Origin of the sequence: Methylomonas aurea, from assembly GCF_024505045.1 — a bacterium.
In the GTDB taxonomy this organism is placed as follows: domain Bacteria; phylum Pseudomonadota; class Gammaproteobacteria; order Methylococcales; family Methylomonadaceae; genus Methylomonas; species Methylomonas aurea.
Genome location: NZ_JANIBM010000005.1, coordinates 171,366 through 227,449, shown reverse-complemented (window position 1 = coordinate 227,449; position 56,084 = coordinate 171,366). Strand labels below are relative to the sequence as shown.

The following is a 56,084-nucleotide window of genomic DNA, read 5'->3' as shown; positions in this document are numbered from 1 at the left end:
TTTTTCCAACCTGGTAAACATGCGAACCAGCACCGATCACTTTTTTCGCATCCTCAACCTTTTCGCCATCGATTTTCACAGCGCCTTGCTTGATTAAACGCAACGCCTCCGAAGTACTCTCAACCAGTCCGGCATTTTTCAATAGATTAGCAATTGGCAAACCTTCGGTCCCTGCATCCATCTCTATTTCAGCCAGATCTTCTGGTATAGCCCCTCTCTGAAACCGCGCTTCGAAATTTTCCAGCGCCGATTTGGCAGCAGCGAAACCATGAAATCGCTCGACGATTTCTTGAGCCAAGGCGACTTTGTGATTCCGCGGATTGTCCCCGTTCTCACAGGCTTGCCGCCAACCCTCGATTTCCAGCATCGGCCGAAAACTCAATAGCTTGAAATAACGCCACATCAATTCATCGGATATCGACATGATCTTGCCGAACATATCATCTGGCGCATCAGCAATCCCTATGTAGTTATTCAGAGATTTCGACATCTTCTGCACCCCATCCAACCCTTCCAAGATCGGCATGGTCAGGACTATCTGCGGCTTCTGACCATAAACCTCCTGCAATTGGCGCCCGACCAACAGATTAAACTTCTGATCGGTTCCACCCAGTTCGACGTCCGCTTTCATGACGACCGAGTCATACCCCTGGATCAGCGGATATAAAAATTCATGAATCGCAATCGGCTGACCTCCTTTGTAACGCTTGCTGAAATCGTCCCGCTCCAGCATCCTGGCCACAGTGTGTTTTGCGGCCAACTGAATCAATTCCGCACTGGACATGGCCCCCATCCATGCCGAATTGAACTTCACTTCGGTTTTTTCCGGATCCAAAATTTTGAAGACCTGTGCTTGGTAGGTTTTAGCGTTTTCCAGCACCTCGTCCCTGCTCAACGGCTTTCGCGTGACATTTTTACCAGTCGGATCGCCTATCATGGCCGTGAAATCGCCAATCAAAAATTGAACGTTGTGGCCGACATCCTGAAACTGCTTCAGCTTGTTGATCAGTACGGTGTGCCCCAAATGCAAATCCGGAGCGGTCGGATCGAATCCCGCCTTGATCGTCAACGGACGATTCTCCTCCAGCTTCTTGACAAACTCGGATTCCAGTAAGATTTCTTCAGCACCGTAACGCAGCTGAGCCAAGGTTTCTTGCAACAAAACACTCTCCTAATAGCCTTCAGTTTTAGGGCGCGCATTATAAGTGATGCAACTGTACCGAAGGATAAAAAATCCCCTTTGGTTAGCCATATCCAACAAAATTGCCTACAATTGGGCACTCGACAAACAATGAAAAGTGATTGCTGTGAAGAACAGAATACTCAAGTCGGCGCTGTTAGGCGCTTGTACCGTTGTTGCCGCAAGTGCAAGTTACGGATTGATCCCGCACAAAGGTTTGGAAGACACCAAAAGTCTGGAACAAGACAAACTGATCTCATCCAGACTCGATCGCTACACCAATTACAACCACGCCAAACCCAAAATCGAACGCCTCGACATCACCGAGGAACTGGAACACACGGTTAAATCCGGCGAAAACCTTTCCAGCATTTTCTCCGACCTGAACCTGAGCCGCGAGGACCTGCACAAAATCATCCACGCCAACTCCACCGGCAAGCAATTCGCTGCGGTCGAGCCCGGTCAAGACGTGGTCGCCACGTTGAACGCATCGGGAGAATTGGAACGCCTGACCTACGCCAAAAACCCGTTTGAAACCCTAATTGCCACCCGTCACGACGACGGATTCGATGTCGAATTGCTCAGCAAAAAAGTCGACTACCAAGTCGCCAGCGCCAAAGCGACTATCCATTCATCGCTGTTCGAAGACGGTACTCGAGCGGGTTTGCCGGAAAAAATCATTCTGAAACTGGCGGACATCTTTGCTTGGGACATTGATTTTGCATTGAATTTACGCGAAGGCGACGAGTTCACAGTGGTTTACGAAAAACTATTCGTAGAAGGACGTGAATTCGATACCGGAGATATCCTGTCGGTAGAGTTCGTCAATCAAGGCAAAACTTACACTGCGGTACGCTTCGAAGACAACCAGGGCAACACCGGTTATTACACGCCGGACGGCAACGGATTGCGGAAAGCCTTCCTGCAAACGCCGATGGACTTCGCCAAAATCAGCTCGCATTTCAACCTGCACCGCAAACATCCGATATTGAATACCATTCGCGCCCACAAAGGCGTGGATTATTCCGCCGCCATCGGCACTCCGGTCAAGACCACCGGCGACGGCAAAATCGCATTTCGCGGCGTCAGAAACGGTTACGGCAACGTAGTCGAAATCGAGCACGGCCAAAAATATTCCACGCTTTACGCCCATCTGTCGGGATTCAAATCCGATCAGAAAGTCGGCAGCAGCGTCAAGCAAGGCGATGTGATCGGCTACGTCGGCAAAACTGGCTTAGCCACCGGCCCACATTTACACTACGAATTTCGCATCGCCGGCCAACACGTCAATCCGGTCACGGTAAAGTTGCCTCATTCCATGCCGATGGACAAAGCGCTGCTGGCCAAATTCAAAACCCAAACCCAACCGCTGGTGGCGCAACTAAGACAAGCCAAAGGCGACGCACAGGTGGCGCAGAACTAAACCGATGGCCGAACTCTATATCGGCTTGATGTCAGGCACCAGCATCGATGGTATCGATGCTGGGTTGGTCGACTTCGCCGATAACAAGATCACGCTCGTCGAGTTCCATTACCAACCCTTCCCTGCTGAACTGAGACAATCCATTCAGGCAATCAGCCAAGCCAATCAGGCAGTGCTATTGCTTGATTATGGCGCTTTGGACAGCCTAATCGGCCGTTTATTCGGCGAAGCCGCAAATGCATTATTAAGGAAGGTTGGCATACCGGCAAGTGCGATCAAAGCTATCGGCAGCCACGGCCAAACCGTTTATCATGCTCCGGAGGGCCGCGACGGCTTTAGCCTGCAAATCGGCGATCCGAATCGGATTGCGGAAATTACCGGCATCACCACGGTCGCCGACTTTCGCCGCCGCGACATCGCCGCCGGCGGCCAGGGCGCACCACTGGTACCGGCGTTCCACCAAGCACTATTTACCGACCCGAACCAGGCCAGAACAGTGGTCAATATTGGCGGCATCGCCAATATCACCGTACTCGACGACAAACCGGCCATCGGTTTCGATACCGGCCCCGGCAATGGCCTGATCGACTATTGGTATCAGCAACACCATTCAGGCATGTTCGATCCATCTGGCGAATGGGCGGCAGGAGGCCAGACTAATCAAGAGCTACTAGCCGCACTCAAAGACGACCCTTATTTCGATTTAACGCCGCCGAAAAGTACCGGCAAAGAGTATTTTTCCGCAACTTGGCTGAAGCGAAAAATCGAATCATTCGGCAACCTAACGGCTCAGGACGTTCAAGCGACGCTCTGCCAATTCAGCGCAGATACCATTTCCGATGCCATTAGCCGGCACGCCCCGGTAACCAAGCAAGTGTTCATTTGCGGTGGAGGCGCGCATAACCGGCATTTGCTGCAGTTGTTGGCGGAAAGCCTGCGGATTCCAGTCGCATCGACGGCCGCGATCGGCGTCGATCCGGATCACGTGGAAGCGATTGCGTTCGCTTGGCTCGCCCGACAAACACTGCGCGGCTTGCCGGGCAACCTTTGTAGTGTCACGGGCGCCAAGGCACCCGTGATTTTGGGCGGGATTTATCCAGGCCGTAACGGTTTAGGCTGAGAATGACGAGCCGCAGCCGCAAGTGGTAGTAGCATTGGGATTGCGGATCACGAATTGCGCACCGGACAAATCTTCCTTGTAGTCGATTTCGGCGCCGTTTAGATACTGGATGCTCATCGAATCGATCAATACCGTGACACCGCCGTTGACGATTTGCGTATCGTCCTCGTTCACTTCTTCGTCGAAGGTAAAGCCGTACTGGAAGCCGGAACAGCCGCCGCCACTGATATAAACCCGCAGTTTAAGATTGTCGTTACCTTCTTCTTGAATCAATCCCGCGACTTTTTGCGCAGCGCTATCGGTAAATACAATTGGATCGGCCATATAAAACTCTTAAGCAATTGAATGGGTAAGGAATTATGACTATCCCCAGTATTTTGGTCAACAATTATTGTGATGCCGTGGCCCGCCTCGCCTTTTAACCCACCGAAAACTCAAATCGCAGTAAAATCAGGGTCCGTTTCCGCTGCAATCGAGGAGATACCGATGCTGATCACGTTTCTGAGACATGCTACGGCGGAGGATCGCGCCTTGTCAAAAGCCGATAGCGATCGAGCGCTCACCGAAAAAGGCGCAAAACAGGTCAAACGACTGGCCGCCTTCTGCGAAAGAAATCGACTCTTGCCTGGCACGCTATATTGCAGTCCGGTGCTACGGGCCCAACAGACCGCAACTTTACTGCACACCCACTTGCCCAACTGCCCTGCAGCACATACCGCAGATTGGCTGACCATCGGCACCGAACCGCAACAACTGCTGGCACAACTTAAACAACTGGCCGATCGCGGCGAAGACGATGTCTGGTTAGTGGGGCATGAACCCGATCTTTCCGAGGCTATCGCCGCACTACTGAACATCTCGGCGACGGCATTGTGCATTAAGAAAGCGTCGTTAACCCGCCTCAATGCCGACTTCAGTAATCCGCAATCGGTTACGCTGCTGTGGAGTCTGCCGTGCGGCTTGATGCGTTGATCTGTTTCGACTGGGCCTGATCCGGTAACAAACGGCCGGCAATTTCCTCGTCGTCCAGGTAGCACCCCGGATCTTCCGCCCAAAAATCGCCGGTCAGTTGCTGCGCCCGGACCCGGGTGTTGCCATTGCAAATAGACTGGTAGCCGCAACGGCCGCACCGCCCCTGCAACGGCCGCGGCGAAGCTTTCAGGCCGGCCATCAACGGGTCCGAGGTGTCCTGCCAAATTTCGGAAAACGGCCGCTTCCGCACATTGCCCAAACCGTAATGCCACCAAAAGGTATCGGGATGGACATTACCCAAGTTATCGATATTGGCCACATTGACACCGGAGGCATTGCCGCCCCACTGTTGCAGTTTGGCGCGAATATGTTCGGCCATCTCCGGAAAACGGCGTTTGACCCAATGTAGAAAATAGACGGCGTCGGCGTCGTTATTGCCGGTCACCACTTCCCGATGCAGACCTTGCCGCTCCCAACTCAGCGATTTTTCGAACAAGGTATCCATCACCTTGCGCGTCAACTGAAATTCGGCGTCGTCCTTACGGTTTTTGTTGCCGCGACCGCCATAATTCAGATGCGACAAATAGAATTTGTCGATGTCCTCGTCATCCATCAACTGCAACAACGCATCGAAATCGTGGGCGTTATCTTGCGTCAACGTGAAGCGGACGCCGGCCTTGATGCCATGATCGCGGCACAAACGAATACCGGCCAACGAGGCATCGAACGAGCCCTGCTTCTGGCGGAATTTATCGTGCGCCTCGCGCATGCCGTCCAGGCTGACGCCGATATATTGATAGTCGATCGCGGCAATTTGCTGGATATTGCTGGAGTTGATTAAGGTACCGTTGCTGGACAATGCCACATAAAAGCCCATATCGCGAGCGCGTTGCGAAATCGCGAAAATATCGGGGTGCAACAGCGGTTCGCCGCCGGACAGGATCAATACCGGCACTTTGAACGCCTTCAGGTCGTCCATCACCGCGTAGATTTCCGGGGTGGTCAGTTCGCCGGGGAAATTTATATCGGCGGAAGTGGTATAGCAATGCTTGCAGGTCAGATTGCAACGCCGGATCAGATTCCAAATCACGACCGGACCGGACGGTTTGCGCACCGGCTGCAACGGCGTCGGCGCCAAAACTTCGCGCATGTATTGGCTGAGACGAAACATGCTTATCCCCCGATGCGCAAACCGGTTTTTTTCAGAATCTTGCTGCTGTAAAGCACATCGCGGCTGCCGACATGCTCGCCCAACACTTCAGAGATTATCGCCACCTGCCGCTCGGCATCTTGCTGCGTCTTGCCGTGCACCATCGCGAACAGGTTGTAAGGCCAGTCCGGCAAATGGCGCGGACGTTGATAACAATGGCTGACGAAAGGCAACTCGGCCACTTTAGGCCCCAGGTTATCGATTTGCCGATCATCCACATCCCATACCGTCATGCCATTGTATCGGTAGCCCAGTTTGTAGTGGTTGGGCACCGCAGCGATGCGGCGGATGATGCCGTCCTGCTGCATTCGTGCCAGCCGCTGCATAACTTCTTCGACACTTAACCCCAATTGTTCGGCAACAGCCTGATAAGGCTGCGCCACCAACGGCAAACCAGTTTGGGTAGCCTGAATCAGTTGGCGGTCGACTGCATCAATATTCATCACGCTTCCAATTGCAAGCCGACATAGTATTCGCTGATTTTCGGCATGTTGTAGACAGTCAAGCCGGTCGCGGCCTCGATTTGGCCAATTACGGCAGATATCTGCTCCGGATTTTCGGTGGCTAATACAAACCACATATTCAAACTGTGATTGCGGGCGTAGTTATGCGCCACTTCCGGAAAAGCATTGACGATCTCAGCCACTTCGTCGAACCGCGGCTCGGGTACTTTCAACGCGGCCAGCGTTAGCGCCCCACCCATTTGTTCGGCATGGTACATTGGCCCGAAGCGCGAAAGCACACCTTCGTCCAGCATGGCCTGGACCCGCGCCAATAAATCGGATTCGGTTAAACCTAGTTCTTCCGCAACTCGGCGAAAAGGCGAATCGCAAATAGGAAAACCTTGCTGTAACCGGTTAACGATGGCTTTATCGGCGGAATCCATAACCATCAGCCGGAATGCATTTCAAAGACCGCTTGCCCCGGCTGAGCCTGACCGGTAACGGACTGAGCAGATTTGGATGACTCGGCACGCAATGAATACAACGCGCCGCGTTGTTTGAAACAACGCCGGCTGAACAATACCTCGTATCCATACGCCGTCAACGCGCAAGCGTGCCGCAACTCGGCCCACTGTTCCAATACCACTTCCCGGCTTTTGCCGTGAATCATGCAATACAGGTTGTAGGGCCAGACCTCGCCCTGCCGCGGGCGCTGGTAACATAAATTGACGCAAGCCTGCTGGCTGAGCAAAGCGCCAACATCGCCAACACGGTCGTCCGGCACGTCCATCACGATCATCGCGTTGGCGCGATAGCCGAGCTGACGATGCTTGACCACCACCCCCCAGCGTTTGATCAGACCTTGCGCGCGCAACCGGGCCAGACGCTCGATCACCTCCTGCTCGGAAAGCCCCAATCGTTCGCCGATGACGGCGTAAGGCCGCGCGGCGATCGGTAGACCCGCCTGCACCGCGGAGATCAAATGCTGATCGACGGCCTCAATCATGTAAATTCATCTCGAAGCCAAGGTTGATGAAATAGTCCGCCAGCATCGGCAAAGTCATCGCCGGATATCCGCTGCGCGTTTCGATTTCGGCAATCACCATGCCCAGTTGCGCCTCATCGTCGGCCACCGCGACAAACCAAAGATTAAAGCGGTTTTCCCGCTCGTAGTTGTGGTTGACTTCCGGATAGGCACTGACCAGTTCGGCGACCCGCGCCAGATCGTGCTCGGGTACCGCCATCGCCACCAAGGCACTACTGCCGATGCTGTTCGGCGCAATTACCGGGCCGATACGGCTGATCATACGCTGGGCGGATAATTCTTCGAAGGCATGCAACACTTCATCCTCGCTGACGCCGAGTTGCTCGGCGATGTCGCGATACGGTGTCGGACTCAGCGGGAAGTCCTGCTGATAGTCGTTCAACAAGTGCTTGTGCAAGGGTTGCAACTGCGCCAACATGCTACCAACCTATCCGATTGGCGCGGTCGGTAAAAAAAATGCCGCTGGGCTTCTGCGCCGGTAGCCGCGAAGTCTCGGCGAAGGTCTCGGTATCGTAAACCGCTATTCGGTCGTCGTCGCGCACCGCCAGCCATACCGCTTCGCCGCGCGGGCTGAATTCCATGTGCAACACGGCTTTGCCGGGTTGCAAAGTCTTGACGGTATTCAAATCCTTGACATCGATAACCTGCACCGTTTGGTTATCCGGAAAAGCGAAATTCACCCAGACCTGCCGACCGTCGGGGCGGGCACTGACGAACACCGGCTGGCCGGCCAGCGGAATCCGCTTCACCAGAGTCCAGTCATGCTTGTCGACGACCAAGACTTCGTGCCGGCCGACCGCCGGCACGAAAAGCCAGTCGCCGACCATGGTCCAACCTTCCAGATGCGGCATTTTGTAGACCGGCAATTGTTCGTCGTCCTTGCCGTAGTCGTCCAGAATTTGCTGCACGCCCTGCTCCGGCTGCCACAAGTCGAGCAACGCCAAGCCCTTCTCGCCGAACAACCCGGCCGCATAATAGCGGCCGTCCGGGCTCAATAATGCGTCGTAAGGCTGCTTGCCAACCTCTTTAAATTTTTTGACGCCGGGTTGGCGCGGATTTTTGGCGTCGATCAGCCAAATCTCGTTGGCTTCGAACAGACTGCAAACAAAGCGTTGGCCCGGCGCATCGACCAGACCGACCACTTTGGACAACTTGTTGTCGTCGCCGTAGACCGCCGGTATCTCGGCCAATTGCTCCAGAGTTTCGGCGTCGAACAGTTTCACCCCGCCCGGGGTGTAATTGGAGACGGCAATCACCTTGCCATCCTGAGATATCGCGCCGCCGATACTGTTGCCGGCCTGCACGATGCGTTTGTCGATTTTGTCCTGCAGCAGATCGATTTTGCTTAATCCGCCGTCGCGGCCGAATACGTAGGCATAACGCTGGTCGCGGGAGAATACCACCGAGGCATGCGACAAATCGCCCAGACCTTCGATGCGGCTCAACATAGCCGGCTTAGTGGTGTTGACGATTTGAATAGTGCCGGCTTCGCGCTCGATCACGACGCCCAAATCGCCGGTCGCCCGCAAATCGGCACAAGCCGAGCCGGCAACTGCGAGAGCAGACAACAACGCGGAAGCCAAAAGTTTCATGAAAACCCTGTTCTGAAAATTATTCCGTTCCAACAAATCCGCAAACGGGCGGCGCCATTTAACTGAAGCAAATGACGATGCCGGTTTCAGCGTTGGCGCAAACGCGTAACCATCCATCTGATCTCGGCATCGTTCAAAAACGGTTGCCAAGCCGGCATAGCCGTGCCGGACCGGCCGTTACGAATCGCGTCGAACAATAACGCATCGCTTTTGTCGGCCAAGGCGTCCGGCATCAACGAAGGCCCCAATCCACCCTTGGGCGGCAGGCCATGGCAGGAACCGCAATCGTGCTTCAGCATATTGGTCAATTCCTGCTGGCGCGCGGCGCCCGGCTCTTCGGCGTACACGCCGAAACAAAATGCGCCGAGTAGCCAGGCAATCCGCATCGCTTAAGGCTTGACGCTGCCATAATAGGCGGCGATATCCGCGATCTCGCTATCGGTCAGCGAACCGGCTATCGCGTTCATGATGTCCGACTTGCGGGTCTTATCGCGGTATTGCTTGATCGCGGTTTTCAAATATTCCGGATCGCGCCCACCCAGCGGCGGGAACGGCGCATCGGCGCTGGGCATACGAATGCCGTGGCATTGTGCGCAAACCATTCCGGCTTTATATTGACCAACGTATAAACTGACCGCCTGGGCATTGCCGGCGACCAACATCGTCGCCAGCATTGCAGCACTGTAACGGGCTATTTTCATTTGTGTTGCTCCATTTCGTCAGGCGACAAGCCGCGGGTCATGTATTTGACCCGGCCTCTGGAGAAAATGCCGGCCGGGCTTTCCATCGGAATGCTGGCGACTTTTTGCAGGCTGTTGGAATCGTAAACCACGACTTCGTCGCCGTTATAGCCGGCAGAGATGTACAGGAATTTGCCGTCGGCGCTGTATTCCGGGAAATAGGCATGACCGCCGACATCCAGGGTTTTCGCCACTTCCAGGGTTTTCTTGTCGATCAACTGCACGGTGCGGGCGCGCCTGTCCTTACTGATGATATCCACCGCGACATAAGGTGCGTTGGCATGAGCGGCCGGCGATTCGGTACCGCCGGACACCGGCACTTGCTTGACTACTTCCATTTTGTCCAAGTCCCAGACGCTGACCACGGTTTTGTCGCAGTCGCCGAAATTGGTGCCGAAGCCCAAGGTACGGCCGTCGACCACCACCGCCGAACCGCCGCCGACGTGCGGCACGCAACCGGCCGGCAATTGTTTGATCAATTCGCGTTTTTCCAGATCGATCGCGGCAACGATGCTGTCGTCATAGGACGCGATCATCAATTTTTTACCGCCATGGGTCAGGAAGGCATCGTGCAAGTGGCGACCGACTTTTTCGATTTTGGTGACCGGGAAGCCTTCTTTTTTATAATCGACCACCCAGACCTGGCCGGCGTTTTCCAGAGCAATCGCGAAAATATCGGCGTACGGCGTACCGATGATCATGCCGGAATCTGAGGAAACGTGTTTGCCGTCCGGATCGATACCTTCCAGTTCGAAGGTTTTCAACGGTTCCAGCGTTTCGGCGTCCAGAATCACGGCGTTATGCGGCACGAACGATCCGGCCATGATGTATTTGCCGTCGCGCGACACGCCCATACCCGGGCCGTTCCAGCCGGTTTTGATGCTGCGCACCGCTTTCATCGAGTACAAATCGACTTTGAAAATTTCGGCAGTGTCGGTTTTGACGTAAGCCCAGCGTGGATTGGCCGGATTGAAATCGATAATGTGTGCCGCAGTGCCGGTCGCAACCTCGCCCACTTTCTGGTGGGTCGCACTATTGATAAAGATGGCTTTAGAACCTTCGCCGCGGCCGTATTTGCCGCGGGCAGCCACGCCGATCAGGTTTTCGAATTTATCGTCGATCTGGAAAGTCGGCTTGGCTGGCAACGTGCTTTCGTCTTTGACGTAGACTTTCAACGACTTTTTCATGTCGTCTATGGTCCAGGCCGGATTCGGTTGTTTCGGCGTTTCCTGCAAGTGCTTGATCACGCCGCGGATTTCGTCGTCGCTCAACTTGCCGTAAAAGGGAGGCATCAGCGTGTCGAAGCTGCCGGCCATGACGATGGTGCGCAACGCGGTCGGGCTACGGCCCTTCAAGGTGGCTGCGTTCAGCGCCGGCGCCAAATAACCGCCGTGGTCCGAACCATGGCAGCTCGCGCAGTTGTCTTGGTAGATCTGATGCATATCGTCGCTCTTGGCCAGCGCCACTCCGGACGACAAGAGCATGATAATGGAACTCGCCAGTAAATTTTTACGCAGTCTTATCGTTGTTTTTTTCATCTAAATTTCCCGCCATCCGCAAGTTAAAAAAAGAGCCAACTTGGTGCATTAAACCATAAAAGACCACAACGGGCAGTGCCGCGGATTCCCATGGTAAAATAACAACTTGTTGACTCCAGGCCGAATGTTATAAATTAAGTTTCGATTCGCTATCAATTTACCGCTTGATAGCCGCCCTTGTCAACCTAATGCGCCTCAAACAGAATGTAATTTATGCAACAGACTGATATTTATGAACTTATTGAGTGCATGACCACGCTGATCCGCTCGGAAGAACGGAAAAAATGCACCGAACTGGGCCTGCAACCGGTACATTTCCAAGTACTGAACTACCTGTCACGCTGCAATAAATATAGCAACACGCCGGCCGCGGTAGCCAACTATCTGGGCATGACGCGCGGCACCGTTTCGCAGTCGCTGATCATCCTGGAGAAAAAAGGCTACATCGGCAAAACGCCGGATACTAACGATAAGCGTGTGGTACACCTGCATTTGTTGGCCGATGGCGTGGAAATCCTGAAACAAGCCCGGCCGTCCGACCTGTTCACCAGCGCCACGGCAATTTTGCAGCATAGCGAGGCGCCGCCCTCGGACGCCAACGTGTTCCAACAAGCCCTGACTGCGCTGCAAAAAGCCAACCAGTCGCAATCGTTCGGAGTGTGCAAGACCTGCCGTAATTTCAGCGAAAAAGACGGCGGCTTTTTTTGCCTGCTGACCCAAGAAAAACTCAGCACCGAAGACAGCCAGAAAATCTGCCAGGAACACAATCCGGTCTAATCTCCGAGCCTAAGCCCGTTGACCGGCCACCGCCCGACCTGACGCGCCCGATTCGGGGGAACCACTATGACGATACCCAGAATAGCTTTAACCCCGGGCGAACCCGCCGGTATCGGCCCGGATTTAACCGTGCAACTGGTACAACACCAACTCCCGTGCCGGCCTGTCGCCGTCGCCGACCCGGAATTGCTGATGCAACGGGCAGCAAAGCTCGGCCTGCCGCTGACGATAGAACCGCTAGAAATCGAGCAACCCGTTTCTCCGCACCAACCGGGCACGCTGACGGTATTGCCGCTAAAACTGAGTGCGCCGGTAGTATGCGGCCGGCTGAATCCGGACAACAGCCATTACGTTCTGGAAACCATCCGCCAAGCCACGCTGGGTTGCCTGAGCGGCACGTTCTCGGCAATGGTCACCGGCCCTGTGCATAAAGCCGCGATCAACGATGCCGGCTTCCACTTCAGCGGCCATACCGAATTCATCGCCGAACTGTGCGACGCCGATCCGGTCATGATGCTGGCGACGCCGGGCCTGCGCGTCGCGCTAGCTACCACCCATCTGCCGCTGACCCAGGTCAGCGCCGCCATCACCGCCGAGTCTTTGAGCCGAGTCATCAGAGTATTGGACAGCGATTTACGCCAGCGCTTTCGCATTGCCGAACCGCGGATTCTAGTATGTGGCCTTAATCCGCACGCGGGCGAAAACGGCCACCTCGGCCACGAAGAAACCAAAATCATCGAACCCACGCTGGAACGCCTGCGCAGCGAGGGCATTCATCTTTACGGCCCATTGCCCGCCGACACCCTTTTCACCCCGAAATACCTGGACCATGCCGACGCTGTGCTAGCGATGTACCACGACCAGGGCCTGCCGGTCTTGAAATACAAAGGCTTCGGCCAAGCCGTCAACGTCACGCTGGGCCTGCCCATCGTCCGCACCTCGGTCGACCACGGCACCGCACTGGAACTGGCCGGCACCGGCAAAGCCGAGCTCGGCAGCTTGCAGTTTGCGTTGCGGACGGCGTTGGATATGCTACGTACATAACATCAACAATATATGACTCATCAAGCCCGCAAACGCTTCGGCCAAAACTTTCTGCAAGATTACCGAATCATCCACGACATTTTGGATTACGCCCATCCGCAAGCGGGCGAACACTGGGTCGAAATCGGCCCCGGTTTGGGCGCACTGACCAAACCGCTGCTGGAAAGCGGCGTGAAATTGGATATAGTCGAGTTGGACCGTGATTTGGTCGCCCGGCTGCAAAAGCAATTCAACGGCAACGCTAACCTGACCATCCACAGCGCCGACGCGCTGAATTTCGACTTCGGCAGTTTGGCTGCGGCCGGCGAAAAACTGCGGGTGATCGGCAACCTGCCCTACAACATTTCCACGCCGCTGATGTTTCATTTGCTGGAAACCACGAGCTGCATCGAAGACATGCATTTCATGCTGCAAAAAGAAGTGGTGGACCGGATTTGCGCGGAGCCGGGCAGCAAAAAGTACGGCCGGCTCAGCGTCATGATCCAGTATTACTGCGAGGCGGAATGGCTGTTCGACGTACCGCCGGAAAGCTTCGATCCGATACCCGCCGTGATGTCGGCCATCGTCCGGCTGGCGCCGCATGCCGAACCGCCGGTCGCGCTCGCCAATCTGGACGACTTCAATAATCTGGTCAGCCAGGCCTTTTCCCAACGCCGCAAGACCATCCGCAATTCGTTGAAAAATCTGATCGGCGAAGAAAAATTTGCCGAATTGGGCATCGATGCCAATTTGCGGGCGGAAGCCGTAACACTAGAGGAATTCGCGCTGCTGAGCCAACACCTGAATCCGCCTGACGCGGCCTGATCCGGGAATAGTCGCCAACGACCATCCCGCTCAGCTAAAAATCAATATGGCCCGGAAGATTTGGGCTTTTGCCCGGCAATTGCGCTAAAATGCCCGGCTTTTTCCGGCGGCGGCGCCAAAGTTGGCGTACATCCCGGACCGATTCATCCATATCAGAGGCGGAATGCCTTTTTCACGCTCGGAGTTATCGATATGCGCATTATCCTGTTAGGCAGCCCAGGGTCCGGTAAGGGTACTCAAGCCCAATTCATCACCGAAAAATTCGGCATCCCCCAAATTTCCACCGGCGACATGTTGCGCGCCGCGGTCCGCGAAGGCACTCCGCTGGGCATCGAAGCCAAGAAAGTCATGGATAGCGGTGGTCTGGTCTCCGACGAAATTATTTTGGGACTGATCAAGGAGCGCATTGCCCAGGACGACTGCAAAAACGGCTTTTTGCTGGACGGCTTCCCGCGCACCATCGCCCAGGCTGAAGGCTTGGCCAAAATGGGCGTCGAGCTGGACTACGTCGTGGAAATTGCCGTCGACGACGAGGAAATCATCAAACGCATGAGCGGCCGCAGAGTGCATCCGGCTTCCGGCCGCAGCTACCATGTCGTATTCAACCCGCCGAAACAGGAAGGTGTCGACGACGTTACCGGCGAGCCGCTGATCCAACGCGACGACGACAAGGAAGAAACCGTGCGCAAACGCCTGAGCGTCTATCACGAGCAAACCAAACCGTTGGTGGGTTTTTATTCCGCAGCCGGCCAAACAGCCAAATTCGCCTCGATCGCCGGCGTCGGCTCGGTGCAGGACATCACCGACAAGCTGTTCGCAGCATTGGCATAACAAAAGTTCAGGGTACGCATTTATGCCCATTCGGGGTATCGCGTACCTTTTAGTTAGAGACGGTACGCCGCGCGTACCCTACCAGAGAGAAACCAACATGGCAGGTAAAACCTTATATGACAAACTGTGGGACGACCACGTCGTCCACACCGAAGACGACGGCTCGTGCCTGATCTACATCGACCGCCAGTTGCTGCACGAAGTGACTTCGCCGCAAGCCTTCGACGGCATGCGGATCTCGGGCCGCAAACCCTGGCGCGTGGCGCGCAATCTGGCCGTAGCCGACCATAACGTGCCGACATCGGGCCGCGCCCAAGGCATCGCCGATCCGGTTTCGAGATTGCAAGTGCAAACCCTGGAAAACAACTGCGCCGAGTTCGGTATTACCGAATTCGACATGGCCGACATCCGCCAAGGCATCGTGCATGTGGTCGGCCCGGAACAAGGCGCCACCCTGCCCGGCATGACCGTGGTCTGCGGCGACTCGCATACCTCGACTCACGGCGCATCGGCCGCGCTGGCCTTCGGCATCGGCACATCCGAAGTCGAACACGCCCTGGCGACCCAGACTCTGGTACAAAAGAAAGCCAAAAACATGTTGATCAAGGTCAACGGCAAAACCGGTCCCGGCGTCACCGCCAAAGACATCGTGTTGGCGATTATCGGCCAGATCGGCACTGCGGGCGGCACCGGCTACACCATCGAATTCGGCGGCGACGCCATCCGTGAGCTGAGCATGGAAGGCCGCATGACGGTCTGCAACATGGCCATCGAAGCCGGCGCCCGCGCCGGTTTGATCGCCTGCGACGAAAAAACCATCGAATTCTACCGCGACCGCCCCTATTCGCCGAAAGGCGAAGACTGGAACATGGCGGTGCGTTACTGGGAAAAACTGCATTCCGATGCCGACGCCAAATTCGACAAAGTGATCGAATTCGACGCCGCCGCGATCAAACCGCAAGTCAGTTGGGGAACGTCGCCGGAAATGGTATTGCCGGTCGACGCCAGCATTCCCGACCCGACTCAAGAAGCCGATCCGGTGAAAAAGCAAAGCATCGAACGCGCCTTGCAATACATGGGCTTGCAAGCCGGCCAAAAAATTACCGACATCAAGCTGGACAAGGTATTTATCGGTTCCTGCACCAACTCCCGCATCGAAGACTTGCGCGCGGCGGCGGCGGCAATCAAAGGTCGCAAGAAAGCCGCGTCGGTCAAGCAGGTACTGGTCGTACCCGGCTCCGGCCTGATCAAACAACAAGCCGAAGCGGAAGGTCTGGACAAAATCTTCATCGCGGCCGATTTCGAATGGCGCGAACCCGGCTGCTCGATGTGCCTGGCGATGAACGCCGACCGCCTGGAACCCGGCGAGCATTGCGCCTCGACCTCCAACCGTAACTTCGAAGGCCGTCAAGGTTACGGCGGCCGCACCCATTTGGTCAGCCCCGCCATGGCTGCTGCGGCAGCGATTGCCGGCCACTTTGTCAACGTCGCCGAGGAGGCTTAAACAATGCAGGCTTTTACCACTTTGACCGCGCTGGTTGCCCCGCTGGATCGAGCCAACGTCGACACCGATGCGATTATTCCGAAACAGTTTTTGAAATCGATCCGCCGCGCCGGTTTCGGCCCATATTTGTTCGACGAATGGCGCTATCTGGACCGCGGCGAGCCGGAAATGGATTGCAGCAACCGGCCGCTGAATAAAGACTTCGTACTGAACCAACCGCAATACCAGAGCGCGCAAATTCTATTGACCCGGGAAAATTTCGGCTGCGGCTCTTCGCGCGAACACGCGCCGTGGGCGCTGGAAGATTACGGTTTCCGCGCCATCATTGCGCCGAGCTTCGCCGACATCTTCTTTAACAACTGCTTCAAAAACGGCATCCTGCCGATCGTTCTGCCCGCAGAAACGGTGGACCGCTTGTTCAAGGAACTGGTGGACGGTTACCAATTGACCATCGATCTGCAGGCGCAAACCATCGCCACACCCAGCGGCGAGACGATCGGCTTCAGTGTCGACGAAAACCGCCGCTACCGCTTGCTGAACGGCCTGGACGACATCGCGCTGACCTTGCAACATGCCGATAAAATCAAAGCATACGAGGCGGAACGCGCCAAACGCGCCCCTTGGTTGTTCAGAGAAGCTTAAACCGCAAGCATAAGGTCGATCATGCCGAAAAAAATCGCCGTGTTACCGGGTGACGGCATAGGCCCGGAAATCGTTGCCGAAGCGCTGAAGGTGTTGAGCTTTATCAACGCCGACATGGGTCTGGGCTTAAGCTTCGAGACTGCGCTGGTTGGCGGCGCCGCTTACGACGCCTTCGGCACGCCGTTGCCGCAACAAACCTTGAACCTGTGCAAAAACGCCGACGCAGTGCTGCTGGGTGCTGTGGGCGGTCCGAAATGGGAGCCGTTGGCGCACGCGGTCAGACCGGAGCGCGGCTTGCTGGGCATCCGCTCGGAGTTGAACCTGTTCTCCAACTTGCGGCCGGCGATTTTGTACCCGCAACTGGTTCACGCCTCGACGCTGAAACCGGAAGTGGTTTCCGGCCTGGACCTGATGATCGTCCGCGAATTGACCGGAGGCATCTACTTCGGTCAACCGCGCGGCATCCATATTGCCGAATCCGGCGAAAAGGTCGGTGCCAATACCGAAATTTACAGCGAATCCGAAATTCGCCGTATCGCCCACTCCGCATTCCGTATCGCTCAAAAACGCCATAAAAGGCTGTGCTCGGTCGACAAAGCCAACGTGCTGGAAGTCACCGAATTATGGCGCAACGTGATGACCGAGGTTGGCAAGGACTACCCCGACGTCGAACTGAGTCACATGTACGTCGACAATGCGGCGATGCAATTGGTGCGGGCGCCGAAGCAATTCGACGTTATCGTCACGACCAACATGTTCGGCGATATTTTGTCCGACGTTGCGGCGATGCTGACCGGTTCGATCGGCATGCTGCCGTCGGCTTCGCTGGACGCCAATGCCAAGGGTATGTACGAACCGATTCACGGTTCTGCGCCGGATATCGCCGGCCAAGGCATCGCCAATCCGCTGGCGACGATATTGTCGGTAGCGATGATGCTGAGGTATACCTTCAACCAGCCTGAAGCGGCCGAACGCATCGAGGCGGCGGTCAATGCGGCGCTGGACTCCAACGTGCGCACCGCCGATATTTATTCCGACGGCATGACCCAAGTCAGCACGTCCGGCATGGGCGACGCCGTTCTTAAAGCTTTACAAGGATAAACCACGATGTCTAAAACCTACGATGTAGCGGTCGTCGGCGCCACCGGCGCAGTCGGCGAAACCATGATTTCCATTCTGGAAGAGCGCAATTTTCCGGTCGGCAAAGTGTATGCTCTGGCCAGCGAGCGTTCGGCAGGCAAGCGCATTCCGTTCAAGGGCGAATCCTTGGTTGTCGAGGATCTGGCGACGTTCGATTTTTCCAAGGTGCAGATCGGCCTGTTCTCGCCCGGCGCCTCGGTATCGGCCGAATACGCGCCGAAAGCCGCCGCGGCTGGCTGCGTCGTCATCGACAACACTTCGCAATTTCGCTACGACGACGACATCCCGCTGGTGGTACCGGAAGTCAATCCGGAAAAAGTCGCTGACTACAAAAATCGCGGCATCATCGCCAACCCGAATTGCTCGACCATTCAAATGTTGGTGGCCTTAAAACCGATTTACGATGCAGTCGGCATCAGCCGGATCAACGTCGCGACCTACCAGGCCGTATCCGGCACCGGCAAGGAAGCCATCGAGGAACTCGCGACGCAGACCGCCAATTTGTTGAATGCCAAGCCAGTTTCGCCCAGCGTTTACCCCAAACAAATCGCCTTCAACGTGTTGCCGCAAATCGACGTGTTCATGGACAACGGCTACACCAAGGAAGAAATGAAGATGGTCTGGGAAACTCGAAAAATCCTGGGCGATGCCGATATCCTGGTTAATCCCACCGCAGTGCGGGTTCCGGTATTTTTCGGCCACTCCGAAGCGGTACATATCGAGACCAAACAGAAAATATCCGTGGAACGCGTGCGCGAATTGCTGAGCCGGGCACCCGGCGTTACCTTGCTCGACGAGCGGGAAAACGGCGGCTACCCGACTGCCGTCACCGAGTCCTCCGGTCACGACGACGTCTTCGTCGGCAGGATCAGAGAAGACATCTCGCACCCGAGCGGAATAGACATGTGGGTAGTCAGCGACAACGTCAGAAAGGGTGCGGCGCTTAACAGTGTGCAGATCGCCGAAGTGCTGGTAAAAAGCTACATCTAGTCTAAGCTTAGCTCTGTTTTTGTGAGGTCATAGCACCGAGGTGTCACCAGTGAAGGAAAGCAATGTGAGCAATTTAACTAAAGCTTTAGCGGTTGTTTCGCTACTGGCGCCGGTTAACGCCCTGCCGCTCGGCATCGGCGAAATACAATTGCATTCCGCGCTAAACCAACACCTCAACGCCGAAATCAGACTGACCGTCGACCCAAACGAAAATCCGTCCGATGTCTCGGTACGCCTTGCTCCCCCGGAAAAATTCGACCAAGCCGGCGTGGTCTGGAATTATTTCCTGTCGAAAATCAAATTCGAGCCGATGGTGCAAGCCAACGGTTCGATCATTGTCAAAATTACATCCCGCGAGGTGCTGACCGAGCCGTTTCTGGATTTCTTGCTGGAAGTGACTTGGCCGCAAGGCAGCATGACCCGCGAGTTCACCCTGCTGATCGATCCGCCGGCGGCTTACAACCAAGCTACGATTCCGGTCGTCCAGGCTCCGGATTACTCTGCGGAAGCGATCGAACCGCCGGTACGACCGGCCAAGAAAACCCGGCCGGCGCCGCGGCGTGCGGTCAGAGCGGAACCCAGCGACAGCGTTAGCCAACCTATAGCGACCGAAGGCGAGTTCGGCCCGGTGCAAAAAACCGACACGCTTTGGAGTATCGCCACTCAGCTCGGCCAAGAACGTAACGTTCCGACTCCGCAGATGCTGAATGCATTACACAGAGCCAATCCCGATGCCTTCAACAACGGCAACATCAATTCGCTGAAAGAAGGCGCCTTGTTGAAAATCCCGAGTTTGGCTTCAGCCCAGCAGCCTTTACCATCGGAAACCAAACAACCGACAGCCAAAACTGCAAAAGGCGAACCAACAACAACAGAAAAACCAGCTAAACCGCTGGAACTAGTGGCACCGTCCGAAGCGAAGCTGGTCGAGAATACAGTTGTCGGCGGCAAAGCAAGATCCGGAGCGCATTCGACCGCGGCCGACGCCAAGACCGAAAGCGCGGCTGAGACGTCCGGCGAAGGCAAGGATCTCGAACTGCAAGCCCGCATCGAGAAGCTGGAACAACAACTGAACATGATGCAACAGTTGCTGGCGCTGAAAGATCAGCAACTCGCCACACTGCAGAATAATAAGCAAGTTCCGGCGCAAGCAGAAACCGCACCGGCGCCGGCCCAGCCAACAACGCCTCCGGTATTGCCGCCGGCAACAACCGAACAACCCAGCCAGACTCAAACACAGGCGCCTGCGGAGCCCGCACCGGCAGCGCAACAACCCGCAGTGCAACCGATACCGGCACCCGCACCGAAGCCGGTGGCGAAAGTTGCACCGCCTCCTGCTCCAGCGCCGGCTCCAGAAGAGGAAGGGCTGTTTTCCTCCGACGCTTACTACTGGGTGGTTGGCGGATTAGGCTTCGGCATACTTGGCTTGTTAGGCTGGTTGCTGTGGCGCAAGCGGCACATCGACGAACGTATCAACACCGAGAGCATGTTTGCCTCGGCCAGCCAAATCCAGATGCCGGATTCCGAAAGCAGCCTGTCGGTACCGATCATGGACATCAACAATACGTCCGAGTATGACGTCGGCACCGTTGGGGAAAGCTCTTTTATCAGCGATTTCACACCCAGCGATTTCGACGCCTTCGATACCGATCAGAACGAGGTCGATCCGATTTCCGAAGCCGATGTGTATTTGGCATACGGCCGCTACCAGCAAGCGGAAGAACTGATCCGCCATGCGATACAGGAACAGCCGCACCGAGACGAATGTAAACTCAAATTGCTGGAAATTTTCTACGCCAGCGAAAACAAAGATGCCTTCTGCGATTATGCCCAAGAACTGGCAAATGCCGGCAAGCAAGCCGACAAGCCGTTCTGGAAAAAAATCGCCGACATGGCCAAAGAAATCGCGCCGGATTCGCCGTTGTTTGGTATCGACTCCGCCACCTCCGATACGAACACTAAGGTAGCCAGCGAATCGTTCGAGCTCTCCGCTGCGACGACCCTGGGCGAAGCCGATACTGACGGCCTGGAAGACGATTCGGTGTTCGCTTTGTTGGACGACGACTTGGCAGCACTGGACCTGGATCTTGATAAAAACCTGGAACCGGACGATAACGGCCTGGACTTCGACTTGGGCGACTTCGACAGCAACGCTAAAACCAAAACGCCGAATTTAGGAAGCGTATCAGGCGACAAACCCGCTAACGCCGGTCGCGACGAACCAGCCGCTACCGAGAGCAGCGACATCGAAGCGTTCGATTTCAACCTGGATTTTGCCGAGCCGGCCGCAGACGACAAAACCCAGGTCGTTTCTACCAGTGACGATCTTGACCTTGCCCTGGAAACCATCGAATTCTCCAGCGTTGCAGACGATATCGCTGCGGTGAAGGCCGAAAGCCCCTCTGTTGAAGATAACTCTATCGAAAGCTTCGACTTTAATTTCGATCTGGAACCGCCAAAACCGGCTGCTTCCGGCAATGAGGATGAGGCGACAGCGGCGGAACAACCGGCAGCGGACCTCGAAAGCTTCGATTTCGCCGACTTTGGCACGACCGATGCCAAACCCGAAGCGCCGGCAGAAAAGCCGACCGACATCGAGAGCTTCGACTTTAATTTCGACCTGGACTTGGCCGCACCCGATTTGGCAAGCGCCTCGAACACAACCGATGCGCCGCTGAATCTGGAATCGGAATTGAAACTGGAGACTTTCGACTTTTCCGACTTCGATAATTTGAATGCGAAAGCCGGCCAGGCCACCGATAACGCAAAGCCCGATACGGTCGACGATTTCAATTTCGAATTCGATTTCGACGCACCCATTATCAGCACCAGCAGCGACGACAAATTCGAAGTCGGCGTATCCGACCTGACCGACATGGACGAATACGAAACCAAAATCGACTTAGCCAAAGCTTATATCGATATGGGCGACATCGATGCCGCCAAAACCATTGCCGAAGACGTGCTCGCCAAAGGCTCAAAACAGCAACAGCAGGCCGCTCAAGCCTTGTTGGACGAATTGAAATAATCGGAAAACTCCTGATCAACAGCGCCAGCCAGAATGGATCGGCTGGGTTTATCCATCCATCGCCTTGGTAGCCAAAGATTGCAGGACTGCTGCTTGGTTATCCAACAGCCAAGCAGATTTCTGTTTTAAAGTTCCGAAATGCAGGCCAGCCTGTTCGAGTTGGTTGGTCAACAAGGCTTGCTCCAGTTTCTCGGTCACCGCTAAACAATCCCCAAAATCGAAAAAACAGAATGTTCCGTGCAGTTTATGCACGACCTCCCAAGCCTGCCGACTTGCCAAGTCGCCTATATGTCGTTCGATATCGGCCAACTGGGCTGGCAGCTCGGCAAATAATTTGCCCATCAAGTTATGGCTGAGCTGCCGGTTTTCCTGGGTTTTGCGTAATAGCTGTTGCGCGTAATACTCGGCTCCGCCAGCGGGCTGCAAGTGCCAGCGGCTTACTATTTCCTGCAACCGCGCCAGACGGATCGGCTTGACCAAATAGTCGTTAAATCCGGCAGCCAAGGCTTGAACACGCTGGCTGTCTTGGGCGTGAGCGGTTACGGCAACGGCCGGAGTCCGGCAGTTCGGGCCCGAATTGGAACGTAATCGGCCGATCAAATCGAACCCGCTCAGAAACGGCATATTCATATCCAAAAAAATCAGATCGAAGCGGCGCCGCTCCAATAAATTCCAGGCATCTCGGCCGTCGCTCGCCAGAACCACGCTTTGCGTCCATTGCGACAATTGCTCGCGCAGCAGCCACAGATTGGTTTCGTTATCGTCGGCGATCAATATCTCGCGGTCTGCAGCCATGGCTTTCTCCGGTGTTGCGCCGCCCAGTGCAACGTTGTTAAGGATTTCAGGGAACCTCTAAAAATTATCGGTTCGCACTGAGTTTATCGAAGTGCGATAGTTTCTAGAGATTTCCATGAGTTTAATTTCGGCGAGCCTGCAACTCAATTCGCCCAAAAGCCGCAACCAATAAAAAACCCCGGTTCCTAATGGAGACCGGGGTTTTTTGGCTCCAGGGGCCTGGATGAATTACATCATGCCGCCCATACCGCCCATGCCGCCCATATCAGGCATTGCCGGAGCTTTGCTGTCGGCCGGTGCATCGGCGATCATCACTTCGGTAGTGATCATCAATCCAGCGACCGATGCTGCGTTTTGCAACGCAGAACGGGTCACTTTCGCCGGGTCCAGAATACCCATCGCGATCATGTCGCCGTATTCGCCGGTTGCCGCGTTGTAACCGAAGTTGCCTGTGCCTTTTTTGACTTCGTTCAGAACCACTGAAGCTTCGTCACCGGCGTTGGTAACGATTTGGCGCAAAGGCTCTTCCATCGCCCGACGCAGGATGTTGATACCGACGTCTTGGTCGTGGTTGTTGCCTTTCAGGCCGTCCAATGCAGACAGAGCGCGGATCAGCGCGGTACCACCGCCGGCAACGACGCCTTCTTCCACCGCAGCGCGGGTCGAGTGCAGCGCATCTTCGACGCGAGCTTTTTTCTCTTTCATTTCCACTTCAGTCGCAGCGCCGACCTTGATTACCGCAACGCCGCCGGCCAATTTGGCCAGACGTTCTTGCAGTTTTTCGCGGTCGTAATCGGAAGTCGCTTCTTCGGCTTGGGCGCGGATTTGCGCGACACGGCCTTTGATTTGACCTTCGTCGCCGGCACCGTCGATGATAGTGGTGTTTTCTTTGTTGATCTGGACGCGTTTTGCGGTCCCCAGTTGAGTAATGTCGGCTTTTTCCAAAGACAGACCCACTTCTTCGGAAATGACCACGCCGCCAGTCAGGATCGCGATGTCTTCCAGCATGGCTTTGCGGCGATCACCGAAGCCAGGGGCTTTAACCGCAGCGACTTTCACGATGCCGCGCATGTTGTTGACCACCAAAGTCGCCAGCGCTTCGCCTTCGACGTCTTCGGCAATGATCAGCAACGAGCGGCCGGATTTGGCAACGCCTTCCAGGATCGGCAACATTTCACGGATGTTGGAGATTTTTTTGTCGTACAACAACACGAAAGGATCGTCCAGTTCGACGCTCATGCTTTCTTGTTTGTTGATGAAGTACGGAGACAGGTAGCCGCGGTCGAATTGCATACCTTCGACGACGTCCAGCTCGTTGTTCAGGCCGGTACCTTCTTCAACGGTGATAACGCCTTCTTTACCGACTTTTTCCATCGCTTCGGCGATGATCGCGCCGACTGACTCATCGGAGTTAGCAGAGATGGTGCCTACTTGGGCAATGGCTTTGCTGTCGCTGCAAGGTGTCGCCGCTTTTTCGATCGCGCCTACCGCAGCGGTAACTGCGCTGTCGATACCGCGTTTCAGGTCCATCGGGTTCATACCGGCGGCAACCGCTTTCAAACCTTCGTTAACGATGGCTTGCGCCAATACGGTTGCAGTGGTGGTACCGTCGCCGGCCACATCCGAAGTTTTGGACGCCACTTCTTTCACCATTTGCGCGCCCATGTTTTCGAATTTGTCTTTCAATTCGATTTCTTTCGCAACAGACACACCGTCTTTGGTGATGGTCGGTGCGCCGAAACTTTTATCCAGCACGGCGTTACGGCCTTTAGGACCGAGGGTTACCTTAACCGCGTTCGCCAGAATATTGACACCGGCTACCATCAAAGCACGGGCGTCGCCACCGAATTTCACGTCTTTTGCTGCCATTTTTAATTCCTAAATATTTAAAGAGATTGAAAAAGATAAATGAGGGCGGTTGTTTGGGATTAGCCCAAAACGCCCATGATGTCTTCTTCGCGCATGACGATGTATTGCTCGCCATCGACTTTAACTTCGGTGCCTGAATATTTACCGAACAACACTTTGTCACCGACTTTGACTGCCATAGGACGTACTTGGCCGTTGTCCAACGGTTTGCCTGAACCAACCGCCAGCACTTCGCCTTCGCTTGGCTTTTCGGCAGCGGAACCCGGCAGCACGATACCGCCAGCGGTTTTGGTTTCTTCCTCAACACGTTTTACGACTACACGGTCATGTAACGGACGAATTTTCATCAATGTCTCCTCGATTAATAAAGTTGAAGGTTAAAACTGAAAAGCGGTTTAAAAACCTTGGCGTTCAGAGTTGAACAAGCCGGTTTTTGAACAACTTGCAATTTATTAGCACTCTCCAATAACGAGTGCTAATAATATCCGGGTTTTGCACTCTGTCAAGCTCTTTGGCATCATCTGCGGCTCACCCACCACTGTCAGCGTTATGAACGACGAACAACTGCTCCGCTACAGCCGCCAGATCATGCTGCCGCAAATCGACATTGCCGGTCAGCAAAAACTGCTGGACGCCAAAATCCTGATCGTCGGCGCCGGCGGCTTGGGTTCGCCGGCCTCGATGTATCTGGCCGCCGCCGGTGTCGGCAGCATCACGCTGTACGACGACGACCAAGTCGATTTGAGCAATTTACAACGGCAGATTGCCCACGCCACTGCTGATATAGGGTTGGATAAAGTGATTTCAACCCGGCAGACGCTGGAAAAAATCAATCCGGGGGTGGCTGTGGCGGCGCGCAAACAGCGGCTAGCCGGCGCCGAATTGCTGCACGAAGTCGAAATAGCCGACGTGGTGCTGGATTGCAGCGACAATTTCGCCACCCGTTTCGCGATCAATCAAGCCTGCGTAAAGCAACGGACGCCGCTGGTATCCGGCGCCGCGATCCGTTTCGAAGGCCAAATCAGCGTGTTCACGCCTGGACATAACGACAGCCCCTGCTACAACTGCTTGTACCAAAGCGACGGCGAAGAGTTGCAAAATTGCGCCCGAAACGGCGTGGTCGCTCCGATCACCGGCATCATCGGCAGCATGCAAGCATTGGAGACGATAAAACTGATTACCGGAATCGGCGATCCCTTGACCGGACGCTTGTTGATGCTGGATGGCCTGAGCATGGAATGGCGGGCGATGCGATTGAAGAAAAATCCGGTTTGTCCGACCTGCGGCGCAACAGCCGACAGATGAACATAAAAAAGCCGGGATAATCCCGGCTTTGCTTGATCATTTCGGCAACCTAGCTTTTGCCAAGCTTGCCTTTGACCATGTCGATCGCTTTGGCGACGGCATTCAATAAAGGCGACTCGCTGTCGCCGTGCGGCTCGATGTCGCCGAACGGCTCGCCGTTTTTCATCGTGTACATGTATATGAAATACCCTAAAGGTGCAAACGCGAAGATGGCAATAACCAGCATCAAGACCACCAATTCGATAACTCCGCCCATATATACCTCCAACTATTTGTTTTTATTTTAATTTAGAATAAGGCACCAAGCCTCGGTTACTGACTATAACCCTATAGCCAACAAGGAACAAGCAGAAGATGATGATTGTCAACCCGAGGCGCACGCCACCCTTAATGTGTGCCGAAAAGCCGCGCACACCCTACTGCCACAACCGTTTGTAAAAGACCATGAAGCAAAATCCGCAAACCCTTTGGCATAACCTGGCGCCGGAGCAGTTATTATCGCAACTGGATGTGCAACTCGGCGCCGGCCTGTCCAGCCAAACCGCCCAGTCCCGGCTGGAAGAAGCCGGCCCCAACCGCCTGACGCCGCCGCGCGGCAAAGGGCCTTTGCTGCTACTGCTCAGCCAATTCCACCAACCGCTGATTTACATTCTGCTGTTTTCAGCCGCCACCACCGCCTTCCTGGAAGAATGGGCCGACAGCAGCGTCATATTCGGCGTAGTGCTGGTCAATGCCATCATCGGCTTCATCCAGGAAGCCAACGCACTGAAAGCGATCAATGCCCTCGCCCAAACGCTCAACATCAGCGCCAATGTGCTGCGCGACGGCCAACGTCGGACAATAGCGGCCGCCGACTTGGTGCCCGGCGATCTGGTCTATCTGCAATCCGGCGATAAGGTACCGGCGGATTTACGCTTACTGCAAACCCGGGAACTTAAAATAGACGAGGCCGCTTTGACCGGCGAGTCCGTCCCAGCCCAGAAACAAGCCCAGACCTTACCTGCGGCAACCCTGTTGGCCGACCGCATCAATATGGCCTATTCGTCGACTCTGGTCAGTTACGGTAGCGCCTTGGCGGTGGTGGTCAGCACTGGCGACAATACCGAAATCGGCCGCATCAACCGTTTGATCGCAGCAGCCGAACCGCTGGAAACGCCGTTGACCCGGAAAATGAGCCAATTCAGCCAATTGCTGTTGTGGGCCATCGTCGCCTGCGCGGCACTGACATTTGCCGTCGGCGTCTGGCGCGGCGAAAGTGCGCTGGATATGTTCATGGCCGCCGTGGCATTGGCGGTCGGCGCGATTCCGGAGGGCTTGCCGGCGGCGCTGACCATCACGCTGGCGATCGGCGTCTCGCGCATGGCCAAGCGCAATGCGATCATCCGCAAACTGCCTGCCGTGGAAACCTTGGGCAGCACCACGGTGATCTGTTCCGACAAAACCGGCACGCTGACCCAAAACCAAATGACGGTGCAATTCGTTTATGCCGGCGGCGAGCAGTTCGCCGTCAGCGGCAGCGGCTACACGCCGGACGGCGAATTTCAAGCGGCCGGCCAACCGGTCGATCCGCAACAAAAACCGGCTCTGCTCGAATGCCTGAAAGCCGGCCTGCTGTGCAACGATGCCCGCTTGATCGCCGATGTCGACAGTTGGCGGATCGAAGGCGATCCGACCGAGGCGGCATTGCTGGTATCCGCCCATAAGGCCGGTTTGCACCAGGCCAGCGTCAGCAACGGCCACCCGCGCCTGGATGCGATCCCGTTCGAATCACAATACCAGTTCATGGCGACTCTGCACCACAATCTGGCGCTGGACGAACGCCACGTTTACTTGAAAGGCTCGCTGGAGAGCCTGCTCGATCGCTGCGACAGCGCATTTTCCGCCGATCTGCAGCCAGCCCCGCTGGACAAACCGCAACTGCAGCGCCAGGCCGAAATCCTGGCAGCGCAAGGCCTGCGCATCCTGGCCTTCGCCCGTACCGACCACGGCGACGATGCCGTCGCTCACAGCGAAGTCCGTAGCGGCCTGACATTTCTCGGGCTGCAAGCAATGATAGATCCGCCGCGACCGGAAGCGGCCCGGGCTATAGCCGCCTGCTACCGCGCCGGCATCGCCGTGAAAATGATCACCGGCGACCACCCCGTCACGGCTTTGGCAATCGCCAAACAACTCGGCATGCGCCACAGCGACCAAGCCATCACCGGCAGCGAACTGGCGAATTATGACGAAGCCGACTATCTGAACCAGGTGGACCGTTGCAGCGTCTACGCACGCATCGCCCCCGAGCAAAAACTGCTTCTGGTGCGCGCCTTACAAGCCAAAGGCCACGTCGTGGCGATGACCGGCGACGGCGTCAACGACGCGCCGGCCTTGCGCCAAGCCAACATCGGTGTGGCAATGGGCTTGGGCGGCACCGAAGTCGCCAAGGAGGCTGCGGCCATGGTGCTGACCGACGACCATTTCGCGACGATAGAGGCCGCCGTCGAAGAAGGCCGCGGCGTCTTCGACAACTTGGTGAAGTTCATCGCCTGGACCCTGCCCACCAATCTCGGCGAAGGCCTGGTGATCACCGCGGCAGTGTTTGCCAACGTGGCATTGCCGATCACGCCATTGCAGATTTTGTGGATCAACATGACCACAGCGGTGCTGTTAGGCTTGATGCTGGCCTTCGAACCCAAGGAACCCGGCTTGATGAACCGCCAGCCGCGCAATCCGGAACAGCCGATCCTGACCCGGCACCTGCTGTTTCGGATTTGCCTGGTCGGCGTGCTGTTGCTGGCCGGCGCGTTCGGCCTGTTCGAGTGGGAGCTGATGCAACAAGGCACGCTGGCCAAAGCCCGCACGGTATCGGTAAACGTGTTCGTATTCGGCGAATTGTTTTATCTATTCAACTGCCGTTCCTTACGTTATTCGATGTTTAAAGTCGGCGTATTTTCCAATCCCTGGGTCTTGGTCGGCGTCAGCGCCATGATCGCCCTGCAGTTATTGTTCACGTACTGGCCGGTCATGCAGCAATTGTTCGGCAGTGCGGCGATCGGCCAGGACGAATGGCTATTGATTTTGGCAGTCAGCTTGGCAATTTACGCTATCGTCGGCTTGGAAAAATTAATGCTGCGCCGCTTCGGCAAACGGCGTTGAAGTGGCCTGCAATGCCGACAACAGCAACGCCAAACTGTCTAACGACTGCTTGACATCCGCGTCCCGAGCCTCGGTCTGGGCGCGGACGATAGCGCCGTCAATGGCGATTGCCGCCGCTTGCGCCAGCGCATCGCGCTGAGGCGTATCGGCCAACAATTCGCGAATCGCCATAGCCATATCCTGCTTATGGCGGTGGCAAATCTCGACGACATCGGGTAACGCGCCACCCATTTCGGCAACACTATTGATAAACGCGCAGCCGCGGTAAATCGGCTTGCGAAACCATTCCTCCATAACCTGAACCAACGGCGATAACCCGCTTCCCGGACGGCCTCCGCAGCGCCGGATCGCGTCGGCAAACCATTCCATCCAGAGCCTGTGCCGGTAATCCAGAAACGCCCGAATCAAATCGTTCTTGCTCGGAAAGTGGCGGTAGAACGTGACTTTGGTAACGCCCGACTCGGCAATCACTTTATCGACGCCGGTGGCGCGAATACCGTCGCGGTAAAACAAGTCGTGCGCCGCCAATAAAATCCGTTCGCGCGCGGGTAATTCGGAAGCGGTTTTCGAGGAATCCATAGCCATGAGCGGATTGTAGACAACTCTGTCTACTATTGCTACCATGCCCATGTAGACAACCCTGTCTACATAACCATCATCATTCGGGAGCGCACTATGGAAACCAAACCACCTCTTCCCCCGTTTACCGCCGAAACCGCCGCGCATAAAGTGCGTATGGCCGAAGACGCCTGGAACAGCCGCGACCCGGACCGGGTCGTGCAGGTCTATACCGAAGACAGCCGCTGGCGCAACCGCGCCGAGTTTCCGGTGGGCCGGCAACAGATCAAAGAATTTTTGCAACGCAAATGGGCCAAGGAACTGGACTACCGGTTAATCAAGGAATTGTGGGCCTTCAGCGATAACCGCATCGCGGTGCGGTTTGCGTACGAATGGCGCGACGACGCCGGCAACTGGTTCCGCAGTTACGGCAACGAAAACTGGGAGTTCAACGAATTTGGCTTGATGCAGCGTCGCTTTGCCAGTATCAACGATTTGCCGATCAAAGACAGCGAGCGCTTGTTTCACTGGACGCTGGGCCGCCGTCCGGACGACCACGCCGGGTTGACCGAACTGGGTTTGTAATCTCCCCAGACATTCGCCGGAAACAAGCAGGGGCGGAACAACCCGCCCCTCCCCCGTCAGTCCACCCGAGTCAGACTGTAGACCGCAAAAGCCGAATACGTTTGCCCCTCAAAGCCCCGACCGGCATCCCATCGCCATTCAGTTACCCGCAATACCGCCATTCGCCTGAAACTAGCGCCAAACGCTATTTCTATTAGCCTTAATAGGCTGGTGAAAAACTGAAATAAAAGCCCCGTAGTGCCGCCGCCTCATAAAATTCGATGCCGCTTTTGAATAGTCATAGTTTGGAAAATTGACGCCAATTTAGGTTCCTACGTAAAACCACCCATAGTGATTCTACGCATTACAATCAAATTAGAATTTGATTAGGATTGATCACGCCTTAAAAGCACAAGATATTTAATTAAATCAAGAACAGATTTTATTAAATCTCAAATTTCAATACAGGACAATTATCAGCCGGTTTTTTGCCACCGCCATACCTGATGGCGACAGAATCTTATTTAACAAGCATACACGAGGCAATTATGTTTAATTTTAAACCTTCCATAACGAATTTAAGCTCGGCCGCAATAATTTGTCTATTTACGGGACCCGTATCGGCTGACAGTATTTACTCCACTTACCATTATCTGTTCACTCCTCAAGGCAATCCCATTATTGGCGCGCTGTCGGGCACCGATATGCTTAATAAAGACGCGGACGAATGGGTTGCCGGATATTTCTTCGTAAACCCGATCAAATGTTCAAACGGCTGCGATGTAAGCGGAGCGGATCTTCAACTGGATGGCGGCCAATACTCGCCCGTCGAGCCAAGCTCCTTGTCAGGAGTAAAACTGGAAATATTTACCAATATATCCAGTTCTTCCACCAATATCGGCAAGGATCTGGGCCAATCCATATTCCAATTCAATAGCCCGACATCAGTAACATTTAACGGAAACTTCGGCACAAAAATACATTTTTCGGCAGACGCGCAAGATCAAAACACTCCGGCGCTATTACAGCCGAATACAGGCTATTGGCTGAAATTAACCAATGTCGATCAATCCCCGGATTTCGGCTGGTTCTATAACGGATTACCGAAAAACGAATATTGGCTGGCACATTACGACACCCAAGGCGGAGAAGGCTCTCCGTATATTTTTGACGTCCTGGGCGCAAATAGCGCAACACCGAGATTGGCGCCGGCAATTGTACCGCTTCCGGGCGCAGTTTGGATGATGGGTTCGGCATTGATGGGAGCGCTTGCCGTTAGCCGCAGAAATAAACAAGATAAATTCAAATCAGCTGAATTGGGGCAATAAGCCCAAATTGATCGTCGAGTTTGCCATGCTCGGGCGATTTTAAAACGATCTATGGCAAAAAATAATTAACTTGTACAGGAGATTTATTATGAATACCAAATTAAGCACATTAACCTCCGCAATATTGGTCGGCATTTCTTCTCTGGCTAGCGCGGCAAATCCGCCATCTGTGCCCAGCATTTATACCAATGGCCCGGCAGAACCCAGATTGAATATGACCAATATGCGGGATGCCGAAAAAGCCGCATTCGCGCTGAATGAGGCCATGATGCAAGCGACGGAAGCCATGATTTACGTCAAAGGCTGCTCCGAGTTCCAAGTGCCGGTGGAAGTGTACTCATATCCGGACACCAATACTCACTACATCATGGACACCACCTTCGGCGGTATTCAACTGACTGCGAATCCGCAAACAGCCGTACCGGGCTTTGGTCAAAACATCGATATTAGCCAAGCAACGCAAGGCATGTTGAATGGCACCGCAGTGCAAGGCTTGAAAGGCCGTTATACCTTTAACGACAAGAACAACATGATGGTTGGGGAAAAAACCGGTGTTCAAGTCAAAGGCCAAAATAAAACTTTTGACCAATTCTATAGCACCGTGATCAAAGACTTTTACCACGGCGGCACTTATCCCCAAACCGGTGAGTTCTATGAAATCTACGACTACGGACTGCAATCGGTTTCGAAATTCGGTTACCCGGTCAACAAATGGTGGCAACAATCAAAAAGCGTTCGTGACGACGGCCAACAAGGCTGCACCGTGTTTCAAAAAGACCGCTTGGTTGGTACCGGCGCATGTCGCATCAGTCTGTCCACTAAAGGCTTGAGCCAACCGGACCTGTTCTGGCAAACCGGAACGCTGAAGGTATCCAAAGTATTGCCGGGCGCTGCTTCGGAAATTTCCAACTGCAATGTAAATCCGACTTTCCAAGTTCCATAAGCCGCGGAATAGCACCACTGTTCTGAAGACTATAGATACGGGAGTTACTAAATACCGTCTGGATATGTCCGGACGGTATTTTTAATCGATCGCAACGCCGCCGTCGATTGCAGCACGACATCAGGAAAATGGAGCAAGCTTAATTAATCCATTTTCAACGATCGATCGAAAATATCACACAGGAGTTTGCGGCCTTGCCTACGGAAGCCGTTGTCGCCAATCTTCGGCATTCAGTTTGATCCGCTTTTTAACAAGCTTTCAACTTAACACCTAAACTCTATATGCCCATGAAAATCACTACAATAACTTTAGTTTTTTTAGTTGGCTTATTAAATATAGCGCACGCTGACGATCAATTGACTGACCAAGAAAGATCGGCGATGGCATTACTTAACAGCATATCGGATATCGTCGTAGCAAAAATCGATGCCGGCAGTTGTTACGAGATGAGAGGCCAGTACCCGATAAAAATATTCACGACTGGAATGGTTCGCCAGCGCAGGCAAAACAATATGGTTACCGTCAAATTATCCGACCGCGCCGTTTCGGTAGTTGCTTATCCGAAAGTAAAAATCCCGGAAGTCGGATCGCAGATCATTACCATGTATACCCGCACATCGGACTATGACGTTTTCGATCAGGTCAAAAACTACGATGCCGTTTATAGCTTTAATTCAACAGGCAGCTTGTTATCGATGGTTGGGAATTTAGAGCTATTTACCAACCACAGTTACTTAACATCCCAGGCCTACGGAACGGAAGCGAAAACAAGCTTTAGTTTCAGCGAACAGAGCAGCGGCGACCTAAATTCAACCAATATCGGGCGCGGCAGCAGCCAGTTGACGGTGCTTGACTATCCAAAAGCAAAATACCAACAACGCGTACAACTGACCCGAGATGGCAGCGCCAATTCGCACACGGTATTTTTAAGGGATTTACTGTCCAATAACCAGTCGTGTCGAATCAAGACTGAAACGATAGGCCGTCACGACAATGACGCTATATCGGAAGAGGGTTACCTGACCGTAGACATGTCAAATCTCGACGACCCGGTGGTATTAATTTTCTGACACATTGGCAACACAGAATAAACAAAAACCGGAATACCGCTATGACGATAAATATAGCAACCGCAATAACCGTTATTTTGAGTTTCGCGGCCATGTCTCAAGCATTCGCGGAAACGGTAAAGGCACCCAGCTTATTCGCCAATGGTGTTGCAGAGATAACAGATATCAAACTTGAGGCTAATGAAATTTCAGCACTTATGCTGTTGGAAGGAGTATTGGATATTTCAAGTGCAGCAGTATTGGCCGGAGGCTGCCAGTCGGTAGAAGCTCATTATGCCATAGAAGTTAATGCCGACGGCGCCGTAAACAAGCCGGAAAGCAATAGCGCCAAAATCAGCTCGAGCGAAAACCCTGTGCCGCTTTTATTCAACGCAACGATAGAACAGCGCCGAGATTTTTTCGGACAGAACTTTAATATCGTGCAGACCCAAAAAAGCAAATTAAAAGATACGCCGATATCGGAATACTCGGCCAACTTAACCGTCAATCACGAGTTAACGCTTTTATCCCTGTATAGCAAGTCCAATATTCAAGGCCAGAACAATAACGCCAATGCCCATCAGAACTTGCTTATCAAGAACTTTTACCAAGAACAAGCGCCGGACAATCCGAATTTGTACCTATACGGCTGGGGAGCCGAGTCTTCGTCGATTGCAGGTTACCCTGCCAATCTGGCTTGGATACGGCTTAAGGCATTAAGAACGCAAGGGCAATTTAAACGCTTGGCATTGCTCGCTGACAGATTACTAGGCGCCTCCGCCTGTCGTATCGCTATCGACAGCAGCGTCGAACCGAAAGTCGGCAATGAAAAAGGCAACCCAGGGAGTCTGACCTTAAAAGGCAGCATGGTAATTACCAGAGCATCTGGTCATGAAGAAGATCTTAAAGAATTTGCATTTTAATGCGCGGCTAGAAACAAGCTATCAGAGCATAAAATGACTTAATAATCGCGCAGGGATTGGCGGATCCAATCGAGTTGAGGCTGTTATGTATAGTTTAAAAAGTCTAGTATTACTCCTTTTGATACTGAATATTAACGTTGCGCAGGCTTCATTAGTAACGGTAAAAATTGAAGATGCCAATGTTTTTAATTGGGAACCCATACAAAAAATAATGCCGGGATTCGGCAGCAGCGGTCCCGTATCTTTAAACTGGGATCCGAATAACGATTTATTTACGGAATTGCTTGCTTACGACAGAGGTTATTCGGGAGGAGCGGCGGCTTTTTGTTGGTATGGGGAAAACTGCGCGTTACAACTTTCGGTTACTGCCGAAAACACCGTGTTACGGCTTCAAAGCTTCGCGCTCGGCTATTACGGCTACGGCAATCATGTTCAATATAGCGTAATAGACTTAGCAACCCACACCCGCATACTGGAGGAATCGCCATGGATAGATGGAGCCGTAAGTACGCTTATTACCGTAAACGCGTCGTCAGACAAAGGTTTCATGATTTTATTTGGGCCAGACGGTTTCAATGGCGGCATTAACAACATAACCTACAGTTACTTTTCCGCGCAAACTCAGGTACCCGTGCCAACCCCTATTCCAACCGCCGCGTGGCTGTTCGGCTTTGGCTTGATTGGCATCATGGGCTTTACCGGCTCGCCCAAATCGAGAGTATTCGGCATTTAGCCAGTTCTCGGCGTATGATTTAAGGGAACCTCTAAAAATTGCACTTCGATTAACTCAGTGCGAACGGTAGCCCTTATAAACCGGAGCATTATCCGTTCGTACTGGGTTTATAGACCGGTATTTCTCAAACCTGTTCTGAAATCTGGAGAATATTGCCCATGACCGATCTTGGTGAAATTTTAGGCATGCTGATGGCCAGCGTTGCACATGCGCGCCGATATGCCGATGAAGAAACCGCGGCCATCGCCGAATACTAAAAACAACCTCCCTTACTCGACGGCATGAGCCTGCCCCGGGTTCGAGTCCCGGAAGTCGTGTTGGAATTGCCGCTCTTGATCGAAACGCTGGACGAGGGCAAGCCCAATGTTCTCAACGACCTGGACAAGATTCGCAAACTGGCCGCCGAGGAATTGCGTAGGCCTGCCGAACGGGAACGACTCTCGCTAGGCCGAGTTGGGCGGGCATTTCGACCGGGAATTCGCCTTGGAACTGGATTGGCTCACCCAAAGCGAAAAAGCCGGACGCGGCGTTTCCCGGGAAACCGTGATTCGGGCGGCAGACAATGCTCTGGCGCAAGCGCTCAACGAGCATGCGCCGGCCGATTCGCTGCGGACCTGGCAAAATCAGGTGGCTCCGGGGATACGGCAGATCGCCGGCTGAGTCGCGTTAAGGGAAGTCAGTACACCGCCCAAAATCACGGCGCAGCGTCGCGCCGGCTAACCATGAAATCCCATCAAGCCCGCCACACTACACCGATAGATTCCCCGCCTGTTCGCTAAGCATCGACCAAGGCATAAACCTTGGCCTCCCACGGGAAAATCGGTTCGCGACCGATCCAGGTCGGCGGGACGTCGCGCATTTGGGTGATTTCTCGCCATTTTTTGCCGTCAGGCGTCGCCGGCCAGTTATTGACCCGATATTCGGCAGACTCGGAAAAGGCGTTGGCCGTGGCAAAGTCGGAAAAATTCGCCACCACGACGACTTGTGCGCCGCTGCCGGCCAGTCCGCGCCGCCAGCACAGCACCCGCTTGCCATCGTTGAAATCGACATGGATAAACTCGGTATCGTTGACCGCCAACGCGTCGTATTGGGTGCGGAATTTCACCAGCCGGGCGACATATTCGAAGATACGGCGGCGAAAGGGTTGCTCCAGCCGCTCGTAATTGACCGCATCGAGTTGTTTGGGCGGATGGCTGACGCTCAGGTCGTGCTGGTCGGCGAATTCGTCGCCGGCGAAGATCATCGGAATCCCGACGGCGGTAAACAAACAGGCAAAGGCCAGTTTGATGCGTTGCTCGGTGAAGACGATGCCGTTATTCAACAAAAAATTGAATAAGCGTTCGTTTCGGTAACCCTCGGTATCGTGCGTGCCTACGTAATTGATCACCTGTGCGCCATCGCGAAACCCCAGATTCCGGCAGTCGATCAGTTTGCGCACCGTCCACTCGAAACTGGGTTCTTTTTCGCTATTCCGGCCGAGAATGGCCGAGCGCAGCATGCGCTTGAATTCTTCGTTCCACAGCCCATCCAGGCGGTTTTGGCTGACCAACTCCAGCGGCACCGATAGTTCTTCGCCAACTACCAGAAACCGGTCGTCGCGCCCCTGATTGGCGAGCCAGGTTTCTCGGGCCAAGTCCTTGAACTGCTCGACGAAATCCCAATTGGCGACATTGTTGACGCTGTCCAAGCGCACGCCGTCTATCGCGAAATCCGCCATCCAGCGCAACAAATAGGCTTGCATGAATTGTCGCGCCGGAAAGTAATCGCCTACTTTACCGGAGACCGGGTCGTAACTTTGCCGCAGCAAATGCCCGTAACGCCACAGTTTGCCGCCGAAACCCTGTCGCCGCCCCTGATCGGACGACTGATAGGCATCGGGGTCGGCGGGATCTGCGTCGGCATCGATGTGAAAATCCGGGAAATTGATATTTTCCATCGCGGCGCGGGTGGCAAACGCCATTACCGCATCGATGAAAAACCGGATGCCGTGTTCATGGCAGCGATTGACCAGCGCGACCAAGTCGGTATTCGCGGTCGGCGAGGCGTTGCCGGCCGGAAAACCCAAATCATGGTCGGGTGCAAAATAATTGCTGGTGGCGTAACCCCATTCCCGATCGACAAAACTGTCGGCAATCGGCAGCAATTCCAAGGCGTTGATCCCCAGTTCGGCCAAATGGCTGCGGCCGACCTGCAACGCGGCCAGCCCGGAAAAATTGGCCGCGTCGACATCAGTATCCACCAACGCCATCACGTCGCGAAAAGTACCGACGCCGATTTCCGGGTCAAGATGGAGGTTGATTCGAGACCAGGCAGTCGGCAATTCGTAAATCACCATGCGGTTGTTGGGTGCGGCCTTATCCGCCGCAATCGGCCGGGCTGGCATAAAAGCCTCGCCGCCCGGATCGCAAGGCAGCAGTTCACCCCGTTCGAATTTGATGACCGCCGCCGGATCCTGATCGTCGCTGCGGTACGGTGCCGGCAAGCGCGGCGCCGACAAGCGCCAATCGACGGTAAACGCGGTGGGATCGGTACATAAAATCCTGGCGCCGTCTCGAGTCGGGCTGGTGTCGGTTACCTCGAACCAGTAGTGGTAAATCTGGCCGTCGGCCAAACCGCAGTCGGCGGCGTCTATACGCCACAGTTGGCCATCGCGTTGCAGCGCGAATCGCTTTCGATTGACCAACTCCGGCGGATTGCCGGGTTTGAACTGGCCGATAACCAAATGGGGACCCGGCTCGCTATCGGCCGCCCCGCAAAGCACGAATGCCGAACGTTTGAGTTTAAATAAATGCACCATATGCCTTACTCCACGCTTGAGCGATTAAGCCGACTAAATACTCAGTACGGCGGGCTGTATTGCTGAAATAGCCGAGAAACCAGCCGATTTAAGTGGAGGGAACCTCTAAAAACGGCCCTTCGATGAGCTCAGTGCGAACGGCAAGCCTTATAAATCGAAGCGTTATCCGTTCGTGCTGAGTTTGTCGAAGCATGAACGGATAATTTTCAGAGGTTGCCTGGACAGTTTCCGACCTAGTGATTATTGGCTCCCGTTGTTCGGACCGCTGCGACTGCACTCGGGACAGCCTTGCCGAAACCCAAGCCGGAACGCCCTTCGCCACACTCAGGACAAACGGTTAGACCTAAACTTAAACCACGAGGCATAAATGGTAACGGTATTCACGGTCTCGCTAATAATCGCCTAGCATGGTATATCTGGCAGCCTATCAATTGCATTATTTTTCAATAAAAAAAATTTTAGCCTGCCAGACGAATTTGATTTTATCAACTCGCCGATACTTTTACCGAATTGCGCCGAAACAGGTTTAACAACACGAAACCCAGCGCGATTAAACTGAGCGGCATAGGTTCGGGAACGGTGTCGAATTCATTATCCAAATGATCTATGATGCTGCCATTAGCAAACAGCGTATTTTCTACCTTAATTGATACTTTGCCTCCAAAATGAAAATGCCCGTCTTCCGGATCCGGTTTGCCATTCTCGCTAATCAAGGTGAGAAATTTTGTGTCCAATCCGGGGGAATTATAGAGATCCTCTCGCACGATTTCGCCGACGCCCGCGGCCACGTCGGTATCCAATCTGGCGCTATAGATACGTTCATTTGCGAAGGCATCCATCGTGTACCATATGTCGCCGCCATTGCCTCGATATCCGCCCATTGCGTTAAAATCAAAACCGATGGTATAAAAATCTTCTCCGCCTATCTCGACCTCGCGCATTTGGACGCCAATGTCAGATTCGCGGCCTATTAGGTCGCCGCTTAGACCACCCCAAGTAAACCGCATATCGTTATCGCCGTCCACAATAGGCCCTTCGGACATCCAGTTGGAAATGGTTTTAGGTATCGTGATACCCCACTCCCAATCCCCAGCATAGGCACCTTGGCTCGCCAATAGTGCTCCAGCCAATATTGCCGCAGATAATGCCGTTTTCATTTTTATTCTCCCAATTTAATTAATAACCATCTTTGTCGCCAATCAATAACACAGTCACGACAATACTCGGCGTAACCACTGGTTAACGCGACGATATTAATAACACCCGCTGCCATCCGGACATATTGGGATTACTACGTAAGCAAAATTACATAGGTAAAGTCCCGTAGTTTGCTCAAAATACCGCTAAGTTTGCCTTTTAATATCGGCCGGCGAGTATAATCGGGTAACCTGCGATCAACCGAGCGCAAAGACGTTCTCCGCCAGACGCGGACTCGGCAGAGACCGGTGCGGACATCGCAGCGCAGCGCATTGCATGTCAAATCGATTCAACCCTTAAATGTTTTACCCGTTCGTGTCGAGCCCTTCGGCTGCGCCCAGCAGAGCCTTGACGAAGCGCCGGCAGCCTTTCGAAGGCTAATAGCCAAGGGGCGTAAAGGCCACGGAGATTAAAACTTCACAAGGCCGGATCAATAAGCAGGTAGCGACCGATGAATCGCCGATGCGGCGTTTTCGCTATCCTAAAGCTAACCGCTTTTAGATGGCGCTGCGCGGCGGTGTAAGCAGGACGGATTCGATTTTTCGGGGAATTTCCGCTTCTCATCAGTAGCTCCCTGAAATTTAACGGTCACTTTTGCCGAAGGATCCACTAAAACTGCCGCAACCAATTTCCTGCCGATAACCCGGCACAAACCGCGAGCAAGTTCCGCCGACACGATGATTCGCCGAGGAACCTATACTTGTCTCAACCTTTTCCCTGCACATCGAGGCCGTTCCATGCTCCAAACATTAATTGGCCAATCGGCCGCAATCCTCGAGAGTTACTCCATCGCCCTCGTGGTGACCAAGGAAAGGCACATCGTCTGGGCGAACCGGGCCATGCATGCCATGTTCGGTTACGAGCGGGACGAATTGATCGGGCAATCCACCCGAATTTTGTTCGTCGACCAGGAGAGCTACGATGCGTTCGGCAGGGAGGTTCATGCCAGGCTCGAAACGGATGACGCTTATAACGGCAGTTTCCCGCTGAAGCGCAAGGACTCCAGCGTGGGCTGGTACGAATTCAACATCTCGCACCTGGCCGGCCACCCCGAAAGTACCGTGGGCGCGATTGTCGACCGCACCGAGAGCCACCATACCCGCCGACTGCTCGAAGAAAGCGAGGCGCGCTTCCGGATGGTGGTGGAAGATCAAACCGAAGTCATCAGCCGCTTCCTGCCGGACGGCACCTTCGTCTTCGTCAACGACGTCTACTGCCGTTTGTTCGGCAAAACCCGCGAGCAACTGATCGGCCAACGCTGGCATCCGGTCGTTCATCCGGACGATCTGGCGATGGTGGAAGCCCGACTGCGCACCATGTCGCCGGACCATCGCCTCGTGTTCATCGAGAACCGGGTAGTTGTCGGCGGCGGAGCGTTGCGCTGGATGCAATTCGCCAACCGCGGTTTCTACGATGCCGCCAGCCAGTTGAAGGAAATCCAGTCGGTGGGTCGGGATATCACCCGCCTGAAGGAAATAGAGAACGGCTTGCGCGAAAGCGAGGCCCAATTGCAGCGAGCACAGGCCGTCGGACGTATCGGCAGCTTCCAGATGGACGCCAACGACAAAGACGTTTTCAAGATTACCCAAGAAACCGCCCGCCTGTTCGACCTTGACGATAAACACGTTGCGACGGTCGATGTCTGGTTCGCGCGGATCCATCCCGAAGACAGGGATAAAGCCGAAGCCGCCTGGTGTGCCGCATTGCAGGGTGAGCCGTATGACCTGGTCTACCGCATCGTCGTGCGCGGGCAAATCCGCTGGATTCGGGCTTTGGCCGAACTGGAATTCGATCGGCAGGGGCAATGGCTCAACGCGGTCGGGACCGTGCAAGATATCTCCGATCTCAAACAAGCCGAGGCGGCCCAAGTCAAAGCCCAGCAACATGCCGAGCATGCCAATCGTGCCAAAACCCGCTTTCTGGCCGCCGCCAGCCACGACTTGCGCCAACCGCTCCAGGCCATTCTGCTCTTGATCGAGGTGTTAAAGGCGCACGGCCTGAACGAAAAACAACAAGAGATCGTCCAGCAATTGTCGCGTTCGTCCCGCGCCCTCGGCGACATACTCAACCAATTGCTCGACATGTCCAAACTTGAGGCCGGCGCTATCCAGGCAGATCCGGAGACGATCTGCTCCCAAGACTTGCTGGTAATGATCAAAGCGGAGTTTGCCCCGCTCGCCGCCGCGAATCAGCTGCGGTTTGACCTGTTTCGGTCGCGGCGCTGTCCGTTGCTGTATACCGACCGGCAGCTACTGATGAACCTGATGCGCAATCTGGTCGGCAACGCCGTGAAATTCACGGAACGCGGCCGCATCCTGATCGCGATCCGGCCACGTGGCAACCGGGCGCTGATTCAGGTCTGGGATACCGGCATCGGCATCCCCCGGCAAGCTCTGAACGCCATCTTCGACGAATACGTCCAGATCAACAATCCGGAGCGGGACCGCGCCAAAGGCGTCGGCTTGGGGCTGTCCATCGGCAAGCGCCTGGCCAAATTGCTCGACACCGAAATCCACTGCCGCTCCGAGCTGGACCGGGGATCGATGTTCGAATTCAGCGTGCCTCTGGATGCGAGCTGCGGCATCGAACTAGCCCCCTCGACCGCGGAAACGGGCGCAGTTGCCGGCTCCGGCCTGTCGCCGGGGAAACGGGTGCTGATCGTCGAGGACGACCCCGATCTCGGCAAAGCCCTCAAGCTTGCATTCGAAATGCAGGGCCTGCAGGTGTTGCTGTTCCGTTCCGCCGAAGCAGCGCAGGCCAGTCCGACCTTCTACGCGGCGGATTATTACCTGTGCGACTATCGCCTGCCCGGTATCGACGGCTTGCAGTTTCTCGACGCCGTGCGGCAAGCGGCGCCTGGGCCGATCAGAGCCGTGTTGCTGACCGGAGAGACCACCTCCGAGAATCTGGCGCGCATGAAGGAATCGGGCTGGCCGGTCCTGGGCAAGCCGGTCAAATTCGACAGCCTATTGTCGACGTTGGAGGCGTGTTCGGATGAGTCGCTGCCGGAGACCAAGCGCCGGCCATCAACCGCGAAACGAGGCCGATAGCTGGCGCCGGCAGCCAACTTGCCTTACGGGCGGAGCGGCCTTTTCGCTGTCTCGGTCCGGCAATCGATGCGGTTAACGCCGACCCGGAAAACATCCTGCACAATCGGCAATTCGACCGCAAAATGCAATTCGGGTCCATGAGTAAAAACACCCATATGCTCCGGTTATTCGCGACTGATAGACTACGCTGCATGGTGAAATCAAAAATCGAATCTCCGCAGACTGTTTTCATTATCGACGACGACGAAGCCGTGCGAAAGTCGTTGGCAATGGTGCTGGAAATGGCAGGCATGAGGGTTGCAACCTACGACAGCGCCGAAACGTTTCTGGCGGAGGACCTGTCGCGCTGCAACGGCTGCGCAATCGTCGACATGTTCATGCCCGGCAGGAGCGGTCTGGAATTGCAACAGCACCTGATCGACAACGACATCGCGTTGCCGATTGTGTTTCTGACCGGACACGGCGAAATTCCGATGAGCGTCGCCGCGATCAAACACGGGGCCGAGGATTTCCTGGTCAAGCCGATCACCGTCGAAAAACTGCTACCCGTGATTCAGGCGAGTTTGGCGAAAAGCGAGCTGATGCAAGCCAAAATCAAGCGCCAGCAAGAAGTAAAGTCGCGCACGCTAAAATTGACGCAACGGGAATGGGAAGTGCTGCGCTTGACTACCGAGGGTTTCTCGGCCAAAGAGATCGCCCGCGACCTCAATATCAGTTTCCGCACCGTAGAAAAGCACAAGAGCAGCCTGTTACTGAAAACCGGCGCCAAGAACATGCTGGACTTGCTTTCCGATGTATTGACCTCCGGCGCACTGAACGAAGACGACCTTGGGCTGAGTCTGAAGGCCGAATAACCCCAGCGAGCGGCGGCCGGGATAGCCGCAATCCCTTGCCTGAGCCTTCCTGCGCAGCTCTATCGAAGCAGGCCTCGATCTGGCGCACATGCGGACTGCAAATGGCGGCAAAGGTAGCTGACCTCGTTCGCGGCAATCGTTGTGGTTTGCCGAGATCTCCCGCCCGCAATTCATGGCGGACATTGCCCGCCGTCAAAGCAATGAGCGCAAACGCTCATCGCACCGTCACGCCGGCGCTGGCGGAACCCATCCCGCGATAAGTGTTAATCCCCATTTACAGCGGTCGAACGCCCTTGCTATTTTGTCTGCCATGACTGAGCTACCGATTCGCCCCTTACCCAAGATATTTGTGGTCGACGACGACGCCTCGCTGCGTAAATCCTTGATGTTAGTACTGGAACAGGAAGGCATGGCGGTCAGCGCATTCCATTGTGCGGAGGACTTTTTGGCGGCGGAACTACCGCAGAGTCGCAGTTGCGCCATCGTCGACATGCACATGCCGGGCATGAACGGCCTGGAACTGCAAGAAACGCTGATCCGGAAAGGCATTGCCTTGCCGGTGATCATCCTGACCGGATACGGCGAATTTTCGGCCAGCGTCCGGGCCATCAAATCCGGCGCCGAGGATTATCTGGTCAAACCGGTGGCCCGGGAAAAATTGTTGGTCGCCGTCCATTCGGCCTTGGCGAAATCCGAGCAGATGCTGGGGATAGCTGACCGCCGCCAACAAGCCCGCCAGCGGGTGGAACAATTGACCCAGCGGGAACGGGAAGTCATGCAGTTGGCGATCAACGGCGCCAGCGCCAAGGAAATCGCCCGCAATTTGAACATCAGCCATAGAACCGTGGAAAAGCACAAGAGCAGCCTGATGCACAAGACCGGCTCGACAAATCTGCTCGATTTGGTCAAACTGGCTACCGAATCCGGTCTGGCTTACGGCGACCACTCGGAACCGTAGCCGGCCGACTGTTACTTTTCGCGCGCCCCACCCAGGCGTAAAATCTGGAGGCCGGTGTTACCATGAACCAGCCCGCTTCGGCACTGGCGCCCTTCAAGCAATTCATCGATACCCTGCCGGATGCGACGCTGTTGCTCGATAGCCGGCACAGGATTCTGTTCGCCAACAGTGTGGCCGAAACCGTGTTCGGCTACACCCGCGCCGAATTGGAAAAGTTGGATATCGACCTGCTGCTGCCGCCACGTTTCCGTGCTGCCCACCACCAGCAGCGGCAAAGTTACATGGCAGACCCTGCGGCCAGGCGCATGGGCAGCGACCTGAACCTGTGGGGCCTGCATAAGTCCGGCCGCGAATTTCCGCTGGAAATCGGGTTGAGTCCGCTACAAACCGAGCCGGAATTGATCATCGTCTGCAGTGTCCGCGACATCAGCCATCTGAAACAGGCCGAACGGGCGCTGATCAACGACGAGCGCTTCCGCCTGTTCTTGGCACATGCGCCGTCCGCCATCGCGATGTTCGACCGGGACATGCGCTATCTGGCGGTGAGCAGGCGCTGGCTGGAGGACTACCGGCTGGAACGGCGCGACATCATCGGCTTGAGCCACTACGAGGTGTTTCCGGATATTCCGGACCGCTGGCGCGCCATCCACCGCCGCTGCCTGGCCGGCGAGGTGCTGCGTACCGACGAAGACGTGTTCGTCCGCGCCGACGGCCGAACGGATTGGGTGAAATGGGAAATGTGCCCGTGGTACGCCGACGACGGCAATGTCGGCGGCGCAATTTTGTTCACCGAAGTCATCACGGCGCGCAAGGAAACGGAAATCAAACTGCGCAACAGCAAAGACCAGTTCCACAAAATCTTCGACAACGCCGTCACCGGCATTGCCATCACCGGTCTGGCCGGGCGTTTTCAATATTGCAATAGCGCGTACTGCGCCATCACCGGTTATACGTTGGCGGAACTGCAAAATCTCGAGTTCCGGAACTTGATCCACCCCGATGATTTAGCAGCCAACCTGGCCGAAGTCCGGCGAGTGGTCGGCGGCGAAATCGCGTCGTTCGTCATCGAAAACCGTTATATCGCCAAGAGCGGGCAACCCGTCTGGGTGCGAAAATACGGCTCCACTCTGCCGGGCGACCCGATGCAACTGATGGTAATCGCCGTCGACATCAACCAGCTGAAACAGATCGAGTTGGATTTGCAACAAAGTTACCGGAATCTGGCCGCCAGCGAACGGTTGTTCCGCAGCCTGATCGAATCCATGCCGCAGATGGCCTGGATTGCCGATAGCGCCGGCGTCATCCGTTTTGCCAATACGCAGTGGTTGGCTTACCTCGATTGCCCGAATCCGCAACATCCGGACGACGTCTGGTTCGCCCAGGTTCACCCGAACGATCGCCAGCGGGCGATAATGGCCTGGGAACGAGCCATTCGCGAACACGCTTCGTTTAACCTGGAATGCCGCTTACTCAACTTCGACAACAGTTACCGCTGGTGGCAGATCCGAGTGGTAGCGTTGCACAAAATCACCGGCGATGCCGGCGAATGGCTAGGCATCTGCACCGATATTCACGATCTGAAACGCGAAGAGGAAGCTTTGGAATTGCTGAATAGCGCCTGTTTTCGGCTATGGCAAACCAACAATCTGGAGGACGGGCTCCAGGAAATGCTGACCGCGACCATGGGCTTGCTGCAGACGGACATGGGCAACATCCAATTGCTAAGCAAGGACGGTGATTTACAGATTGTGGCGCAGCAAGGCTTTCGCCAGGATTTTCTGGACTTTATCCGCAGCGTGTCGCCATCAACGCCGACCGCTTGCCGCGTGGCATTGAGTACCCGCCAGAGGAAGGTCATCTCAGACGTTGAACAGGACCCGTTTTTTGCACCGTTCCGCGATGTCGCCCGCCAGGCCGGTTTCCGGGCCGTGCAAAGCACGCCGTTGATGTCGCGCGAGGGCCAACCGATCGGCGTGATATCCACCCATTTCCGTTCGCCGCGGGCGTTGGACAGCCTGGAAGCCGGCATGCTCGACATCTATGCGCAACAGGCGGCCAATTTCATCAAACGCTGCCAGGCGGAAACCAAACTGCGGCAAAGCGAGGAACACTTCCGCAACGTTTTCAACAATGCCTTGGTCGGGATTTCGGTCAGAGACAGGAGCGGAAATCTGTTGGATTGCAACACGGCTTATTGCAATTTACTGGAGTATAGCCGCGAAGAACTGCAGGGACTGCCGCTGAACAAAATCATGTATTCCGCCGACATCGAAGCCTACCTGCGCAACTTTCGGGAGCTAACCGCAGGCAACATCCGATTCTTCCAAGTCGAAGCTCGCTATGTTTGCAAATCCGGCGCGCTGCATTGGGTCAACCAGTACGTCTGTATCTTGCACAAGCAAAACGGCGAGCAGGAGACAGTGTTGACGGTGGTTTCGGATATTTCCGCACTGAAACATAGCCAAGCCGAATTGCGCGACAACAAACGGCATCTGGAAACCGCAGTGAAAGCGCGGACCCAGGAACTCAAAGAAGCGCTGATTGCGGCGGAGAAAGCCAACGAGTTCAAAACCCGGTTTTTGAATGCGGCCAGCCACGATTTGCGCCAGCCGCTACAGTCGGCCGATTTGTACCTGTCGGTCCTGGCCAAGCGACTGGAGGCGTCCGACAGTAAGGCGCTGTGCGACGATCTGCACGAGTCGATCGCGATGATGGGCTCTATCCTCGACGCGCTGCTCGACATCGCCCGCTTGGAAAGCGGCATTATCGTTCCCAGTAAACGCGATTTCCCGCTGCGCGAACTGTTCGACCGCCTTGCCGCCACCACCGTGCCGCAGGCGGCGATCAAGGGCATTCGGCTCGACTATCGCCACGAGGACTGCACGATACATAGCGACCCGGCTTTGCTGGAACGCGTCGTCGGCAATTTAGTGGCTAACGCCATCAAGTATACCGAGCGCGGCCAAATCACCGTATCCTGCACTTGCTGCGGCCGCACGGCGCGGATTTCGGTGGAAGATACCGGCATCGGTATGCCGCCCGATAGTTTGGCGCATATTTTCGAGGCGTATTACCAGGTGAATAACGCCGAGCGCCACCGCGACAAAGGCTTGGGTCTGGGGTTGGCCATCGTCAAGCATATCGCCGACATTCTCGGTTTGCAGTTAGCAGTGGCGTCGCAGGCGGGCGTCGGCTCGGTGTTCTCGGTGGAGGTGCCGTTGGGTAGTGCACTGCCTCCATCCGCCGCCGTCGTGCCGGTAAAGCCGGCCGTTTGCAACAATAGCTCGTCTCACATTTTGTTCATCGACGACGATCCGGCGATCTGCAAAGCGGTGAAAATGCTGTTCGAAGCGCACGGCATCAGCGGCTATTTCGTCCAGAACGGCGAGGCGGCAATGGCCGCGATTGCGGACGGCTTGCGACCGAGTTTGATTATCAGCGATTACCAACTGCCGGGTTTGGACGGCATCGAAACCGTCGACCGGATTCGCGCCGCGGCCGGCGTCGAGCTACCGGCGCTGATCGTCACCGGCAACACCGGGTTGACGAAAACGCTGGGCAAGCAGTTGCCGAATTGCAAGGCGTTCTCCAAGCCGCTGGAACCGGAACGCCTGTTGGAATTGATCGCAAGCTACTTACCCGCCGCTGGGGCATAGGGCGTTAAGGCCTGCGCCGGATCGAAGCGCAACAACTGCTTCATGCACTTTTTGGCCCGATACATGTTTGCATCGGCTTGGCCGATCAGTTCTTCGATATTTTGCTGGTCGGCCGGATAGGTGGCGATCCCGATACTGATGGTGAGTTCGATGTCGAGATCGTCGACGCGGTACGGCATACATAATCGCTTGCGGATTTTGTCGATGACAATGTCGCCGCTGTCTTGGCCAGACATTTCCGGCAACATTACGATAAATTCGTCGCCGCCGTAGCGGCAGGCGGTATCGCCGCGGCGGATGCAGGCTGTCAGCCGCTGCGCCACTTGCTGCAAAATCCGGTCGCCCACCGCATGGCCGAAGCTGTCGTTGATGTGTTTGAACTTGTCCAAATCGAGAAACAGCAACGCCACCGGTTTATGGCGCCGCGGCGATTGGGCGACTGCCAGTTTCAGGCGGTCTTCGAACAGGCGCCGGTTCGGCAGCCCCGTCAAATCGTCGTGATCGGCAAAGTAACGTGCCTGCAGGTAGCGCTTCGCCAACTTTTTCAATCTTTTCTTACAGGACAGGTTGTCTTTCGCCAGCGCTTTGATCTGTTCTTGGGCAATGGTTAAGCGCTGCAAGTTCTCGGCATATGCCGTTTCGAGATCGGCCAGCTTTGCGGAGTATTCGCTAAATATCGGGATAGGCTCGAGTTTGGTGTTCTGCAACATAAATTTTCCTGGGTCTTAGCTGCGTAGCGGCGGTTAATGGTCGGCCAATCCGCCCCCGATTCGCCGGCCTTGCCCCTGGCAGGCCTGCCGGAACGGGCTTGGATTTCAGCGCCGAAACCAGGGGCCATTCCAGTTGCGCGGCGGAAGCAATACCACGGCGACCTCGGCCGGATGAGCAACGGCGCAAATACGGCGAAAACGGTGTTTACATCGGGTTTCCATGCCGTCGCCGGAGCGCAATAAGGTCCCGCCCCCGCGTGATAAGCCCTGCCTATGGCAGGACGTGCCGTCTGAATGCCGCAGCATCGACGGTCAATTGCTGTAGCGCCGACGTTGCTTCCAGCCGGGACGGAAACGGCCCGTGGAACACCGCCCGCTCGTCGAAGCGCCGGACTCTGACGTGCTCCGGCCAGTTGACCACGTAGTAGCCGGCCGGTAACGGGCGGCCATTGTAAGTCTGGTAATTGCGCTGATAGGACTCGGCATCGATCAGCGCATAGTCCTGAAACACCGATACGATTTCATAATTTTCATAATCGACTTCCACCAATTCACTCCTTAATGGATAAAAATTACGGTTTGGATTGCAATCGAATCGGCGGCAGGATGCCGCACAGCAGAACATCAACTTGGCAGTTTACCGGAACGGGAACAACTTGCCGCCGAATTCGGGGTACAGCCGAAATTAGAAAATATCGAGCGGGAGAAAGAAATACGAGTAATTACCCAAGGTTTGATACGTTGGGCAAAAGGCATCGGCAAACGGGTCGTTTGTTGGCAACGCCGGCAACCGATTTCCCGGTATTGCCAAACCGTTGGTTGGCGGAGAGCGCCCACGACTGGCATGATTGCGCCTGCCGACCGATATACCTTGGTGATTACCCGAGGGCGCCGAGCCTGGGGCCGGCTCGCAGAAACCGGAGTTCCGGCCCTCGGGTATTGGATGATTTCGTCTACGCCCTGTTAGTGGCTGACGTCGACTTTGCCGCCTTTAGGTTGGCCGATCTCGCCCAACATTTTGTTGAACCAGTCGGTATCGATATTGAACGGTTTGCCGCCTTTGATGCGCGGGAATTCGATCGCCCGCAACACGTTGCCGTTGTCTTCGTCGTGGCCGATCACGCCGGATTCACGGCGGAACGCGCATTCGACCGCCAAGTCGGCGCAGGATTTGATCAAACGCATGTCGTCGACGTTGGACGCGGCGGCACGGGCAAAGTAACCGGATTTTTGCACCAGAGTTTTTTCGGCGCCGACCATTTGCGAGAATTGCTCGCCGAACCACTTGCCGGGATTGACCGCATCCAGTTTGATGTGGCCGAAGGCGTCGCGCGGCACTTCCTGGCCCTTGGCCTGCATTTCGGCGACGATGGACTCGACGCCGGCACCTTCGGAAACGAAGATGTTGACGCAGTCGACTTTGTCCATCACCTCGCGCAGACGCTTGGCTTCGGCTTCCAGATCGATCGCCATTTCCGGGACAAAGACGGCGTGGACTTCATAAGATTCGCGGCTCAGTCCCAATTCCGGCAGCCACTCGGCTTTATCCAGCAGTTTGCGGTATTCCTGGGCGGTGGCGGCGGTCAACCAGCCGCAGTTGCGGCCCATGACTTCGTGAACGATCAGCATGCGCGGGTTGGCGTTGTTCTCGGCCACCACGTTCATGAAGTAGCGCGCACCTTGCTCGGCAGCGGTCCAGGCTCCCAGCGATTGTTTGATCGGGAATACGTCGTTGTCGACGGTTTTCGGCAAACCGATTACGGTCAGGCCGTAGTCGTTTCTGGCCAGAAACGCCGCCAGATCGGCCGCGGCGGTATTGGTGTCGTCGCCGCCGATGGTGTGCAAAATGTCGACGCCATCTTTGACCAGTTGGTCGGCAGCGACTTTTTGCGGATCTTCGCCTTCTTTAACCAGACCGCGTTTGACGCAGTCTTTGACGTTGGTCAGTTTGACCCGGCTGTTGCCGATGACCGAACCGCCAAAACGTTGCAGCAAACCGGCTTTTTGACGCACTTCCGCGGTGACCGGGTATGAATCTCCCAGCAACAGGCCTTTGTAGCCGCCCCGGTAGCAGATGATTTCGATGCTCGGATCGATTTCCGTGTAACGTTCAATCAAGCTGCCGATGGCAGAGTTCAGACATGGCGCCAAACCGCCGGCGGTAAGAATTGCGACTTTTTTTGGTTTACTCATGAGCGTGTCGAATAAAAAGTTAAGAAAAGGGATGGCTAGAGTTATGCGCCATCGGCGCTGGAGCCGCCTCTGCGCCGGCGCTGCCCGCCTTTGCTGCGCAGTGCCGACCGAAATGGCGCAAGCCGCGCGATTCTAACACAAGCTTTTCGTTTCTCGGCCATCGAACTGAAATCGCTCAGCTCGCCCAATTTATGAGGCTGGGCAACGAATACTACGCTTCGCCAATCCGGCGCCGCCTCTGCCGGAATCAGCACCGAATAGGTGACGGGTTCCGGGTCGATGGTGGTGACGCTGATCTTGGTAAATTCGCCTTCACTGCTTAACGATAACGACAAATAATCGCTAAGCGCCGCCTCCGCTTGCGACGCGAGAAAATCGTCCAGCGAAAGCGCAAGCCGGTGGTTTTTTCGATTCGGCGACTGCCGACAGGGATGGTTGGACATATCAGTACTCCGCAATGCTCTCACCTCAAGGCAGCGCGGATGATAGCCGTTATGCAGAGCGCGACTAGTGTACCAAGGTTCTAAACCTTAAAAATCAAACTGTTAGCACTTATCCAACAACCAATGTTCCACCAGCCGGCAGAATGCCTCGGGCGCTTCGACATACAGCCAGTGCCCGGTATCCGGGATTATTTCGATCCTGGCGGCGGGAAATGCTTGGTACACGGCCTGCTCGTCGATGTATTTCGAGCGCTCGCCGCCGATAAACAAGGCCGGCCTGGCGAACGTGGCGGTATCGGCGTCGGGAAAACCGACGATATGGTGGGCGTTGCGCCGCATGATATCCAGGTCGATCCGCCAGTAGTACTGGCCGTCCTTTAGCAACAGGTTTTGCAGCAAGAACTGGCGGTAAGCCAAATCCGGAATCGCCTCGGCCAGGGCTTCCTCCGCTTGTTTGCGATTGCCGATATTCTCTACCGGCAAGCTGCCCAGCGCGTCGATCAACGCATCGAAGCTGTGTTGGTAACTGACCGGAGCAATGTCGGCAACGATCAGGTTGGCAACGCGCTGGGGATGCTGCAAAGCCAACCACATCACCGCCTTGCCGCCCATGCTGTGACCGAGCAAATCGGCGGCGGCGATGCCGTGCCGATCCATAAAGGCGATCAAATCGCCGGCCATGCTCGGGTAGTCCAGATTCTCGGCTGGCGGCGAACTGCCGTGGTTGCGCATATCCAGCACATAAACATGGCGATTGGCGGCCAGGCGCTTGGCGACGCTGCGCCAATTGCGCGCCGCCGCCAAGAAGCCGTGGACGATGATCAGCGGAGTCCCGACCGGTTCGCCGTGGCTTTCGTAAACCAATTCGACGCTGGCCATGCTCAGGCAAATCCGAACAATGCGCCCAGCAGGCCGCCGAATACTCCGCCCCAAACCACCAGCCAGCCCAGATGCTTTTTGATGATGGATTGCACCATTTCTTTCACCAGCTGCGGTGTCAATTCGCCTAGGCGTTTGTCGATCACCGCTTCGATTTTGCCGGTCAGGTCTTCGCCGATTTTATGCGCGTTGAGGCCGTTTTGCAGCGCTGCCTTGAACGTATCCGAATCGACCATCTCCCGCAGCGTGTGCTGCATTTTTTCGCAAAACGGTTCCTTCAGCGGCAGCAAGGCCTGCTCGCCGCCCATCATCAGCAACATCCCGCCGAACGACGACGCCATAATCGAACTGACCAGGCCTTCGTAAACCTTGTCGTAGTCGACCGCACCCAGGAGCGGTTCCACATTCAGAATCCGGCCGCCCTGCCGTTCTTCGGTTTCGATGAATTGCTCGATATTTTCCACGGTGAAAAATTGCTCCATCATCAAGGCCTTGATCGAGGCTTTAAACTCCTCGAACCGGGCGGGAATAATGCCGGAACCGTACAAAAACGGCACTTTCTCGAACAGCATGTGGATTGCCAGCCAGTTGGTAATGGCGCCGGAAAACGCGAAGAACCCGATGGCCTTCAAGGTCTCGGCGTAGAAAGGGCTGAGGTAGCCGGCACCTATAATCAACAATGAGATGAAATTGGTTAAAAAACTTTGATTCAGTAATTTTTTCATGACGATACAAACTGGGTTCTAATTCGGGACATTGTCCTGGAAGCATTTTATCAGGCCGGCTGCGCCGCCGCCCCGCTCTAAATGGCAGCTTATTCGCCTTATTTCAAGCCACCTGCCGATAGCCGGTTACGGTTTATCGCACGTAACAATCGATGCTATGCTCGCATCCCGCCCCAGCCACAGGCCAGTAAACTCGACCGAACATGTCCGATATCGTCATCACCACGCTGAATGCCCGTTACATCCACAGCGCGTTCGGCTTGCGCTACCTTTACGCCAACATGGGCGAACTCCAGCGGCGCACGGTATTACTCGAATTCGGCATTCAGCAACGCCCGCTGGAAATCGTCGAAAAATTGCTGGCGCGGCAGCCGCGAATTATCGGGTTTGGCGTCTACATCTGGAATGTGGCGGAAGTCGGCGCGATTGCGGCGATTTTGAAGCAAGTCGCACCGCAGATCGTTTTGGTAGTGGGCGGCCCGGAAGTCAGCCATCCGCCCGACTTACCGGCCTGGGCGGAGTTGGCGGATTACATCGTCACCGGCTACGGCGAAGTCAGTTTCCCGGACTTATGCCGCCAACTGCTGACCGGCAAAGAGCCACCGGCCAAAATCATCGCCGGCCAAACCGTGGCCTTGCAAAACCTGGCATCGCCCTACCCTTATTACAGCGATACCGATATCCGCCAGCGCATCGTTTATGTCGAGGCCTCGCGCGGTTGCCCGTTCAAATGCGAGTTCTGCCTGTCCTCGCTCGACCTGACCGCGAAGCCGTTTGCACTGGAAGCTTTTTTAACCAGCATGGCTGAATTGCATCGCCGCGGCGCCCGCAATTTTAAATTCATCGACCGCACCTTCAACCTGAAGACCGATACCAGCGTGGCGATTTTGGAGTTTTTTCTGGAACGTTTGAGCAGCGACCTATACTTGCACTTCGAAGTCATCCCGGACAATCTACCGGAGCGTTTGCAGGCGGCAATTGTCCGTTTTCCGCCAGGGGTGTTGCAATTCGAAATCGGCGTACAAAGTTTCGATCCGGCCGTGCAACAGTTAATCAGCCGCAGGCAGGATAACGAGAAAACCAAAGCCAATCTGGCTTGGCTCCGGCAGCATTCACACGCCCACATTCACGCCGATCTGATCGCCGGCCTGCCCGGCGACACACTGGCAAATTTCGGTAACAGCTTCGACGCGTTGGTGGCCTTGCAGCCGCAAGAAATCCAGGTCGGTATCCTGAAACGGCTGCGCGGCGCGCCGATCAACCGCCACACTCGAGCGTTCGATTTACGCTACGATCCGAATCCGCCTTACGCCTTGCTCAGCAGCAGCACATTCAGTTTCGCCGAGATGCAACGTATCGGCCGCTTTGCCCGCTTCTGGGATTTGGTCGGCAACTCCGGCCGCTTCGCCCATACCTTGCCGCTGATTTTAGGCGACCGGCCGTTTGCCCGGTTCATGCAGTTCAGCGAATACCTTTACGCGCTGAGCGGCAGCACTTGGCAAATAGCGTTGAAGCGTTTGTTCGAACTGACCTACCAGGTGATGATTGGACCTATGCAGCTAGATCGAACTAGCGCGCTGGCTTGCCTGTACGAAGACTTCAGGCTCAACGGCGAGAAGGGTGTACCCAACTTTCTCGCCGCCGCAACAGCGCCGTCGACGGCGAAAGCCGTCGCTGCCAACAAACGGCAAAAGCAGTCGGTTCATGTGGAATACGGCGGCAGATAACCGTCCTTGTAACTCGGATAGAGCCAGCGATAGCCCAGGGCATTGAGTCGGGCATTATTGCAGCGCTTGTTTTGCTGCGCGCCTGTCGCCGGCGGTAAAGCCTGCGGCGGCGGATAGCCGAATTGCGCCGCGATCCAGGTCATGACGTCCCACAACGGCGCAGGATCGTTGTCGCTGGCCAGATAACACGGGTCCAGTTTGGTTCCATCCAGCATTTTGCCAATCAGAAACAACAGCACCGCGACGCAATCGTCCTGATGAATGCGATTGGTGTAGTTGGGCGGATCGCGCTGGATCGCCTCCCCGGCGGCGGCTCGCCTCAACAGCCAGTCGCGGCCGGGGCCGTAAATGCCGGAAAACCTGACCACGCAATTACGCTCTCCGGCCTGCCACAAGCGCTGCTCGGCTTTTACCAGCCACTCTGCGGTCGCGCTGGCCGGTTGCGTCGGACTGGCTTCGTCGACCCATTCCCCGCCGTTTTGGCCGTAAACGCTGGTGGAAGAAACCATAAGAAAGGGTGGTGTCGCACCGGCAAAATGATTCAAGACAGTGTTCAAACCGGTTTGGTAGAGCGCTTGATACTGTTCAGCGTGCCGACCGGACGCCGACAACACAAGCACCACGAGGTCGTATTCCGTGGGAAGTGAAGCCAAGGAGCTTGGTTGCAGGATATCGTCCAGAACCAGAGAAAAAGGAGCCGGAACGGCCAACGGCGTGCGTTTTAGCGCGGTCACGCAATGGCCGTCGCAGCTCAATGCCGCGGCCAAGCGGTAACCGATATTGCCGCACCCAATCACCAAAATGTTTGCCACGGGCGTAACCTGTCGAGTTAAAGCCAGGATTATCGCCGATATCGCACAAAATCAGGAAAGCGAAGGTGCCGCCGAAAAAAATACCGGATCAAACATTCGATGCTTGATCCGGCGAGAAATCAAGCTATCAGATTAGATTTATTGCGCCCTACATACAGGAAACCCAGCAACGCACTGGTCATAAGCCAGATCGAGGCAGGCAGAGGTACACCAGACACCGGGTCTTGGTTTGCGGCCGGTTTGATGTCGAAGCCGTAGAGCAGACTTAGCGTGTTGACAAAGCCCGGTTTAGCGAAACTCAGTAAGTAAGTATTCCCTACCAGATTGTAGTTTGCATTTTCTCCGACCCAGCCGCTACTAGTCAGCAAGCCCAGTTTAAACGGGCTTGAAGTCGCATAGCTGCCCACACCGGAAAAACTGTATAGTAACGAAGTACTATCCAGAACGGTGGCGGTCGCCGAGAAAATACCCAATGTGTCCCCACTAGGGAACGGCGACGAGAAACTGACGGACAAGAAATTGCTGTCCCCATCCGCCGATTCCCAAATTATGCCAGCCGAGCTTGCAGTGGAAACTGCAAACAGGCAAACGGCAAGCCAAAGCCTTAAAAATGAAATCATTTTCATCGATTTTCTCCGTACATTAACGTTAACAAACGGCCGTCCTCGGCCAACTTACTCCAGATCCCCCGCCCTTAGCGCTGCACGGAAGCGGGTTCACACAGAGTTCTTACGGCTAGGCGGTAACAACCCGCCCCGGCGGCCTCGGCACCTAAATGCGCCCGAAGTGCCGCCCGGCTAAACCGTCGCCAAGCCTAACAGCCAAAATAACCCGACAACACACATACCACTCCCG

Annotated in this window: 52 protein-coding genes; 26 read left to right on the top strand and 26 right to left on the bottom strand. The window is 55.3% G+C overall.

Annotated elements, in window-relative coordinates; all coding sequences use genetic code 11:
• Positions 1–1,159 (bottom strand): tyrosine--tRNA ligase (tyrS, locus tag NP603_RS07070; RefSeq protein ID WP_371928775.1); only part of this gene is annotated, 1,159 nt, incomplete at its 3' end.
• Between the two features lie 148 nt (positions 1,160–1,307).
• Between tyrS and NP603_RS07065 the strand changes: the two genes are divergently transcribed.
• Both NP603_RS07065 and NP603_RS07060 read left to right on the top strand, forming a co-directional pair.
• Positions 1,308–2,603, top strand: a complete 1,296-nt coding sequence (locus NP603_RS07065; protein ID WP_256610211.1) for a peptidoglycan DD-metalloendopeptidase family protein — start codon at positions 1,308–1,310, stop codon at positions 2,601–2,603.
• 4 nt (positions 2,604–2,607) lie between these two features.
• Positions 2,608–3,723, top strand: a complete 1,116-nt coding sequence (locus tag NP603_RS07060) for an anhydro-N-acetylmuramic acid kinase (RefSeq protein WP_256610210.1) — start codon at positions 2,608–2,610, stop codon at positions 3,721–3,723.
• On the opposite strand, the gene erpA is transcribed toward NP603_RS07060, so the two are convergent.
• A complete protein-coding gene (gene erpA / locus NP603_RS07055; protein ID WP_064020540.1) occupies positions 3,715–4,047 on the bottom strand; it encodes an iron-sulfur cluster insertion protein ErpA in 333 nt (110 codons plus the stop codon). The genes NP603_RS07060 and erpA overlap by 9 nt on opposite strands.
• A 162-nt stretch (positions 4,048–4,209) precedes the next feature.
• Between erpA and sixA the strand changes: the two genes are divergently transcribed.
• Positions 4,210–4,695: a phosphohistidine phosphatase SixA gene (gene sixA, locus NP603_RS07050; RefSeq protein WP_256610209.1), complete on the top strand. Its 486-nt coding sequence runs from the start codon at positions 4,210–4,212 to the stop codon at positions 4,693–4,695.
• Here the strand turns inward: sixA and nirJ are convergent.
• From nirJ to NP603_RS07005, 9 genes are all read right to left on the bottom strand, one after another.
• The gene (nirJ, locus tag NP603_RS07045; protein WP_256610208.1) at positions 4,655–5,866 is read right to left on the bottom strand and encodes a heme d1 biosynthesis radical SAM protein NirJ; all 1,212 of its coding nucleotides are present in this window, start codon (positions 5,864–5,866) and stop codon (positions 4,655–4,657) included. The two genes, sixA and nirJ, sit on opposite strands and share 41 nt — an antisense overlap.
• Positions 5,867–5,868: 2 nt before the next feature.
• Entirely contained in the window at positions 5,869–6,348 is a 480-nt protein-coding gene (gene ahbB, locus NP603_RS07040; protein WP_256610207.1) for a siroheme decarboxylase subunit beta, read from the bottom strand.
• On the bottom strand, positions 6,348–6,791 hold the full coding sequence (locus NP603_RS07035; RefSeq protein ID WP_256610206.1) for an Lrp/AsnC family transcriptional regulator: 444 nt from the start codon (positions 6,789–6,791) through the stop codon (positions 6,348–6,350). The genes ahbB (NP603_RS07040) and NP603_RS07035 overlap by 1 nt, the downstream gene beginning before the upstream one ends.
• A 5-nt stretch (positions 6,792–6,796) precedes the next feature.
• On the bottom strand, positions 6,797–7,354 hold the full coding sequence (gene ahbB, locus NP603_RS07030; RefSeq protein ID WP_256610205.1) for a siroheme decarboxylase subunit beta: 558 nt from the start codon (positions 7,352–7,354) through the stop codon (positions 6,797–6,799).
• Entirely contained in the window at positions 7,347–7,811 is a 465-nt protein-coding gene (locus NP603_RS07025; protein WP_256610204.1) for an Lrp/AsnC family transcriptional regulator, read from the bottom strand. Before NP603_RS07025 ends, ahbB (NP603_RS07030) begins: the two co-directional genes overlap by 8 nt.
• Position 7,812: 1 nt before the next feature.
• Complete coding sequence (locus NP603_RS07020; protein ID WP_256610203.1) at positions 7,813–8,985, bottom strand: cytochrome D1 domain-containing protein; 1,173 nt, start codon at positions 8,983–8,985, stop codon at positions 7,813–7,815.
• 86 nt (positions 8,986–9,071) lie between these two features.
• Positions 9,072–9,371 carry a c-type cytochrome gene (locus tag NP603_RS07015; protein ID WP_256610202.1) on the bottom strand — a complete coding sequence of 100 codons (300 nt, stop codon included), beginning with the start codon at positions 9,369–9,371 and terminating at the stop codon, positions 9,072–9,074.
• A gap of 3 nt (positions 9,372–9,374) precedes the next feature.
• A complete protein-coding gene (locus NP603_RS07010; protein ID WP_140912432.1) occupies positions 9,375–9,686 on the bottom strand; it encodes a c-type cytochrome in 312 nt (103 codons plus the stop codon).
• Entirely contained in the window at positions 9,683–11,263 is a 1,581-nt protein-coding gene (locus tag NP603_RS07005) for a nitrite reductase (RefSeq protein ID WP_256610201.1), read from the bottom strand. Before NP603_RS07005 ends, NP603_RS07010 begins: the two co-directional genes overlap by 4 nt.
• Positions 11,264–11,512: 249 nt before the next feature.
• Here NP603_RS07005 and NP603_RS07000 point away from each other — a divergent pair, with 249 nt between their 5' ends.
• From NP603_RS07000 to NP603_RS06960, 9 genes are all read left to right on the top strand, one after another.
• On the top strand, positions 11,513–12,040 hold the full coding sequence (locus NP603_RS07000) for a MarR family winged helix-turn-helix transcriptional regulator (protein ID WP_504137734.1): 528 nt from the start codon (positions 11,513–11,515) through the stop codon (positions 12,038–12,040).
• 66 nt (positions 12,041–12,106) lie between these two features.
• Positions 12,107–13,084 (top strand): 4-hydroxythreonine-4-phosphate dehydrogenase PdxA, encoded by a 978-nt coding sequence (gene pdxA, locus NP603_RS06995; protein ID WP_256610199.1) that lies wholly within the window; start codon positions 12,107–12,109, stop codon positions 13,082–13,084.
• Positions 13,085–13,096: 12 nt separating this feature from the next.
• Positions 13,097–13,888 (top strand): 16S rRNA (adenine(1518)-N(6)/adenine(1519)-N(6))-dimethyltransferase RsmA, encoded by a 792-nt coding sequence (gene rsmA / locus NP603_RS06990; protein WP_256610198.1) that lies wholly within the window; start codon positions 13,097–13,099, stop codon positions 13,886–13,888.
• Positions 13,889–14,080: 192 nt separating this feature from the next.
• Positions 14,081–14,719: an adenylate kinase gene (adk, locus tag NP603_RS06985; RefSeq protein WP_256610197.1), complete on the top strand. Its 639-nt coding sequence runs from the start codon at positions 14,081–14,083 to the stop codon at positions 14,717–14,719.
• 97 nt (positions 14,720–14,816) lie between these two features.
• Positions 14,817–16,223, top strand: coding sequence for a 3-isopropylmalate dehydratase large subunit (gene leuC / locus NP603_RS06980; RefSeq protein WP_256610196.1), 1,407 nt, complete (start codon positions 14,817–14,819; stop codon positions 16,221–16,223).
• Between the two features lie 3 nt (positions 16,224–16,226).
• Positions 16,227–16,865 (top strand): 3-isopropylmalate dehydratase small subunit, encoded by a 639-nt coding sequence (gene leuD / locus NP603_RS06975; protein WP_256610195.1) that lies wholly within the window; start codon positions 16,227–16,229, stop codon positions 16,863–16,865.
• Positions 16,866–16,886: 21 nt separating this feature from the next.
• On the top strand, positions 16,887–17,966 hold the full coding sequence (leuB, locus tag NP603_RS06970) for a 3-isopropylmalate dehydrogenase (protein WP_256610194.1): 1,080 nt from the start codon (positions 16,887–16,889) through the stop codon (positions 17,964–17,966).
• A gap of 6 nt (positions 17,967–17,972) precedes the next feature.
• Positions 17,973–18,995 carry an aspartate-semialdehyde dehydrogenase gene (locus NP603_RS06965; RefSeq protein ID WP_256610193.1) on the top strand — a complete coding sequence of 341 codons (1,023 nt, stop codon included), beginning with the start codon at positions 17,973–17,975 and terminating at the stop codon, positions 18,993–18,995.
• Positions 18,996–19,059: 64 nt separating this feature from the next.
• Positions 19,060–22,023 carry a motility hub landmark protein FimV gene (locus NP603_RS06960; RefSeq protein WP_256610192.1) on the top strand — a complete coding sequence of 988 codons (2,964 nt, stop codon included), beginning with the start codon at positions 19,060–19,062 and terminating at the stop codon, positions 22,021–22,023.
• A gap of 48 nt (positions 22,024–22,071) precedes the next feature.
• Here the strand turns inward: NP603_RS06960 and NP603_RS06955 are convergent, their stop codons facing one another.
• The 3 genes from NP603_RS06955 to groES form a co-directional block, all read right to left on the bottom strand.
• Entirely contained in the window at positions 22,072–22,818 is a 747-nt protein-coding gene (locus tag NP603_RS06955; RefSeq protein ID WP_256610191.1) for an Hpt domain-containing response regulator, read from the bottom strand.
• Between the two features lie 228 nt (positions 22,819–23,046).
• The gene (groL, locus tag NP603_RS06950) at positions 23,047–24,687 is read right to left on the bottom strand and encodes a chaperonin GroEL (RefSeq protein ID WP_256610190.1); all 1,641 of its coding nucleotides are present in this window, start codon (positions 24,685–24,687) and stop codon (positions 23,047–23,049) included.
• A gap of 59 nt (positions 24,688–24,746) precedes the next feature.
• On the bottom strand, positions 24,747–25,034 hold the full coding sequence (groES, locus tag NP603_RS06945) for a co-chaperone GroES (protein WP_256610189.1): 288 nt from the start codon (positions 25,032–25,034) through the stop codon (positions 24,747–24,749).
• Between the two features lie 202 nt (positions 25,035–25,236).
• Between groES and NP603_RS06940 the strand changes: the two genes are divergently transcribed.
• Positions 25,237–25,992, top strand: a complete 756-nt coding sequence (locus tag NP603_RS06940) for a HesA/MoeB/ThiF family protein (RefSeq protein WP_256610188.1) — start codon at positions 25,237–25,239, stop codon at positions 25,990–25,992.
• 49 nt (positions 25,993–26,041) lie between these two features.
• Here the strand turns inward: NP603_RS06940 and NP603_RS06935 are convergent, their stop codons facing one another.
• A complete protein-coding gene (locus tag NP603_RS06935; RefSeq protein WP_256610187.1) occupies positions 26,042–26,248 on the bottom strand; it encodes a hypothetical protein in 207 nt (68 codons plus the stop codon).
• 188 nt (positions 26,249–26,436) lie between these two features.
• Here NP603_RS06935 and NP603_RS06930 point away from each other — a divergent pair, with 188 nt between their 5' ends.
• The gene (locus NP603_RS06930) at positions 26,437–29,130 is read left to right on the top strand and encodes a cation-transporting P-type ATPase (protein WP_256610186.1); all 2,694 of its coding nucleotides are present in this window, start codon (positions 26,437–26,439) and stop codon (positions 29,128–29,130) included.
• Here the strand turns inward: NP603_RS06930 and NP603_RS06925 are convergent.
• Positions 29,098–29,715, bottom strand: coding sequence for a TetR/AcrR family transcriptional regulator (locus tag NP603_RS06925; RefSeq protein ID WP_256610185.1), 618 nt, complete (start codon positions 29,713–29,715; stop codon positions 29,098–29,100). The two genes, NP603_RS06930 and NP603_RS06925, sit on opposite strands and share 33 nt — an antisense overlap.
• 90 nt (positions 29,716–29,805) lie before the next feature.
• Here NP603_RS06925 and NP603_RS06920 point away from each other — a divergent pair, with 90 nt between their 5' ends.
• The 7 genes from NP603_RS06920 (at position 29,806) to NP603_RS06890 (ending at position 35,888) form a co-directional block, all read left to right on the top strand.
• Positions 29,806–30,273, top strand: a complete 468-nt coding sequence (locus tag NP603_RS06920) for a nuclear transport factor 2 family protein (RefSeq protein WP_256610184.1) — start codon at positions 29,806–29,808, stop codon at positions 30,271–30,273.
• Between the two features lie 527 nt (positions 30,274–30,800).
• Entirely contained in the window at positions 30,801–31,580 is a 780-nt protein-coding gene (locus tag NP603_RS06915; protein WP_256610183.1) for a VPLPA-CTERM sorting domain-containing protein, read from the top strand.
• An 88-nt stretch (positions 31,581–31,668) separates the two neighbouring features.
• Positions 31,669–32,523: a hypothetical protein gene (locus tag NP603_RS06910; protein ID WP_256610182.1), complete on the top strand. Its 855-nt coding sequence runs from the start codon at positions 31,669–31,671 to the stop codon at positions 32,521–32,523.
• A gap of 287 nt (positions 32,524–32,810) precedes the next feature.
• Entirely contained in the window at positions 32,811–33,593 is a 783-nt protein-coding gene (locus NP603_RS06905) for a hypothetical protein (RefSeq protein ID WP_256610181.1), read from the top strand.
• Positions 33,594–33,634: 41 nt separating this feature from the next.
• The gene (locus NP603_RS06900) at positions 33,635–34,495 is read left to right on the top strand and encodes a hypothetical protein (RefSeq protein WP_256610180.1); all 861 of its coding nucleotides are present in this window, start codon (positions 33,635–33,637) and stop codon (positions 34,493–34,495) included.
• 85 nt (positions 34,496–34,580) lie between these two features.
• Positions 34,581–35,228, top strand: coding sequence for a hypothetical protein (locus tag NP603_RS06895; protein WP_256610179.1), 648 nt, complete (start codon positions 34,581–34,583; stop codon positions 35,226–35,228).
• 483 nt (positions 35,229–35,711) lie between these two features.
• A complete protein-coding gene (locus NP603_RS06890) occupies positions 35,712–35,888 on the top strand; it encodes a hypothetical protein (RefSeq protein WP_256610178.1) in 177 nt (58 codons plus the stop codon).
• Positions 35,889–36,003: 115 nt separating this feature from the next.
• Here NP603_RS06890 and NP603_RS06885 read toward each other — a convergent pair whose 3' ends face one another.
• Together NP603_RS06885 and NP603_RS06880 are read right to left on the bottom strand one after the other, a co-directional pair.
• A complete protein-coding gene (locus NP603_RS06885) occupies positions 36,004–38,025 on the bottom strand; it encodes an alpha-amylase family glycosyl hydrolase (protein WP_256610177.1) in 2,022 nt (673 codons plus the stop codon).
• A 485-nt stretch (positions 38,026–38,510) separates the two neighbouring features.
• Positions 38,511–39,182, bottom strand: a complete 672-nt coding sequence (locus NP603_RS06880) for a hypothetical protein (protein ID WP_256610176.1) — start codon at positions 39,180–39,182, stop codon at positions 38,511–38,513.
• Between the two features lie 777 nt (positions 39,183–39,959).
• Between NP603_RS06880 and NP603_RS06875 the strand changes: the two genes are divergently transcribed.
• The 4 genes from NP603_RS06875 (at position 39,960) to NP603_RS06860 (ending at position 47,740) form a co-directional block, all read left to right on the top strand.
• Positions 39,960–42,272, top strand: coding sequence for a PAS domain-containing hybrid sensor histidine kinase/response regulator (locus NP603_RS06875; RefSeq protein ID WP_256610175.1), 2,313 nt, complete (start codon positions 39,960–39,962; stop codon positions 42,270–42,272).
• A 191-nt stretch (positions 42,273–42,463) separates the two neighbouring features.
• On the top strand, positions 42,464–43,126 hold the full coding sequence (locus tag NP603_RS06870) for a response regulator transcription factor (RefSeq protein WP_256610174.1): 663 nt from the start codon (positions 42,464–42,466) through the stop codon (positions 43,124–43,126).
• A 310-nt stretch (positions 43,127–43,436) separates the two neighbouring features.
• Positions 43,437–44,084 carry a response regulator transcription factor gene (locus NP603_RS06865; RefSeq protein WP_256610173.1) on the top strand — a complete coding sequence of 216 codons (648 nt, stop codon included), beginning with the start codon at positions 43,437–43,439 and terminating at the stop codon, positions 44,082–44,084.
• A gap of 62 nt (positions 44,085–44,146) precedes the next feature.
• Positions 44,147–47,740: a PAS domain S-box protein gene (locus NP603_RS06860; protein WP_256610172.1), complete on the top strand. Its 3,594-nt coding sequence runs from the start codon at positions 44,147–44,149 to the stop codon at positions 47,738–47,740.
• Here NP603_RS06860 and NP603_RS06855 read toward each other — a convergent pair.
• From NP603_RS06855 to NP603_RS06830, 6 genes are all read right to left on the bottom strand, one after another.
• Positions 47,716–48,450: a GGDEF domain-containing protein gene (locus NP603_RS06855; RefSeq protein ID WP_256610171.1), complete on the bottom strand. Its 735-nt coding sequence runs from the start codon at positions 48,448–48,450 to the stop codon at positions 47,716–47,718. The genes NP603_RS06860 and NP603_RS06855 overlap by 25 nt on opposite strands.
• A gap of 271 nt (positions 48,451–48,721) precedes the next feature.
• The gene (locus tag NP603_RS06850; protein ID WP_256610170.1) at positions 48,722–48,997 is read right to left on the bottom strand and encodes a hypothetical protein; all 276 of its coding nucleotides are present in this window, start codon (positions 48,995–48,997) and stop codon (positions 48,722–48,724) included.
• A gap of 416 nt (positions 48,998–49,413) precedes the next feature.
• Positions 49,414–50,643, bottom strand: coding sequence for a pyrophosphate--fructose-6-phosphate 1-phosphotransferase (locus tag NP603_RS06845; protein WP_256610169.1), 1,230 nt, complete (start codon positions 50,641–50,643; stop codon positions 49,414–49,416).
• Between the two features lie 41 nt (positions 50,644–50,684).
• On the bottom strand, positions 50,685–51,086 hold the full coding sequence (locus NP603_RS06840; protein WP_256610168.1) for a hypothetical protein: 402 nt from the start codon (positions 51,084–51,086) through the stop codon (positions 50,685–50,687).
• Between the two features lie 102 nt (positions 51,087–51,188).
• Entirely contained in the window at positions 51,189–51,965 is a 777-nt protein-coding gene (locus NP603_RS06835; protein ID WP_256610167.1) for an alpha/beta fold hydrolase, read from the bottom strand.
• 2 nt (positions 51,966–51,967) lie between these two features.
• Entirely contained in the window at positions 51,968–52,690 is a 723-nt protein-coding gene (locus NP603_RS06830) for a DUF445 domain-containing protein (protein ID WP_256610166.1), read from the bottom strand.
• Between the two features lie 203 nt (positions 52,691–52,893).
• Between NP603_RS06830 and NP603_RS06825 the strand changes: the two genes are divergently transcribed.
• A complete protein-coding gene (locus tag NP603_RS06825) occupies positions 52,894–54,417 on the top strand; it encodes a B12-binding domain-containing radical SAM protein (protein WP_256610165.1) in 1,524 nt (507 codons plus the stop codon).
• Here the strand turns inward: NP603_RS06825 and NP603_RS06820 are convergent.
• Both NP603_RS06820 and NP603_RS06815 read right to left on the bottom strand, forming a co-directional pair.
• Positions 54,393–55,229, bottom strand: a complete 837-nt coding sequence (locus NP603_RS06820; RefSeq protein WP_256610164.1) for an SDR family oxidoreductase — start codon at positions 55,227–55,229, stop codon at positions 54,393–54,395. The two genes, NP603_RS06825 and NP603_RS06820, sit on opposite strands and share 25 nt — an antisense overlap.
• 119 nt (positions 55,230–55,348) lie before the next feature.
• The gene (locus tag NP603_RS06815; RefSeq protein ID WP_256610163.1) at positions 55,349–55,855 is read right to left on the bottom strand and encodes a hypothetical protein; all 507 of its coding nucleotides are present in this window, start codon (positions 55,853–55,855) and stop codon (positions 55,349–55,351) included.
• Between the last annotated feature and the right edge of the window lie 229 nt (positions 55,856–56,084).

Excerpts from the sequence above, each read along its gene's own strand:
- NP603_RS07060 (WP_256610210.1), top strand. The coding sequence starts at position 2,608 with ATGGCCGAACTCTATATCGGCTTGATGTCAGGCACCAGCATCGATGGT.
- erpA (WP_064020540.1), bottom strand. The coding sequence starts at position 4,047 with ATGGCCGATCCAATTGTATTTACCGATAGCGCTGCGCAAAAAGTCGCG.
- sixA (WP_256610209.1), top strand. The coding sequence starts at position 4,210 with ATGCTGATCACGTTTCTGAGACATGCTACGGCGGAGGATCGCGCCTTG.
- nirJ (WP_256610208.1), bottom strand. The coding sequence starts at position 5,866 with ATGTTTCGTCTCAGCCAATACATGCGCGAAGTTTTGGCGCCGACGCCG.
- ahbB (WP_256610207.1), bottom strand. The coding sequence starts at position 6,348 with ATGAATATTGATGCAGTCGACCGCCAACTGATTCAGGCTACCCAAACT.
- NP603_RS07035 (WP_256610206.1), bottom strand. The coding sequence starts at position 6,791 with ATGGATTCCGCCGATAAAGCCATCGTTAACCGGTTACAGCAAGGTTTT.
- ahbB (WP_256610205.1), bottom strand. The coding sequence starts at position 7,354 with ATGATTGAGGCCGTCGATCAGCATTTGATCTCCGCGGTGCAGGCGGGT.
- NP603_RS07025 (WP_256610204.1), bottom strand. The coding sequence starts at position 7,811 with ATGTTGGCGCAGTTGCAACCCTTGCACAAGCACTTGTTGAACGACTAT.
- NP603_RS07020 (WP_256610203.1), bottom strand. The coding sequence starts at position 8,985 with ATGAAACTTTTGGCTTCCGCGTTGTTGTCTGCTCTCGCAGTTGCCGGC.
- NP603_RS07015 (WP_256610202.1), bottom strand. The coding sequence starts at position 9,371 with ATGCGGATTGCCTGGCTACTCGGCGCATTTTGTTTCGGCGTGTACGCC.
- NP603_RS07010 (WP_140912432.1), bottom strand. The coding sequence starts at position 9,686 with ATGAAAATAGCCCGTTACAGTGCTGCAATGCTGGCGACGATGTTGGTC.
- NP603_RS07005 (WP_256610201.1), bottom strand. The coding sequence starts at position 11,263 with ATGAAAAAAACAACGATAAGACTGCGTAAAAATTTACTGGCGAGTTCC.
- NP603_RS07000 (WP_504137734.1), top strand. The coding sequence starts at position 11,513 with ATGACCACGCTGATCCGCTCGGAAGAACGGAAAAAATGCACCGAACTG.
- pdxA (WP_256610199.1), top strand. The coding sequence starts at position 12,107 with ATGACGATACCCAGAATAGCTTTAACCCCGGGCGAACCCGCCGGTATC.
- rsmA (WP_256610198.1), top strand. The coding sequence starts at position 13,097 with ATGACTCATCAAGCCCGCAAACGCTTCGGCCAAAACTTTCTGCAAGAT.
- adk (WP_256610197.1), top strand. The coding sequence starts at position 14,081 with ATGCGCATTATCCTGTTAGGCAGCCCAGGGTCCGGTAAGGGTACTCAA.
- leuC (WP_256610196.1), top strand. The coding sequence starts at position 14,817 with ATGGCAGGTAAAACCTTATATGACAAACTGTGGGACGACCACGTCGTC.
- leuD (WP_256610195.1), top strand. The coding sequence starts at position 16,227 with ATGCAGGCTTTTACCACTTTGACCGCGCTGGTTGCCCCGCTGGATCGA.
- leuB (WP_256610194.1), top strand. The coding sequence starts at position 16,887 with ATGCCGAAAAAAATCGCCGTGTTACCGGGTGACGGCATAGGCCCGGAA.
- NP603_RS06965 (WP_256610193.1), top strand. The coding sequence starts at position 17,973 with ATGTCTAAAACCTACGATGTAGCGGTCGTCGGCGCCACCGGCGCAGTC.
- NP603_RS06955 (WP_256610191.1), bottom strand. The coding sequence starts at position 22,818 with ATGGCTGCAGACCGCGAGATATTGATCGCCGACGATAACGAAACCAAT.
- groL (WP_256610190.1), bottom strand. The coding sequence starts at position 24,687 with ATGGCAGCAAAAGACGTGAAATTCGGTGGCGACGCCCGTGCTTTGATG.
- groES (WP_256610189.1), bottom strand. The coding sequence starts at position 25,034 with ATGAAAATTCGTCCGTTACATGACCGTGTAGTCGTAAAACGTGTTGAG.
- NP603_RS06940 (WP_256610188.1), top strand. The coding sequence starts at position 25,237 with ATGAACGACGAACAACTGCTCCGCTACAGCCGCCAGATCATGCTGCCG.
- NP603_RS06935 (WP_256610187.1), bottom strand. The coding sequence starts at position 26,248 with ATGGGCGGAGTTATCGAATTGGTGGTCTTGATGCTGGTTATTGCCATC.
- NP603_RS06930 (WP_256610186.1), top strand. The coding sequence starts at position 26,437 with ATGAAGCAAAATCCGCAAACCCTTTGGCATAACCTGGCGCCGGAGCAG.
- NP603_RS06925 (WP_256610185.1), bottom strand. The coding sequence starts at position 29,715 with ATGGCTATGGATTCCTCGAAAACCGCTTCCGAATTACCCGCGCGCGAA.
- NP603_RS06920 (WP_256610184.1), top strand. The coding sequence starts at position 29,806 with ATGGAAACCAAACCACCTCTTCCCCCGTTTACCGCCGAAACCGCCGCG.
- NP603_RS06915 (WP_256610183.1), top strand. The coding sequence starts at position 30,801 with ATGTTTAATTTTAAACCTTCCATAACGAATTTAAGCTCGGCCGCAATA.
- NP603_RS06910 (WP_256610182.1), top strand. The coding sequence starts at position 31,669 with ATGAATACCAAATTAAGCACATTAACCTCCGCAATATTGGTCGGCATT.
- NP603_RS06905 (WP_256610181.1), top strand. The coding sequence starts at position 32,811 with ATGAAAATCACTACAATAACTTTAGTTTTTTTAGTTGGCTTATTAAAT.
- NP603_RS06900 (WP_256610180.1), top strand. The coding sequence starts at position 33,635 with ATGACGATAAATATAGCAACCGCAATAACCGTTATTTTGAGTTTCGCG.
- NP603_RS06895 (WP_256610179.1), top strand. The coding sequence starts at position 34,581 with ATGTATAGTTTAAAAAGTCTAGTATTACTCCTTTTGATACTGAATATT.
- NP603_RS06885 (WP_256610177.1), bottom strand. The coding sequence starts at position 38,025 with ATGGTGCATTTATTTAAACTCAAACGTTCGGCATTCGTGCTTTGCGGG.
- NP603_RS06880 (WP_256610176.1), bottom strand. The coding sequence starts at position 39,182 with ATGAAAACGGCATTATCTGCGGCAATATTGGCTGGAGCACTATTGGCG.
- NP603_RS06875 (WP_256610175.1), top strand. The coding sequence starts at position 39,960 with ATGCTCCAAACATTAATTGGCCAATCGGCCGCAATCCTCGAGAGTTAC.
- NP603_RS06870 (WP_256610174.1), top strand. The coding sequence starts at position 42,464 with ATGGTGAAATCAAAAATCGAATCTCCGCAGACTGTTTTCATTATCGAC.
- NP603_RS06865 (WP_256610173.1), top strand. The coding sequence starts at position 43,437 with ATGACTGAGCTACCGATTCGCCCCTTACCCAAGATATTTGTGGTCGAC.
- NP603_RS06860 (WP_256610172.1), top strand. The coding sequence starts at position 44,147 with ATGAACCAGCCCGCTTCGGCACTGGCGCCCTTCAAGCAATTCATCGAT.
- NP603_RS06855 (WP_256610171.1), bottom strand. The coding sequence starts at position 48,450 with ATGTTGCAGAACACCAAACTCGAGCCTATCCCGATATTTAGCGAATAC.
- NP603_RS06845 (WP_256610169.1), bottom strand. The coding sequence starts at position 50,643 with ATGAGTAAACCAAAAAAAGTCGCAATTCTTACCGCCGGCGGTTTGGCG.
- NP603_RS06840 (WP_256610168.1), bottom strand. The coding sequence starts at position 51,086 with ATGTCCAACCATCCCTGTCGGCAGTCGCCGAATCGAAAAAACCACCGG.
- NP603_RS06835 (WP_256610167.1), bottom strand. The coding sequence starts at position 51,965 with ATGGCCAGCGTCGAATTGGTTTACGAAAGCCACGGCGAACCGGTCGGG.
- NP603_RS06830 (WP_256610166.1), bottom strand. The coding sequence starts at position 52,690 with ATGAAAAAATTACTGAATCAAAGTTTTTTAACCAATTTCATCTCATTG.
- NP603_RS06825 (WP_256610165.1), top strand. The coding sequence starts at position 52,894 with ATGTCCGATATCGTCATCACCACGCTGAATGCCCGTTACATCCACAGC.
- NP603_RS06815 (WP_256610163.1), bottom strand. The coding sequence starts at position 55,855 with ATGAAAATGATTTCATTTTTAAGGCTTTGGCTTGCCGTTTGCCTGTTT.